A 56,600-nucleotide genomic window follows, 5' to 3' on the forward strand; every position below is an offset into this window, starting at 1 on the left:
GGAGCGCCGCGATTGAATTCTGCTCTGCCTGCGCGCACCCAATACGTCGAGTACAGCTGGTTGATCGGTGACGGGAACAGCACCGTGCCTGGTCGGCGAATCCACGCGAGTGGTGCTGGCGCAATCAGACGACGCAATCAGACGAACTGCTTCAACGTCTGCAACCAGAGCAGACGCTGTCATACTCAGGAACGGTCGAGCAGCCTTGGCTCAACTGGCGTTCGATCCGCGAGACAGTAGGTGCCTCCACCACCCCAAGCGGCGGAGACGACACCACCGGGCCGGCGGTTCTTCACAACGGACCCTCCAAAGGGCTGCACACGCGCGTCGGCGACGCGAGGGGCCGGGTCGCTATTGGAGGCCATCCGGTCTGGCCTTCTTCGCCAGGGAGCGTTCGAGAACGTCCGCGTCCCGGGGCCACAGCCAGCGGTGGCCGTAAAGGAGCGCCCCGACGTCGAGCTTATAGGGGCCGGCCTCGATCTTCTCGAATACCGTGACGGCCGACTCGAGGAGTTGCCGGACGCGTTCAGGCGCCGGCTTGCCGAGGAAGGCATTCTTGGCGTCGAGAGCGCCGGCGAGGGCGGTCAGTGCGATCGGGTCGTCGTGTGCCTGGGCGCCACGCTCGAGATGCGACACTGCCGCATCGATGTGGTAGAGCGTCCGGCGAATGTGTTCCTTGCTGCGATCGGGATGGTTCCGGCTCTCTTCCTTCCCGACATCGCTGAACCACCACTCCCGAGATTCTTCGAAGTGGACGATCTTCGGTTTTTCGGTGTTCACCCTCGGCAAGGACCTGAACGCCTTTGCGAGCCGGTATTCGCCGCGCAGCCGCTGCACCATCGGCAGGTCCGCGGCGTTCGCGAGGGCCTCGAGGTGCTCGTCGATCGCTGCCCTCCGCGCGTCGTTGATGTTGCCGTCGAGCAGGATGATCTGGAGCCACTGCAGAATGGGCAACGCAGAGTGGTGCATCCGCTGGGCCGCCGTGGCGCCGGTGGCCCGCATTCCGTCCTTGACTCGATCGACGTAGACGAAGGCCACTCCGACGAGGATGACGCCACCCCACCACGACGGGTCGGGCGGCCAGGACAGTGGGTCGTCCACGAAGGCCACCCCGACGAGGGTCAGGGCGATCATCGCCCCGAGTAGGAGATAGGCCGTTGCCAGCGCTCTGGATTGAACGGACAGTTCGTGCTCAAATTGCTGTGCCGATGGCTCCGGCCTCGGCGACGGCATGGCCAGGCTCAGACGATCACCCCAAGTGGACTGCCGGCCCATCTCGTTGAGGAGTTGAGTTTGCAGCCGTTTCTCGATCCTTCGTCTGGCGGATGAATGGCGGCGGCGTTCTTCCTCGTTGCCGCTCCACAAGCTCGAGGCCCACTCCCGGTCCCATTCGCGTTGCCACAGTCGCCAGAGATATGCGCGACGTTGCAGCGCGTGCGGGGACAGTCTGCTCAGGGCGCTCATGGTCGCGACATGCTCGAGTTCTCGGTACATGCGCGGCGGCCACGGGTCGGGGTCGTCGTGGGAGCCGGCTTTCACGAGGGCGGCATCGCGCGCCCGGACTTCACGGACGGCGGTAGTGAGAGCATGCCGGTGATCATTCTGAGCGAAGCTGAGGAGGAAGACTGTTGCGCTCAGCAGAAGGCCTCCGGCAGTGGCGATCGAGTCGGGATAGCCGATGGATTCCGGCCTGGCCACGTCGATGAGAAATGCCGCCCCGATCGCAAACATGACTACGGAGGCTGTGAGGGCTGCGCGTCGTAGGAACCAACCCTCCCGCCATTCCCCGTCGCGGAGTATCGCACCCATGAGGTCACCTCAGACCGATGCACCCGCAGCGGGCGCTCCCTTTCACGGTAGGCATGTCGTGTGCCGCGGCGGAAGCGTTCCGGCGAATTCGGCGTGCAGTTGCCCACCAGCCCGTCCGGCCAGGTTCCACTTACACTTCGGTCACTGCCGGAGGGACGGGCGGACAGTACTTCGCGGTTCAGGATGGCAGTGGTGGCATTCCTCGCCGGAATCTTGGTGGTGGGTCTTCTTGTGTTGGTTTTCAATGTGGCAATCGGAATGCAGAAAATCCAGGACGTAGTTGGGGTGCGATGACACCCAGCGGGTCCCGATCGGTGACCGGACACCCCGGTGTCGAGGGAACGCTGAGTGCCGCATGCACGGACACGCCGATGTCCGCCGCTCGCTCGCCCCTGCAGCACCGATCTACGCTCGTGTCCCACTTCCTGTCGGGCTCCGAAGGGGCACACAGCGCTCGCGACGTTGGTCCCTTGATGCGAGGCGGCGCAGAGCTTCCGATGCTTGTCGTATGACATTCGGACGCAGGATCGTCGGTGTCGCCGGGACACTGAGTGTCAGGGTGAGTTGAGTCCAGTGTTCACCGCAAACACGCCTGCAGGGGCGAGATACGGATCAACCCGCGATAACGTTTTCTCCCACGGTTCTGGTCGAGGACAATGTCCCGATGGACCCCTCGCACCCACGCGCCGACGCGCCTTCAGGGCCGCTGACAAGCTCGCCCACCTGACCACCTATGAACAGGCCTGCGAAAAGCAAACGGCGGAGGCGCGTACCTGCGCCGCGAAGGCCTGTACTCGTCCCTGATCAGCGAGTGGCGCAAACAACGCGATGCCGGCGTCCTCGACGGAAAGAAGCCCGGCGACAAGATCGGCAAACTCACCACCGAGCAGGCCGAGATCGCACGCCTCAAACGCGAGTTGGAGAGAGCGAACAAGCGACTGGCCACCACCGAGACTGCGCTGGAAATCATGGGAAGAGCACATTCGCTCTTGGAGCAACTCTGAGAGAGCGCGGATGTGGACGAGCGGCGCAAGAAGCGTTGATTCGCACCCATCACGAACGCACAGATTCCGGTGAAACCACAAGGTCGGCAACCATATTGGCGGGTCTCGTTCGATCCACCGCAGCACGGGACAAGACCCGGCCCGCGGCACCGGATCCGACCGCCGCCGCCGCAGTCACGCACGCCTCGGAGAACAAGCTCACCGACGCCGAACGCCGCACTGTCCTCGACGTTCTCGACAGTGACCGGTTCGTCGACCGAGCCCCGGCCGAGGTCTATGCCCAACTCCTCGACGAGGGCATCTACCTTAGCTCGGTCTCGACGATGTATCGGATACTGCGCGAAAACGCGCAGGTCACCGACCGTCGACGGCAGGCCCGCCACCCCGCCCGGGCCTGTCCGGAACTGGTGGCGACCGCACCGCGGGAGGTGTATTCGTGGGACACCACGAAACTTCCCGGCCCAGTCAAGGGCACGTACTTCGACGCGTACGTGATGATCGACATCTTCTCCCGCTACATCGTCGGCGCCCACGTCGAGACCCACGAGTCGGGGCTACTCGCTGCCGAGATGATGACCGAAACCTTTGCTGTGCACGGAATACCGAACGTCGTGCACGCCGACCGGGGCACCTCGAGATGACCAGCAAGACCGTCGCCACCCTGCTCGCCGATCTCGACGTCACCCGCTCGCATTCCCGGCCGCGAGTATCCAACGACAACCCTATTCAGAGTCACTGTTCGAGACCCTCAAGTACTGCCCGGCGTTCGCGGAGCGATTCGGGTCCATCCACGACGCACGAGAGTTCATGGACTCGTTCGCCCATTGGTACAACTACGAACATCGCCATACCGGGATCGGCTTGCACACGCCCGCCGACGTGCACTTCGGACTGGCAGCTCACAAGGCCGACGAACGCGCTGGGTGCTTGCTTCGGCCCGGTGCGCGCATCCCGAGCGGTTCGGCACGACCGGTACCCCGAAGATCCTCAACCTGCCGACCTACGTCTGGATCAACCAGTCCGTCGCCGAGTCCGAGGAGGCCGAACCCGACGCGGATCAGCCCGCCGCGTAACGGGTCGGGTGTGGCCAAGCACCCGCGCTCGCGGTCGTGCCGCACACGCGCGTGAAGCCATCGCCACGATGACTCTCGTGTTCTGGAGGTACCCGTCGGAACTGGTCGTGATGGTCACCGTGGTGGCGCTGTTCCTGGTGGAACTGGTTCCCCGGCCTGCCCTGCTCACACATGGCACCCCACAAGAATCGACAATATGAGCAGGATGTGGCGAACATGACCGAAGAAATTGACGAGCTCGGTCCAGTCGACTGGATCGTGGTGGAGTTCCCCGGCAGCAAGTTCAACGGGGAAATCGCACCCGCACTCGGTGACCTCGTCGAACGCGGAATAGTCCGTGTCCTGGATCTTCTACTTCTGAAGAAGGACATGGACGGGTCACTCGAAGCGTATGAGCTCTCCGACCTCGACGACAGTGAGATCGGCGAGTTGCGGTCCTACGAGACCGAGTTGGCGATGCTCCTCAGCGAGGACGACGTCGACGCGGTCGCTGCGGCGATCGACCCCGGAAGTACAGCGGCCGTGCTGGTATGGGAGAACACGTGGGCCGCACCGTTCGCGTCGGCCACGCGCCGCGCCGGTGGACAACTCGTGGCAAGTGGGCGCATCCCGGTGCAGGCCCTGCTGGCCGCAATCGAATCAGACGAGGAAGTTGGTGCCTGACATGCCTTTAGCGGCCAGACGTTTGCGCCGGGCAGCGGTGATCGGACCCGCCCCGGTCGCGCGTACCGCCACCACGGTCGCCACGGCGGCGGTGGTGGCACACGGAGTCAGGCGCCGTACCGATCGGCGAGACGATCGGCGGGACGACCGCAGGGACCGGCGGCGCTGAAAACTCAGGGCACCGGATGTGCTCACAGCGAATGAGTTCAACTCCGGGAAGGTCAGGATCCCGGCGTCGCAGCCGCGGCGTGCAAAATCTTTCACACGCAGTATGGCTTTGTCAGAAGCACCAATTGAGGCTGGCCGATCCCAGCGGTACACCGAAGCAGATCGTCACCGACCCGGCGGCAGGAGTCGCGGCGGGTACTGCCGGTGCGGCCGAAGCTGTGGGCGTGGTGAGGGCGCCGAGGGACAGGGTGATGGCAACCGCGGAGAGCGCGGCGGCAATTCGAGTAGACATTTTCAGGGTCCTTGGTGTGGTTGATGAATGAAACACAGTGCGCACCGGGCGGATCGGCACCCATCGAGAACAGGTGTTCACCGGTCCTGTGCGGGTACCCGCACCGAGCCCGATCAGCGTGGTCGGTCCTGCTGGTTCTCCGGCTCCTCCCGATCGGCGAACATCGCCTCGATACGGCTGGTGCTTTCGGACGTGCTGAACGATTCCCGGATGGGTACCGAGGAAGTCGGTCTGCCGTGGAGATGATCTGACGCCGAGTCCATCGGACGGGCTGAGACTCCCGAAGCTGACCCCCCACGGGTCGTGCCTCGCATGGAGAAGGTGGTTGATCTCCACGACGACAGGTCGTACCCGCGCGGCCGCGACGTCGAAGTAAAACTCGGGTACAGGTCGCGAATTCTCGTTAGGTCTCCGAGTCACAACCATTGCCAGGGTTCTGCCGTCGGCGGCATGCCTGTGGCAAGCAGTACTCGCAATCCGGACATACGCCGCCCCGCCGTGCAACGCGAGCCAGCGGGCAACGGCGGGTGGGAGCCAATTCATGCACCGAGAAGCGTTGTCACCGTTTATGATAAGGCCCGCCAAAGTGAAGAGAAGTCTGACACGGGCCCATCAGCCACGGACGTGGACCGAGGCCGGGTGTCGCCGGCAGCCCTCGATCGACCCCGTGGCCGGCATCTGTCCAACGGGGTTCGGCTGCGGTGGGCCACTCCGGCCGGCGGGTGCCCTCGCGCCAGGAACTGCTGTGTCTCCTCATACGGTCGGCCTGCAACAATCCGATGCCCACTGTCGATACACCTACGAAAGGGGTGAGAAGCGTGGACGATCACATCGCCGACCGGCTGGATATTCGTGAGTTCAGGCGAGCACTGGACGAGTTGTTCGCATCTCTTCTCGATAGCGGCGACCCTCAGACACCGGAATGGGAACATACGCAACTGCACCGCCTGACCACCCAGCTGCGGAACACGGCCTCCAAGCTCCGGCGGGCCGGACTTCGGGTGCAGTATCTCGGCTTCGGAAGCGTCGAAATCTCCGCAGAAAACGACTGACCGGACCAGCAGACCACCCGTGGCATACAGCCACCACAACATAGCCAGAGCCCCCAATGTCGGTGCAGACCAAATTCTTCCGTGCTGAGGCGCGGTGAGTTCCGCCATCACAGGACTATCGGGTCCAGTGGAGGGCATCAAATATCCCCACGAAACGAAAGCGACGTCGTCGTACCCGTTCCGCGAAAACCCATGCCAGATGGACCGAAGCAACTCGATGGGCGGTGTGGGACTCTGCGTGATATCGCAGCGCCTCGGCATGCCGGTGCTGAGCGGGCGTCACGCGACCGCCCGCTGAAGGTCATCGTGGCGACGACCCGCGTGATGGTCGTCAGCATAGGGTCCAACTCCTAACTCGAGATTCCTCACCGGCCCATCTAGGCGGGGACTCTGCAGGTCAGCGAGTTCCAGTCATGGGACGACAATCGGAACGCACCGGTGAGGGTTCGTGCGCGGGGCCCTAGCAAAGGGAATTTCGAACAAACCCCCAACGCTCACCTCCCTAGTTCGGCTCCATTTGTGTCGACACCTTTACGCCGGTCACCATGGCCACGGCTTCGCACGCAGCGTGGTGAGACGCGTCGGGTGAGAGGTCTCGGAGGATCGCCAGCGCGGTGTGGGCGAGATGCCCGGCCATCAGGCGTGCGGCTTTGTCGGAATCGGCTCCTCGGACCGCTGCCAGGATGGCTTCGTGCTCCTGGTGTGCGCCGGCAAATGATTGTGGGTGCCACACCTGGTAGAGGCGTAGATATCGTTCACTGCGTTCGGCGAACGAGTTGACTGTCCGCAGCAGCGGGTCGGCGATCCGGGACATGCAGATGGCATGGAATTGCCGGTGCACTTCGCCCCACCGAGCCAGGTCGTTGTCGGCCCTCAGCTGCTCCATGGTGTCGAGCAGCTGCTGTGCGCGGGTGGCCTCTGCGGTGGTGAGTCGACCGGTGGTGACCCGCACGCCGAGTGATTCGAGGGCGATCCGTGCTCCATAGAGTTGATCGAGCTCGTTGGCGTCGAGTGCGCGCACGCGACCGGCTTGGTTGAGATCCGCTTCGATCAGGCCTTCTTCCTGGAGCATGCGGAATGCCTCGCGGAGCGGGGCCCGGCTGGTCCCGAATTGCCGCGCCAGTTCGGCCTGCTTGAGAACGGTTCCCGGTGGCAGTGTGCTGTCGAGAATCAGATCGCGTAGGTGTTTGTGCACCTCAATGCTCGTGGACCGGCGGTCGGTGAATACCGGCCGGGGAAGCTCACCCATAGTTCCTCTGGTCCCTGCCGGCCTGCTCATACGGCCCCACTCTCCATCGACGTCGCTCGTGCGGTACGTCCGATCGTACAGTGACGACACTTTTGCGGTAGGCGTGTGCTTCGCGCATCGATGCGTGAGACGGCTGACGCGCGGAATCCCAAGTAGGAGGATGTCGTCAGGTAGAGGAGTTTCGATTGAGCAATGCCTAGCGATGTCCCGGATCGGCCAAAGTGACCCTTGACACAGCAAGGAAGTGTCGACACTATTGGTTATGCGCTCAGGTAGCGCAAACCCAAAATCTTCATCGCATGCGGAAACGCATATCTCGCGCCCCAGGAGGCCACGCACATGATCGAAGTGAGCAAGACGCTGGCGGTGAACACCCCCGACACGGTGGACATAACGGTTGACGAGCTGTGGGACGGGTTGGTGATGAAGGCGGAGAACCCGTTGCCGTTCGTGCCGGCCATCACTGCGTGCACCGTCACCGACCGATTCGACGGCGGACTCGTTCGGGAGATCGTCCTCGGCGGTGAAACCGTCCGCGAGGTCGTGACTCTCTACCCGCAGCGGCGCGTGCACTTCGTGCGCACCCACGGATCGGCGAAGGGCACCATCGACAACGAAATCGAGTTCGCCGAGGACGGCAACCTGCAACTGACCTTCACCTTCCGGATCATGCTCGACGGTGTCGAGTCGGGCAGCGCCGCCGAGACCGAGTTCGCCGAGCGCATGGAGGCCGACTACCTCGCCGCCGTCGCAACCACCCTTGACGCCGTGCGGTCCCGCTCGGCGCAGATCGCCTAGGAGTCGATCCGATGACAGCCACCGTACGGACGGCGAGCGAGGTCTTCGCCGCCATCGATTCCCTCGATGCCGCCGCCTTCGCAGCACTCTTCACCGACGCCGGAAGACTGGTGTTCGCCAACTGCGCCCCGCTGATCGGTCACGCCGAAATCGAAAAGGGCACTGCCAATTTCCTCGCAACGGTCGCCGGTCTACATCACACCATCGTCCACGAATGGACCGTGGATTCGACCACGATCGTCGAACTCGACGTCACATACGACCGGCTGGACGGAAACACGGCCCGGATCCCGGTCGTGAGCATCTGGAGCCGAACGCCGGCGGGTCTGATCGACGACTATCGGGTCTACTTCGATTTGGAGCCGGTCTATGCGTGAGCTGAGCGGAAGGGTGGCCCTCGTCACCGGGGCCGGCGGCGGGATCGGCCGGGCCTGTGTGGGCGCGCTGATCGACGCCGGTGCATCGGTGATCGCCGCGGACCGGGATCCGCGGGCAGGTAAGGCCACGATCACCCACCTGCCTCCGGCGAGCCCGGCGATCTTCGTCGAAACCGACGTCACCGACACCGAATCGGTCGAGGCCATGGTTGCCGCGGCCCTGCACAATTTCGGAGCCTTGCACATCGCGCACAATAACGCCGGTGTCGAGGCCGCCGGCCATCCACTCGCCGAAATGTCCGACGCGGACTGGACTCGGGTCATCGACGTCAATCTGACCGGTGTTTTTCACTGCATGCGCGCCGAACTCCCCGCGATCATTGCCTCCGGCGGTGGCTCGATCATCAATACCTCCTCGGCGCTCGGGCTGGTCGCGTTGCCGAATCAGGCGTCGTATATCGCCTCCAAGCACGGGGTCATCGGACTGACGAAGGCGGCCGCGCTCGAGTACTCGGCGACAGGGGTGAGGGTCAACGCCATCTGCCCGGGGGTGGTGCGTACCGCGATGATCGACGAGGTCGCCGCCACCGACGACACGTTCATGGACAAGATGCACACCATGCACGCCATCGGGCGAATCGCCGAGGTGAGCGAGATCGCCGACGCCGTGCTCTGGCTGGCCTCTCCCTCGTCCTCGTTCGTCACCGGAACCGCGCTCAGCGTCGACGGCGCCTACACCGCCAGCTGACACACCACACGAACAGGACAATCATGAACGCACTCGATGGCAGGGTCGCCATGGTCACCGGCGCAGCCCGCGGGATCGGCGCGGCCTCCGCGAAAGCCCTCGCCGCGCAGGGCGCGGCGGTGGTGATCTGCGACCTGCTCGACGACGACGCGGGCAATACGGTGGCAGCCATCACCGACGCCGGGGGACAGGCATCGTACATTCGCACCGACGTCTCCGATTCCGCCTCGGTCCAAGCCGCAATCCGATACGCCGAGAACACGTTCGGCCCTCTCGACTATGCGCACAACAACGCGGGAACCTTTCATCCCGCCCCGCTGGCGGACCTCGAGGACGATGACTGGGCGCGCGTGCTGGAGGTCAATCTGACCGGTGTATTCCTCTGCATGAAATACCAACTGCGAAGCATGCTCTCCCGTCGGCGGGGTGCGATCGTCAACACTGCCTCGGTCTGGTCTATGGCCGGCGCTCCCAGCCAGGGCGCCTACGCCGCCAGCAAACACGGTGTCGTCGGCTTGACCAAGACCGCGGCCCTCGATTATGGAGGGGCCGGTATCCGCGTCAACGCGGTGGCACCGGGCCCGATCGCCACGGCCATGACAGCCGCGGTTCCCAGCGACGTGATGAACCACGTCGTCGACAGGACCGCCGCCGGGAGGTACGGACAACCGGACGAGGTCGGGCAGGCGGTCGCCTGGCTGTGCTCGGACGCTGCCTCCTACGTCAACGGAACGATTCTCCCCGTCGACGGCGGCTGGCTCGCCGGCTGACTCCACCGGTCAGGGTTTCGCCCGGGGCACGCTCGCGGTCCCCTTTCGCAGCACACACCACGACACGAGCGCCCCGGGCGCCGCAAACGGAAAGCACGAACATGACCCCCACCCTCTGGTCCCTGGTCCAGTACACCACCACCGGTGAGGACACCCGCCTCGGCATCGCCGCCGACGGGCTCGTCCGCACCGTCCCGGACGCTCTGCGCGACCTCGATGCCCTGAGCCTGCTGCGGGAATGGTCAGCCCACCGACCGCTTCTGCTCGATCTGGACGTCGAAGCCCTCACTCCAGTCGACGGGGCCTCCCTGCTGGCGCCGATCACCTACCCCAACACGGTGTTGTGCGCCGGGGCCAACTATTACGACCACGCCGAGGAGATGGGCACCGCTCGCCCCGACCCCGACGCCGAACCCTTCTTCTTCCTCAAATCCCCCGCCACTTCTGTCGTCGGACCGGACGCCGCCATCGCGATCTTCGACGACGGTCGCTCGAAGGTGGACTGGGAAGCCGAACTCGGCGTCGTCATCGGCACCGAATGCACCGCGATCACCGCGGCCGAGGCGCCCGCTCATATCGCCGGCTACGTCGTCGCGAACGATATCTCCGACCGCGGCGTCTTCCACCGCGACAACTCCGTCTTTCCCGCCTTCGAATGGGACTGGGTCGGGCACAAGAGCCAGAACGGCTTCTGCCCCCTCGGCCCGGGCATCGTCCCGTCCTGGCAGGTCCCCGATCCGCAGTCGCTCAAGATCCGCCTCGACGTCAACGGGGTGGTCAAGCAGGACTCCGACACCGCCCAGATGGTGACCGGCGTATTCGACCTGGTCGCCGCCGCCAGCCGGATCATGACCCTCGCACCGGGGGACATCATCCTCACCGGCACCCCCGCCGGTGTCGGGATGCCCCGCCACGACTTCCTCCGAGACGGTGACGTCGTGACCGTGGACATCGACGGCATCGGCCGACTCACCAACACGATTGTCGTCAAATGAGCACCCCCCAGCACACCGCACCACCGCACGCCGGCGCCTGGCCGACTCCGACTCGCACCGGACCGACCATGACCGCCGTGACATTCCGAGAATTCGGCGGCCCCGAGGTCCTGACCGTCGAGACCGTGCCCACCCCCGTCCCCGGCCCCGATGAGGTCCTCATTCGGGTGGGTGTGGTCAGCGTCGGACGCCTGCTCGATCTCGTTGCCCGCTCCGGACACCACCCCTACGCGACCTTTACGTTTCCACACATCCTCGGCGCCGAGCACGCCGGCGTGGTGGTGGCGGCCGGCGCGCACGTCTCGACCGTCGCGCTCGGCGCCCGAGTCGCGACGTTTCCGGTGATCACCGACCCCTCCTGCCCCCTGGTGCAATCGGGATACGACGAACTGTCCCCGACCCTCGAGATCATCGGCACCCACCGACCGGGCGCCTACGCGCAGTACGTCGCGGTGCCCGCCGTCAACGTGTTCCCGGTGCCGGCGCAGATGAGTCCAGCCGACGCGGTCGCCGTCGCTCTCGCCGGCCCGGTCGCGATGAACCAGTTGCTGCGCGCCGGTTACCGCACCGGGCAACGGGTCATCGTGCAAGGCGCCACGTCGGCGCTCGGCTCCACCACCGCGCTCCTGGCGAAACACCTCCGGGCCGAGGTGATCGTCAGCTCGCGGCAACCGGCGAAACGAGAACGTCTGCGCGAGTTGGGGTTCGACAACGTCCTCGACTCGGCATCGCACACCTTCGCCGACGACGTGCGCGCGGCATTCGCGGGCTCCGGTGCCGACATCGTGATCGACAACCTCGGCGACCCGCTGCTCTGGTCGAAGGGAATGGCCGCCCTCGCGCCGGGCGGGGCGATGGTCAGCTCCGGGGCGTTCCTCGGGCACGACGTCACCGTCGATCTGCAACGACTCTATTCCCGGGGGCTGCGCATTATCGGGGTACGGACCGGCAACCGCGCCGCCGCCGTCCGGCTGTGGGAAGAGGTCCGCGCCGGGTTCCGCAGCGTGATCGACCGCACCTTCCCCCTGGCCGCCGCCGCCGAGGCCCACCGCTACGTGGAATCGAGCGCCAACGTTGGCCGTGTCGCCCTCCTCGTCGACTGAACGGCCGACCCCGATGACGGGGACGAAGCAACTGCACCTACGAGCTAAAGGAAAACCCATGAGCACCACCGCCCACCCCAGTGCCGTCGAACCCGCCGCCCCCGTGTCGAAGCTCGGCTACGTCACCTTCGATACCCCCGATGTCGAGCGGATGGTGTGGTACTACACCCAGGTCCTCGACTTCGAAACCGTCGAACAGAGCGCGGACGCAGCCTTCCTCACCACCGGCGCCGATCACCATTGCGTGGTGATCAAGAAGGGCCAGAAGAAGGCCCGGTCGGCCGTCGGCTACGAGGTCTGAGGCTCGCTCACCGACGCCCAGCAACGATTGAAGGACGCCGGCTACGAGGCACAGCGCCGTTCGGACATCGCGCCCGGCACCCCCGACGTCGTCGTCATGACCGAACCGGGCACCGGCATCGAATTGCACCTGATCGAGGGCCAGGACCCCAGTGGTGTCGACGGGCGCGCCCCGCTGCGGCCCACCAAGCTCGGGCACGTCGCCGCCTTCACCCCGGAACTGGAGCGGATGCAGAACTTCTACCAGGACCTCCTCGGCTTCAAGTGGTCCGACACCATTGGCGACTTCTTCGTGTTCCTGCGGTGCAACGCCGATCACCACGCGGCCAATTTCCTGGCCAGCACCACGAAGTCGGGCATGCACCACATCGCTTACGAGATGCGCGACCCGAACCACCTGATCACCATGATCGACCACCTCGCCAAGAACGATTTCCGGCTGCACTGGGGTCCCGGCCGCCACGGTCCCGGGCACAACCTGTTCACCTACCACAAGGACCCCGATGGCAACACCATCGAACTGTTCACCCAACTCGACGTCATCCACGACGAGTCCAAGGGGTACTGGGAACCGCGCCCGTGGCACGAGACGTACCCGCAGGGTCCGCGGACCTGGGAGGTCGACGTCGCCACCATCAACATCTGGGGGCCGATCAACGAGCAGGAAATCGAACACTGATCCTCGCGAACATCAACCGGCATCTTCAGTAAGGAAACTCTTATGACCGACACGCAGTACCCCGACAATCGCATCACCCGGGAGAACTCCGCCCTGGTGCTGGTGGACCACCAGCTCGGACTGATCCTCGGTGTCCACGACCAAGACCAGGAGCAACTCCGCCGAAACGTCGTCTCCCTGGCCGGGTTCGCTACCGCCTACGACATCCCCGTAGTCATCACCACCAGCGCGGACGACGGCCCCAACGGGGACCTGCTGCCCGAGCTGTCCCGGCTGCTGCCGGACGCAACACTCATTCGACGGCCCGGCGAGATCGATGCCTTCGACAACCAGGACTTCGAGGCCGCCATCCGAGCTACAGGTCGATCGCACCTGATCATCGCCGGTATCAGCACTGACGTCTGCGTCACGTTCGCGGCGCTGTCCGCGATCTCGCGCGGATACCACGCGCACGCGGTGCTCGATGCGTCAGGCACGTGGAGCGCGTTGGCCTCCCAGGCAGCGGCGGCCCGAATGCAGACCGCCGGCGTCGTGCTCAACAGCACGGTCGCCGTCGCAGCCGAACTGCAACGGGACTGGCGGAACCCGGGCGGAGCGGAACTGGCGGCCGTGTTCTCCGACAGTGCACTTCCGTTCTACGGCTCACTCGTGAGCTTCGCGACCCGCTGACCGCCCTTCGCTCGACCGTGCGGGCGGGTCGTCCCAATCGATCGCCCGCACGGTCACCGGCAAACCGCACCGACCACCCGATCGCGGAATCTACTGCCACACGGTGGGAATACCGAAACGAGAAACTGGGATTGACATGAAAACATCTACAACGGCGACGGTGGCGATCATCGGTGCCGGCATCGGCGGACTGACGTTGGCGATCGCGTTGCGGCGCCGGGGAATCGACGCGCAGGTGTTCGAGCAGGCACCGGAATTGGTGGCGGTGGGCGCCGCGGTGGCGCTCTCCTCGAACGGGGTCCGAGTCTTGGAGGGGCTGGGGCTGGGTGACCGACTGCAGGAAGTCGCGACAGTGCCGACCGGTCTGATCATCCGGCACGGCCGCTCGGGTAACCCCTTGTACCAGTACGGCAACCGGGCAGAGTATCGCGAACAATTCGGTTCGAACTACTACGGGTTGCACCGCGCGGACCTGCAGAAAGTGCTGATGGACGCGTGGGGACCTGACCGGGTGCACCTCGATCACCGGCTGGACTCACTCGACGAGATCGGCGAGCGGATTCGGCTGACGTTCACCAACGGCACTCAGGTGGATGCCGACTTCGTCGTCGGCGCGGACGGCGCCAAGTCCATCGTCCAGCAGCACGTCAACGGCAAATCCTACATCCGCTACTCGGGACAGAGCGGGTTCCGCGGGTTGGTGCCCACCGAGAAGGTCCCGAACCTTCCGGACCCGATGGCCATCCAGTTCTGGGTCGGCCCGAACGGGCACGTCCTGCACTACGCGATCGACGGGGGCCGCACGATCAACTTCCTGGCAGTCATCGATGCACCAGCAGACTGGAACTCGCCGGAATGGGTGATGCCGGGCCGACCCCTCGACGAGCTACTCGGCGCATTCGACGGGTGGCACCCCGATGTTCTGCGCATGCTGTCCGCAGTCCCGGTCAGCCCCCGCTGGGGCCTGTTCGTCCGTGATCCCCTTCCGCGGTGGAGCCGAGGACGGACCGTTCTGCTCGGAGACGCCGCGCACGCGATGGTGCCACACCAAGGCCAGGGTGCCAATCAGACCCTCGAGGACGCCGCGGCACTCGCGTACGCCTTCGAAGATCTCGCGTCCACCTCACCCGAAACCGCGTTCGGTGACTACGAACGCCGCCGACGGGGCCACACCCGCGCGGTACAACAGGCCTCGTGGGTCACCGGCCAGATGATGCGCATCAGTGATCAAGACGACGGAGCGGACTTCGCCGACACCATGACACGAGTACCCGACGTCCTGCACTGGATTCACAGTCACGACCCGAACCAGGTGGCCACCACCCCCGCCGCACAGCGCTGAGCCTTGGTGCGGACACGCGATCACCGCTCCAGCCGCTGCGAGGCGTCGCCAACGGCAAAAGAGAAGCGCAGTGTCGGACGACGACGTCCCCCGAACCCGACCCACCGGACGGGACGCACCCGTGCCGGTTCCACAGCCCATCGATGACCCAACCGAACCGGTCACCCCGCTCACAAAAGGAGAGAGTATGACGACTACGACGACACCGAGCGCTGCCGGATCCGGCAACGCCGCCACCGACAAGTTCACAGGCGAGCGGTTCACCGCCGACACCTCCCCGGAACGCCTGTCCGCCATCGCCACCCAAGCCCTCGCCGATCTCGGCGCCCTGATCCAGAAGTACGCCATCACCTACCCCGAATACCGGGTCCTCAAGCAATGGCTCATCGACGTCGGAGAAGGCGGCGAGTGGCCACTGCTGCTCGACGTGTTCGTCGAGCACGAGATCGAAGACGTCAACTCCCGGAACTTCCAGGGCACCAAGGGCAGCATCGAGGGACCGTACTACGTGCCGGGCGCACCGGAACTTCCAGCGCAGTGCACCCTTCCCATGCGGGACGAAGACCGCGTGCACACCGCGCTCGTTCTGCGCGGGCAGGTGACCGACCTGGACGGCGCCGGCCTCGGCGGGGCGGTGATCGAACTCTGGCATGCCGACAGCGACGGCTTCTACTCGCAGTTCGCCCCACACCTGCCGGAATGGAACCTGCGCGGCACCATCGTCACCGACACCGAGGGCCACTTCGACATCACCACGATTGCGCCTGCGCCGTACCAGATCCCGACCGACGGTCCCACCGGACAGTTCATCGCCGCGGCAGGCTGGCACCCGTGGCGACCTGCGCATCTGCACCTGCGGGTGACGGCACCGGGCAAACAGCCCATCATCACGCAACTGTACTTCGCCGGCGGTGACTGGATCGACGACGACGTCGCCGGTGCCACGAAGCCCGAACTTCTCCTCGACCCCCGACTCGACGACACCGGGCGGAAGGTGGTGACCTACAACTTCGCGCTCGACCCCGCCGTGGACTGACGGCCCGAACAACTCTCCTGTCGACACCGTTCCGATGCCCGCCCGCGGCAACCGCGATTAGGAACAGAATGCAGACGGCAGACAGGACAACTCAGTTTGTGCGTACGTCGGACTCCGTGATCGAGGTGGTCAGGGAAGGTACGGGTCCCTCAGTTGTCCTGTTGCCATCGCTCGGCCCGGGTTCCTACGACCCCGTCGCGGCGGGACTCGCGGACCACAACTTCCACGTGTCACGTCCCCAATCGCGCGGGATCGGGGGCAGTGAGGGACCACTCGAGGCGATCACACTCCACGACCTGGCCGCTGACATTGCGACCGTGATCGAAGACCAGGACAACGGCCCCGCAATGGTCGTCGGGCACGCATACGGCCACTACGTGGCGAGGACTCTGGCAGCGCACCGGCCCGCCCTCGTCCGCGGGGTAGTCGTTGCGGCGGCAGGGGGCGAAGAACTATCCGTCCACACTGACGGAACTCGCCGTGAAGTGCGCGGACTCCTCCTTCCCGGACGAGGAGCGCCTCGGCTACCTCCACAAAGGCTTCTTCGCGCCGGGGAACGACGCGTCCGGGTTGTGGCCGGCGATCGTGTGCGGCCACGGGCTCGGTCCGTGGAAGGTGGTCCCCATACCCGGAAACGGTAGCGGGTGTGAACGCCCGGCTTGGTGTATCCGTGTTCGATATCGACCGGTCAGCTTCTAACTTCGTGTTGGTGTGGGGTGTTTCCACTCCTGGGGTGGGTGAACGGCCCCTGGGGTTGCTTCAGATCGGGTGCTGGAGTGGGCAGAGTTGTACCTGTCACCGACGTACTTCCCCGCACTTTGGAGAAACTGAATGTCAACGCCCGCCGAACCGTTGCCGCCATCGCCTTCACTGCCTTGTCGGTCCTGGGTGTGGTCGGGGCGGCGTCCGTCGCTCATGCCGAGCCGATCGGTCCGAACGGTCCCACCGGTGGTCCGTGTCCGATCGTGAACACGGACTCCCAAGGCAACGAGACGGTGACGTACGGCAAGCCCGGCGATCGCGATGGCGCCCTGGTGTGTGGTGCGGACGGTGAATGGACGGTGGGCAAGCCCAAGGCCAACCCTGGGCAGATCCAGATCCAGCCCGGACTCTCACGCAGCTAACCGACAGCAGCCTCCGCTGTCCCCTCTGAGCCGAGTGCCCCGCATCGATACCGATGCGGGGCACTCTCGTCGGGAGGGTTCCGGCCACGTCCTGAACCGGAGAACATGGCGGTTGTACAGCGGAGATGACACGTCCCTCTTCCAGTGACTGAGCGCCGCCCGGCGAACGTGCGGGCGCGCCTAACCGGCAGGGCTACCGCGAGCGGTGTGGTGAACGGAAATCGTTGCGGCGGTGGGTATTCCGCTGACAGAGCGAGGCGTCGACGATGAGACTCGGGAGTGCTCGACCAGAGCCCGAGGGGGTCCGCCGCCTTCGCGGTCATCTCGCAGACCTTGAACAGGTTGTACCGTGCGGGTGGTGGCTGGAGCGACGACCAATGTTATGCCGCAGCCGCAGCCGCAGCCGCAGCCGCAGCCGCAGCCGCAGCCGCGGGCTCCGGTGCTGCGTCCTGGGACTTGCCTAGCGCTGCTGTTCGGTGCTGAGACCGTCGAGTATGAGACCGAGCATGGGTTGGGATCGGTCTCTCGCTCCGGATGCGGCGCGCCATAAGGCGCCGGTGAGCTGGAGGAAGTCGCCGGGGTCGGCATCCGTCCGAATGGTGCCGTCGCGTTTGCCGGCATCGAGGAGCTGTGTGATGGCGGCGATGACCGGGCCGTAAGTCTGTTCGGTGATCGTTTGATGCGCGCTGGGGCTGAGGGCATCGCCGAGGCCGTGCTTCTTTCGCATGGCGGCAACCAAGTCGGTGGTCCAGCACCGGAGTGCCTCCAGTGGCGGAAGAGTGGCCAGAAGTCCCGCCACGGTGTCGATGATCTGTTCGACCTCCCGCTGGTAGACGGCTAGCACGAGCGCCTCGCGGGTGGGGAAGTTGCGATACAGGGTGCCGGCGCCCACGCCGGAACGTTGAGCGACCTGGTTCATCGAGGTCTCGCCGTCCTCGGCGAAGGCCTGGCGGGCAGCCTCCAGGATGCGAGCCCGATTTTCGCGGGCGTCTGAACGAACCATGTTCCCCATCCTTGCTATCCGGAGAGCTCTCCACTAAATTATATGGAGAGCTCTCCACTTAATCTATAGGAGCACCATGCAGTACATCAAACTCGGCTCCACCGGCCTGGACGTATCACCCATCGCAATCGGCGCGATGACCTACGGCGAACCCGACCGCGGCCACCCGGTCTGGTCGCTCGGTGAGGGCGACGCTCGGCCGCTCATCAAGCACGCACTGGACGCTGGGATCAACTTCTTCGACACCGCCAACATGTACTCGAATGGGTCCAGCGAGGGGATCCTGGGTCGCGCGCTTCGCGACTTTGCGAATCGCGACGAAGTGGTGATCGCCACGAAGTTGCGCCACCCGATGCGCTCGGGTCCGAACGGTCGGGGTCTTTCGCGCAAGGCGATCATGACCGAGGTCGACCACTCGCTCGAACGGCTAGGAACCGACTACATCGACCTATACCAGGTGCACCGCAACGACCATTCGACCCCGCTCGAGGAGACTCTTGAAGCCCTCAGTGACCTCGTGAAGGGAGGCAAGGTGCGCTATCTCGGTGCGTCGTCGATGTTCGCGTGGGAGTTCGCGAAGGCTCTGCATCTGCAGAAGCAGCATGGCTGGGCGCGGTTTGTCTCGATGCAGGACCACTACAACCTGCTCGCCCGCGAGGAAGAGCGGGAGATGATCCCTCTGTGCCTGGACGAGGGCGTGGGCACCATTATCTGGAGTCCTCTCGCCAGGGGCCGCCTCGCCCGCGGCTGGGACGACGCGAAGGCGACCACCCGCTCGGAGACGGACGGCGCGTACGCCGACATGCTCTACTCTCCCGATCAGGAGGCATCGAACCACGCGATCATCGACGCGGTCGGGCAGGTCGCCGCCGACCACGGTGTGAGCCGCGCGGCAGTTGCCCTTGCGTGGCTGCACCGCCAACCCGTCGTGACAGCCCCGTTGGTCGGGGCCGGCTCGATCATGCAGATCGACGACGCCATCGCATCGCTGGACGTCGACCTCACCGACGACGAGCTGTGCGCCCTCACGGCGCCATACACGCCGCGGTACGACTGGCAGGGCGTGTCCGACGAAGCCACGATGGAAGCGATCAGGGCGCGCGTCCCGGGAATGGCACTTCGGTAACCTGCCCGAAGGCCACCTGGGCTCGGCTGGCCGGCCGAGGTGGGTGACCCAGTTGTCTAGGAGGCGGGCAACGGGCGGCAACTCTCCGCTGGGCGCGGTCATGGATACCGGTGGGGTGCTTCTGTCCTGATTGTCGGTGCCATTCTCGTGCCCCGCAGGGGTATCCGTCCGGTCGCGATCGTTGTTCTCGCCGCCATTTCCGGCATCGGCCTCTCCGTGGGCGCCAGGATCGCTCGGTGGCAGTCGCAGATCAGTTGCACCGAGACCGCAGCCCGCGAGGGAGCCGATCGTTTCGATCCACCCTGCGGCGAGGTCGGACTACTCTGAAACTGAGCGGTCAGAACCTCGAGTAGCAGGGCATAGAGGACCGATCGGTATCAATTGCGGAACCGTGTGAGGTTGAAGTGGATGGTTGACTTCGATCCCCACACAACCCAGCAGGATGTCGCCTATGCGATCGCCGAGGAACTCGTTGCGACGGGGTTCGAAGACGTCCAGGAGATCGGCCGTGGCGGGTTCGGCGTCGTATTCCGCTGTCGGCAGCCCTCCCTGGACCGTACGGTCGCGGTCAAGGTGCTGACCGCCGACGTCGACTCGGAGAACTTGGCACGCTTCTTCCGCGAACAACAGGCCATGGGCCGTGTGTCAGGTCATCCGCAGATTGTGACCATTCACGACGTCGGCAAAACGGCCAGCGGTCGCCCATTCATCGTCATGCAATACAACTCACGTGGATCCCTCGAAGCTGAGATCCGTAGGAACGGTCCGCTTCCTTGGGCTGAAGCGCTTCGATTAGGCGTCAAGTTGGCGGGTGCGTTGGAGACAGTGCATCAGATGGGTGTGCTTCACCGCGATGTGAAGCCTGGGAACATCCTGATCACCGATTATGGGGAACCGCAACTGACCGACTTCGGCATCGCGCGCATCGTTGGGGCGTTTGAGACTGTCAAGGGAACAGTCACCGGATCGCCCGCGTTTACCGCGCCGGAGGTGCTTCAGGGGGAGGCTCCATCGATCTCCTCCGATATCTACGGTCTCGGCGCCACATTGTTCTGTGCCGTCACCGGGCATGCGGCCTTCGAGCGTCTCAGCGGTGAGCAGGTGATGGCACAATTCCTGCGGATCACGACGGAACCGACCCCTGAGTTGACCGGTCGGAATCTCCCGGCGGACCTCCGCCTGACGATTGAACGGGCGATGGCGCGAACCGTTGCCGATCGCCCGGGATCCGCGGAAGAGTTGGGAAACCTCCTTCGCGACGTCGAGCGTCACAACGACCGGAACGTGGACGATATGGCAATGCCGGCGGGGGAGCGGACATACCGCGTGGACGTGCTGGCGGGTTCGGATCGTGGCGCTACGCCGACGGCGAACGAACAACTGCCTGCAGAAGAGGCACCGTCACCGCCCTTCCTGCCGCGTCGCCGCAAGGACGGAAACCTCCCACTCGAGCTGACCAGCTTCGTTGGCCGCCGTACCGAGTTGGCCGAGGCCAAACGCCTTCTGTCGGTATCGCGTTTGGTGACCTTCACTGGTATCGGTGGCGTCGGCAAGACGCGGTTGGCGTTGAAAGTCGGCGCGGATGCGCGTCGCGCTTTCACCGACGGTGTGTGGTTGGTCGAATTGGGACGGCTCCGAGATCCAGCGCTCTTGGCGGACACCTTCGCTGACACGTTCGGCCTTCGGGAACGTTCCGCGCGTCCACCATCGTTATTGCTGGCAGAGTATGTTTCTGACCGGAATCTTCTGCTGATCGTCGATAACTGTGAGCACATAATCGCGGCGGTTGCAGGACTGGTCGAACCGCTGCTGCGAGCGTGTCCGAATCTGAAGGTCCTCGCCACCAGCCGTGAATCTTTGGACCTCGCTGGCGAGACGGTGATGAGGGTACCTCCGCTCACGGTCCCGGACGCCACGGCGCCTCCTCCGTCTGGGCGCGGAGTAACGATTACCGACGCAGTGGCACTGTTCGTCGAACGGGCGCACGCGGCGGTACCCGACTTCGACCTGACTGATGCCAACAAGCCAGCCATCACCCAGATCTGCCAACAGGTAGATGGATTGCCGCTGTCAATCGAACTGGCGGCGGTGCGGTTGCGGGCAATGTCAGCAACACAGATCCGCGACAGATTGACCGATAGGTACGCGCTACTGACGAGAGGCCACCGGGGCGCACCGAGTCGGCAGCAATCGTTGCGTATGTCCGTCGACTGGAGCTATTGGCTTTGCACGCCGGATGAGCAGCGGTTGTGGGCACACGTTTCCATATTCGCAGGCCTCTTCGACCTCGAGGGTGTGGAAGGGGTGAGCGGGGGTTACTTCGGCTCAGTCCCGCCCCTGGATATTCTCGAGTCACTGGTTAACAAGTCGATCTTGATTCGCGAAGAATCGGTTGCCGGGGTGCGGTTTCGCATGCTGGAGACTCTTCGTGCTTATGGCCGCGACAAATTGCAGGAGAGCGGTGAGTACTCCACCGTGGCGCGCCGGCACCGGGACTGGTACCTCCAGTTGGTGAAGCATGCAGAGTCCGAGTGGATTTCGCCGCAGCAGACCGCCTGGATCACTCGGTTGCAGCAGGAACAACCGAACATCCGCGATGCGATGGAGTTCTGCACCTCTGAGACCGGTGAGGCTGTCGTCGGTCTACGAATGGCGGTCGCCCTGTACCCGTTCTGGTTTACGCGTGGCCTGTTCAGCGAAGGCCGGCGTTGGCTGGACCGACTCCTCGCTGCTGACGGGGAATCTCCGACGGTGGAACGGGTTCAAGCCTTGTACCTGAGTGGGGAGATGGCCGGCCTGCAGGGGGACATCGCCGCGGCAGTGCCCCTGGCGGCGAAGGCGCGAGAACTGGCCGAGCTTTTGGGCGACGCCGAGATCAGCGCGGCCGTGTCCTACGTGGAAGGGAACTTAGCGTTGTACAGCGGTGAGCCTGCGAAAGCGGTCACCTGTTTCGAGCATGCTCTCAGTGGTCTTCGCCCCGAGGCGAATCTCGTTCGCCGGATCGAAGCCCTGGTCGCCCGGGGGCTTGCCGGCTGGTTGGTCGGTAATGCCGCACTGGCGATTGCATCGCACCAGGAAGTGTTGGCTATCACGCGAGAACATGGTGAGTCCGTGTACCGCGCGTACTCGCTGTGGGTTCTCGGGCTGGTGTCGTGGCGGCAAGGACGGTCACGAGCGGGATCCGAGCTTCTGGAGGAGGGGGTACGAATCGCCCATCGGGTCGACGATCCTGTGAGCGGCGCGCTCTGCGTCGAAGCGTTGAGTTGGATTGCGGCAGAGGAAGGGCAAGAGGAAAGAGCGGCGGTGCTGATGGGCGCTGCCAGAGCACTCCGTAAGGTCGTGGGCGGTCCGACGGTGCACATTCCCGGCATGGTCGACTATCACGCGCAGTGCGAGCGCCGAACCCGCAAGGGGCTCGGCGACGCCGCATATGCAGCGGCCTTTCGAAATGGACAGGCCCTCAACTTCGACGAAGCCACTGCGTTAGCTCTCAACGAAAGTCCTCTCGTGCACTCCGCCCGTCGGTCCGGGGCAGGGAACGATTTGACTCAACGTGAAAGTCAGGTCGCAGAATTGGTGAGCGAGGGTTTGACCAACCGAGAAATTGCGGCGAGGCTGGTCATTTCACCACGCACTGCCCAGGGACATGTGGAGAATATTCTGGTCAAACTCGGGTTCACATCACGAGCGCAGATCGCCGCATGGTTCGTCGAACAAAACCGCCAGCCATAGCGCACGATATGGACGCCGCGGACCGGTGCCAGTTCCGATGACCCACAGTGGACATTCGCACAGGCCTACCGGACCGGTACAACCCCGTATCGAGTCAGCTTGACGGCGCAAAAGTCGCGAAGTGTCAATCGTGCAGTGAGATCGAGATCCTCGATGAATCGTTTCTCCAGTGTCTGGTGTAACCGCTGGTAGAACAACGCCGGAGAGATCCCGAATTCGGGGAGGATGTACTCGTCTCCACCTCCGTAGTGGGACCACATTTGCGCAAACTTGATCATTGAGTAGTCGATGTCGGTCATCTCTCCTCCAACGTGCAGTGCAGGATTCCATTCGCTGTGGTGCGCGTGTGGGTGTCACGGGCAGGGCAGTGAGCGGGCGAGTGTGGGTCAGCTTCGACGGGCCGACACACCGCTGCTGGGCGGTGGGTCAGCCCGTCGCCAGCTTGCGTGCTACAGGCGTGGTTCGGCGGCTGATGTGCCGTTGCAGCGCACCGTCGATCGTTACTTGGGTGGCATGCGGATGGCTCCGTCGAGGCGGATCGTTTCTCCGTTCAGCATGGGGTTCTCGACGATGTGCTCGACCAACTGAGCGAATTCTTCCGGTTTTCCGAGGCGGCTGGGGTGAGGAACCTGGGCTCCCAGTGCCTTCTGGGCCGCGGGCGGAAGCCCGAGCAGCATCGGGGTTTCGAAGATTCCTGGTGCGACGGAGCAGACGCGGATCGCGTGTTCTGCGAGGTCACGTGCGGCGGTGAGGGTCAGTCCGTGAACGCCGGCCTTCGACGAGCTGTAGGCGGCCTGACCGATCTGACCGTCAAAGGCAGCGATCGACGCGGTCATCACAATGACGCCGCGTTCGCCGTCCACCAATTCGTGAGTGCGCATGGAGTCGGCAGCGAGCCGCAGGACGTTGAAGGTTCCGATCAGATTGACCTCGATGACCTTCCGGAACTGGTCGAGGTCGTGCGGACCGTTGCGGCCGATGATCCGCTTGGGAGGTGCGATCCCCGCACAGTTGACGACGGTGCGCAAAGGTACGTCGGTGAACTGTGACAGTGCGGCCTGCACGTCTGCTTCGCTGGTTACATCTGTGGGCGCGAACGCGCACCGCTCGCCGAGCTCCGCGGCGATGGATTCGCCCGCGGACCCGGGAAGGTCAGCGATCACGACGTGGGCGCCGGCCTTGTGGAGTCGTTGAGCAGTGGCGAGGCCGAGCCCCGAGGCGCCGCCGGTGACGAGCACTCCCTGATTGTCGAGTTTCATAGTTATCCCTTCGAGAGGTTGGAGGTGGCCGCGGCTGCAAGACCACCCAGGGCGGCGCCGGAGGAGAGGACAGTCAGCGCTGCCCAAACATCGCCGGCGTATGTGGTGCGTACGAGGTCGGCGATCTGGGCCGACCAGTGAGCTTCGGTTCCGAATTCGTCCCGCCACGACCAGAGCCTGGTCGAATGGAAATGCAGGGGGTGCTCGGCGGTCAGTCCCATCGCCCCGTGTAGTTGATGAGCGGCTCGGGCTACTTTGGTCGCTGCCGTCGAGGTCTGTACTTTCGCGGCGGCAATGGCCAGGACGGCTGGGGCGGCAGGGGAGCGTCCCGGTGCGGGAAGCTGCTGTACTGCCGCGATGACGGCTGACTCGGCCGCCGCGGCGTCCTCGGCGATGGTTGCGATCGTGTGCTGCACGATCTGGTGCGCGGCAAGGGGTTTGCGGAATTGATGCCTGACCAGTACGTACTCGTGGGAGAGGCGGAGGCACGAGCGGAGGGCGCCCAGTAGTTGGCAGCTGCGCCCCAGCGCTCCCAAGAGCATCACTTCGTCGATGACGTCTTCATCCATCACGTTGTGGACGCCGATCTCGGTGTCGACATGGAGATCGTCGCGGGGTTCGGTTCCCAGGCTCAGTCGCGGGGTCGCGACCAGATCCTTCCGGTTGACCCGGACGAACGCGACCTTCCCTGATGTGGTGGGAACAAGGGCCCACAGCTCGTCGCAGACGCTGCCCCATGGCACCTTCTCGAAGGCTGCGGTGAGGTGCCAGCCCCGGGTGGTCTTCGTCAGCGTGCTGGTCCTGCGCGCCGCGACTGATGCGGTGACCAGTCCAGGGGGGAGCGTGTTCCCGGTCTTCGCGGCCAGGTGGCTGGCAATGAACAGGCACTCGGTCAGAGGGGCGGCGATTCCGGCCTGAGCCGCTCGGATGGTGACGGTGGCGGCATCCGACCAGTCGCCGCCGGCGCCGCCGAGACTGTCTTCGATACCGACACGGGTGAGGTCGGATTCGACAAGCCTGGACCAGGCGGTCCCGTCGATATTCTCACCGGCACAAGCGTCTTCCTTACCGAAAAGCTGCGACAGCAAGGAATCCAAGTCACTCATGAAACTTCCAATGCTCGCGCGATGATTCCGCGCATGATCTCGTTGGTGCCACCCCGGAGGGTGAAGCCAGGGGCGTGGGTTTGGGCCTGGGCGAACCATCGGGAAACATCGGACGCCCGCTGCGGGTCGGCGATGCTATCCATCCACCGTCGGGTGATGTCGATCGTGTCGTTCTCGAGAGTCGTCCCGAGATCCTTGACGATCGCCGCCGCCACCCCCGGCGCCTCGGCACCGTCGAGGTGATGATTGATCCGCGTCGACATCGCGCGAAGCACGGACAACCGGGCGATGACGGACCCGAGATCTTCGTCCCGCGCCTGATTCGGCTCGCCCTTGTCGGACGCGAGGGCGGCGAACATCGGAAACGTCGACAGGAAACGTTCCGGGCCGCTGCGCTCGAAGCCGAGTTCACCCATGACCTGCCGCCAGCCGCCGCCGACACGACCGAGCACGTTGTCATCGGGGACGAAGACGTCGTCGAAGATCACCTCACAGAAATGTTCGCGCCCGTCCAACGTCCGGATGGGCCGCACTGTGATCCCCGGTTGCCGCATATCGATGATGACCTGGGTCAGCGCCTCGGCAGCTCGTTCCTCGACTCGTCCGGTTCGGACCAGCGCCAGCATGTAATGCGCCTTGTCGGCGTGGCTGGTCCAGATCTTCGATCCGTTCACCAGCCATCCACCGGTCGTCTGTGACGCGCGGCTGCGCACCGATCCGAGATCGGATCCGGATTCCGGTTCGCTCATGCCGATGCAGAAGAAGAGTTCACCGCGGGTCATCGCTGGGAGAAAGAACTCCCGTTGTGCCTCGGAGCCATGGCGCAGTAGCGAGGGGCCGATCTGGCGGTCGGAGAACCAGTGCGCCGCCACCGGTGCGCCGGCGGCCAGTAGTTCCTCGATCACGGCGAACCGTGCGGGTGCCGATGTCGCTCGCCCGCCGTACTGCTCGGGCCAGGTCATTCCGATCCAGCCTTGCCGGCCCAGTTCGGCGGAGAATGCAACCGAGTGGCCGGAGAGCCAGCTGTCGCATTCGGAGATCATCAGACCCGATTGCGTGGCCTGCTCGAGGAAGGCGCGGACGCGGTGACGTTCGGCGGTGATCTCTTCTGGTTCGGGGGCGACGGATTCGGTGAAGAGTTCGAGCACCGACTCGACGGCCGTACTCATCGGCCGACCTTGAATTGTTCACGGAACTCGGGCCTACGCACGCTCGTCAGCTGTTCTCGAAGCTCGTGTTCCATCGCCTGGGCGTGGTCGCGAAACTGTGCCGATGACCGCAACGTCGACTTCACCTGGACTGCGAGCGCACGGGGGGCGCGTGTGATGGTTCGGCAGAAGTCGAAGCTGGCGGGGAGCAGGTCGCTGTCTGGCACACAGGACCAGGCCAACCCGAGCTCTTTGGCGCGGGCACCGTCGACGGCTGCTCCGAACAGGGTCACTGCGGCGGCCGCCTGCGGACCGACCACTTCGTTCAGCATCCAGGTGTGACCGCCACCGGGATGGATAGGGATCTGAATGAACCGGGCATCGAAGACCGCCGACTCCGCGGCGATCCTTACATCGCAGGCGAGGGCGAGGTTGAAACCCGCCCCGACCGCCGGGCCGTTGACGGCCGCCACCGTGGGCAGCCGGAAGTTGCGGACGAGGAGAAACGCCTCGTAGATGCGTCGGAGGACCTGTTCATCGGCGTGGATCAGGGCACCGCGGTCGGCGCCCGCGCAGAACGCCGAACCAGCTCCGGTTACCACGACTGCTCTCACTGACGGGATGCCCTCCAAGTGGGTGAGAGCGTCGGCGAGTTCGTCGGCGAGATCGACAGTGATCGCATTACGTCGTGCGGGATCGTTCAACGTAACCACACCTATGCCTTCGACACAGTCGGTGTCGATGACTCCCATGCGAGCTCCTTCCGGGGACGATTGCGAATTATTGGAATCTGGCGCAAGATTAACCTAATGTGTCAAGTGGGCGGCGTCACGTGGTCGTTGCCACGTCGTTGCGGTCACATCGCGCAGCGGTGTAAGTCGAGAAGAGGAGATGATCGAATGACCAGCAGGGTCGCGGTGGTTACCGGAGCGGGCCGTGGGATCGGGCGTGCAGTGGCACTCTCGTTGGCGGGTGCCGGGTGGTCCGTTGTCGTCAACGACCTGGGTGCCGGGCCGCAGGGAAACGGAGCGGACGACGGACCCGCCGAGACTGTCGCGAAGGAAATCCGCGACGCCGGCGGGCAGGCGCTGGCGAGCACAGCGGACATCAGCAACTGGGATGCGTCCCGGGAGATGATCCGCTCGGCCGTCGACGAATTCGGTCAGCTCGACGGCGTCGTGAACTGCGCCGGCATCCTGCGGGACGGCATTTTCCACAAGATGCCCGAGTCCGACTGGGATTCGGTACTCAAGGTGCACCTGAAGGGCAGTTTCTCGGTGAGCAGGGCGGCCGCCGAAGTCTTCCGCGAGCAGTCGTTCGGCGCGTTCGTCCACATGACCTCGACGGCCGGTCTGATCGGCAATCTTGCACAGGCGAACTACTCCGCCGCCAAGCTCGGCATCGTCGGCCTGTCGCGGTCGATCGCACTGGACATGGCCCGGTACAACGTCCGGTCGAACACGATCGCCCCCTTCGCGTGGAGCCGGTTGATCGGAACCCTGCCGGACGAGACGCCGGCGGAGAAGGCCCGGCTCGCACGGATGAAAGCAATGAAGCCCGAACAGGTTGCGCCCCTGGTCAACTACCTGCTCGGTGAGGAGGCCGAGAACATCAGTGGCCAGATCTTCGTGGTGCGCGGCAACGAGATCATGCTGATGAGCCAGCCGCGACCACTCAAGACGATGACCCGCACGGACGGCTGGAGCGCCGAGACGCTGGCCTCGCACTTCGGGCCCGCCATCGCCACTAGCCTCGTCCCGCTCGAGACCTCGCCGCAGATCTTCTCCTACGACCCCGCCTGAAAGGCGAACACGCGATGACTATCGACGCCGCAAAACTGCTCGATTATCCGTTCCCGACGTCCGAGCACTCCTACACCGCGCGCGATGCCATGCTCTACGCGCTCGGGGTCGGCCTGGGCTCGGATCCGACCGACGAGGCGGAACTCCCGTACGTCTACGAACGCAATCTCACGGTTCTGCCCACCATGGCAGCGGTCATCGGCCACCCCGGCCCGTGGTTCCGGGATCCCGCCACCGGCATCGACTGGGTGCACGTCGTCCACGGTGAGCAGTCGCTCGAGATTCACGCCCCGCTGCACCCAGACAACCCCCTTCGGTGCGAGACACAGGTGGTCGACGTCGAGGACAAGGGGCCGGGCCGCGGAGCCCTCGTCCGCTGGCGACGCCGCCTCTTCGACGCGCAGACCGGTGCACTGGTCGCCACCTCCGACAGCACGCTGTTCTGCCGCAAGGATGGCGGCTTCGGCGGGCCGGTCCGGCCCAAGCAACCGGCCACGCCGTGGCCGGAGGGCTCTCCGACGGCGTCCGTCGAGAGCGAGATTTCACCGCGAGCGGCGTTGATCTACCGACTCAGCGGCGACTACAACCCCGTGCACGCCGACCCGAAGATCGCGGTCGAGGCCGGTTTCGAGCGCCCGATTCTGCACGGTCTGTGCACCTTCGCGCACGCGACGTGGTCGGTGATCCGAGAGCTGGCCGACGGCGACGTCGGCGCCCTCGAGTCCGTTCAGGTGCGCTTCAAGGCGCCCGTCTTCCCGGGCCAGCGGCTGCGGACGGATATGTGGCAGGACGGTGACACGGTCCGGTTCCGGTCGTTCACCGACGACGGTGCGGTGATGGTCCTCGACGGTGGCCAGCTCGAGTTGCGATCGGAACGGAGAGCGAAATGACGGACGTGACGCAGCTTGGCTCCTCCGACATCCTCTATGAGGTCGACGAGTTGGGCATCGCGACGATCACCTTGTCCCGCCCGGACACGCTCAATGCGCTGACCACCGAGATGTTGACCGCGACCTTGCCTGCGCTGTGCCGCGAGGTGACCGACGACGACCGGGTCAAGGTAGTCGTGATCACCGGCGCCGGCCGCGGATTCTGCTCGGGCGCAGACGTCAAGGAACGCATTCCCAAGGTCGTCGAAGCCGCCGATGCGACGACATTGGAGCGTGCGGTCGGGGCCTTCGTGCAGCCGGTGTGGTCGATTCCCAAACCCGTCATTGCCGCGGTCAACGGCGTCGCCGGCGGCGGTGGAATGTCCATCGCGTGCGCCGCGGACTTCCGCTTCCTCGCGCACTCGGCGACGTTCGTGGCGGCGTTCGTGCGGCGGGGCATGATGCCCGACAGTGGCCTGACGTACCTGTTGCCCCGGTTGATTCCCCGCTCGCGTGCCGCCAGGATCCTGATGACCGGGGCGACCGTGACACCGGATGAGGCGCTGCAACTGGGTCTCGCCGACGAGGTCGTGCCCGACGCCGAACTGAGCAACGCGGTGCACGAATTCGCCGCGCAGCTGGCGGCCGGGCCCGCGGTGGCGCTCTCGTTCACCAAACGCGCAATCCAGCGTTCGGATCAGCTCACCCTGGAGGGGCAGCTCGAATTCGAGAGCTGGGGGCAACACATCTGTTTCAAGACAGCCGACTTCGCCGAAGGTCTCGCGGCCTTCGCGGAGCGCAGGACACCAGTTTTCAAGGGACGATGAACGTGACATACACCGATATCATTTACACCGCGCGCGACGGCGTGGCCACCATCACCATCAACCGGCCGGAGTCGCTCAACGCGCTGCGCACCACAACGGTCCAGGAATTGATCGAAGCGTTCCGGCGCGCCGACGAGGACCCGACGATCGGCGTCGCGGTGCTGACCGGGGCGGGCGACCGCGCCTTCTGCGTCGGCGCGGACCAGAAGGAACTGGTCTCGCGTCTGGACGCCCGGGGATGGCGGGCGGTGGCGCAGCAACTGCGCGATCTGTTCGCCACGATGCGCGGGATCGGCATTCCCATCATCGCCGCCGTGAACGGCTGGTGCATCGGCGGCGGTCACGAACTGCACTGCTTCGCCGACATCACCATCGCCGACGAGGGCGCCCGGTTCGGCCAGGTCGGGGCCAAGGTCGGTGGCGCGCCGATCTACCTCACCCGCCTGCTGCCGAAGATCGTCGGCGAGAAGAAGGCCCGCGAGATCATGATGTTGTGCGAGCAGTACACCGCTCAAGAAGCCCTCCAGATGGGCCTGATCAACCGGATCGCCCCGAGCGGCACCCTCGACGACGCCGTCGAGAAGATGTGCCAGGACCTGCTCGGTAAGAGCCCGACCGTCCTGCGAGTCCTCAAGACCGCGATCGGTGCCGAGAACGTGCTCGGCGACGACGTCATCCCGATGATCGTCGAAAGCCTCGCCTCCTTCTTCGGCTCTGACGAACAGCGCGAGGCCACAACAGCATTCGCGGAGAAGCGCGAACCGAACTACAACAAGTTTCGGAGGGCATGATGTCCTATCCATCCGGTACCTACCCGGTCGCGGGGCCGCTGAACGGAATCAAGATCATCGCGTTCGAGCACGCCTGGGCGGCTCCGTACGGGACCATGATGCTCGCCGATATGGGGGCGGACGTGGTCAAGGTCGAGCCCCCGGGAACCGGCGATCACGTCCGTGCATGGACCCGCAACGACCTCGACGGACTGAGCCCCCACTTCCTGGCGGTGAACCGGAACAAGCGGTCCATCGTCCTCGACCTCAAATCTCCCGAGGGACTCGCCACGGCCAAGCGGTTGATCGCCGAAGCCGATGCCGTGGTCGAGAACTTCTCGCCCGGCGTGATGCGTAAACTCGGGCTCGATTACGACACCCTGACCGAATCGCACCCCGATCTCGTGTACTGCTCGGTCAGCGGATTCGGCGAGACCGGACCCTACAGCGACCGCCGCGCCTACGACCTGCTGATTCAGGCCGAAGGCGGGTTGCTGTCGGTGACCGGGACCGATGAGGAGTCGCCGGCCAAAGTCGGGACCGCCGTGGTCGACGTGCTCGCCGCCATGGTCGCAGCATTCTCCCTCGCCTCCGCGCTCCGCGGGAAGGAAGCCCTCGGGCAGGGCCGCTACATCGATGTCTCCATGCTCGACGTGGCCGCGTCGACCATGGCATTCAACATCTTCAGCTACGGACTCTCCGGTGTGATGCCCAAGCCGATCGGAACAGCGCACCCACTGCTGGCTCCCTACGAGGTCTATTCCACCGCCACAACTCCGGTCGCGATCGCCATCCTGACCGAGGCGCACTGGGCCACCTTCTGCTCCGTACTCGAACGCGAAGATCTCTGTACCCAAACAGAGTTCGCGACAGCACCGATGCGGGTCAGCAATCGAGAACTACTCAACGAGCAACTCCGCCCGATCTTCGACAAGTGGGACGGCCCCGAGCTGGTCGATACACTCGCCGGCGCCGGCCTCGCCTGCGCCAGTGTCAACGACGTCGCCGCGATCCTCGAGCACCCTCAGCTGCACGACCGGGACTTCTTCTCCGAGTGGAATGTTCGAGGACACGACCTCATCGCGCCCGGTGCGCCCTGGCGGATGACCGGAAACGCGAAGCAACCCCAGGATCGGCTCCCCGCCGACAGGCCGGGGCAGCATGCCGCGGACATCCTGCGGGACTGGATCGGCGCCGACAGCGCCGAGATCGATGACCTGTCGGCCAGGGGAGCTCTGGGGTGAGATGGTGAAGACCGAAATCGGGATCCGCACGGCCGCAAGCTACTTTCCCCGCTACCGGCTGACCGGAGCCGAAATAGCCAGAAGCCACAACCGTGAAGGTGGGCGCGGTCAACGCAGCCTCGCCGGGCCGGACGAAGATTCCCTCACCCTCGCGATCGAGGCGGCCCGCCGACTGCCGACCGAGGCACTGCGACAGACCAAGGCATTGGTCTTCTGCTCCACGACGGCGCCCTACCTGGTGAAGAACAACGCCAGTGCGGCGCACGCCGCACTGGGCCTCGATCCCAATGTGCCCGCCTACGACGCCGGAGGCTCGCTTCGGTCGGTGCTCGGTGTCTTACTGTCCGCCGAACCGGGAACACTCATCCTGGCCGGCGACATCAACACCTCCCGGCCGGGTTCACCCATCGAACTGCTGCACGGCGACGCCGGTGCCGCGTTGTTGATCGGTGACGCCGACTCTGCCGCGGCAGTCATCACCGGCTCCGTGAGCATGACCGAGGAGATCCAAGACCATTGGCGTGACCCCAAAAAGCCCTGGATCAGCCAGTCGGAAGACCGGTTCCCGGTCTCGCGGTACCTGTCGCTGCTCTCGGATGCTCTCAAAGACTCCCAGGTCGATACCTGTGATCAGGTCGTGGTCAGCACACCCTCGGCGCGGTTGACGAAGGCGGCTGGCAAGGAACTCGCCGCCCTGGGTACCGTCCACACCCTCGACGGGGTCGGGTACGCGGGCACCGCAGATTTGCTGGTGAAGCTGTCCGATGCACTCGCCGCCGCCAGCAGCGGTCACACGCTGACCGCGGTCAGCCTGGCCGACGGCTGCGATGTACTCACGGTGCGCGTCACCGACAACGTGCACGGTGCCTTCCACCCCGGCCCAATCGGCTCCGGTGTGGTCCCCAGCTATCTGGATGCCCTCACCTGGCGTGGAATCCTCGACCGGGAGCCTCCACGACGACCGGAACCGCGGACCGTCAGCGCTCCCGCCGCGATGCGCGGCGTGAAGTGGAAGTACGCGCTGCAGGGATCCACCTGCCTGGCATGCGGCAATGTGTCGACACCACCTCAACAAGTGTGTGTCCGGTGCGGCTCGACCGAGCACGGCGACCCGGTCGTGATGACGGACAAGAACGCCACCATTCGAACTTTCAGTGTGGACCGGCTGGCGTACACCCTGAACCCGCCGATGGTCGCGGCAGTCGTCGGCTTCGACGGGGGAGGGCGGCTGGAAGTGGAGATCACCGACACCGATCCCGACTCACTGTTCGTCGGCGCGCCGGCGCGGATGACGTTTCGCCGCCGCCATTCCAGTGGTGGCGTGCACAACTACGTGTGGAAAGCAACAGCGGAGGGCGGTGCACAGTGAGTAGCCATGGCATCAGCGACAAGGTCGCCATCGTGGGAATGGGCTGCACACGATTCGGTGAACTGTGGGATCGCAGCACCTCGGATCTCCTCGTCGAAGCGGCCACCGACTGCCTGAAAAGCGCCAATGCGTCCCTGGACGATGTGGACGCATTTTGGCTCGGCACGATGGATTCGGGGTACAGCGGACTGACCTTGTCCACCGCCCTCAAGTCCCGGGGAAAACCGGTGACGCGCGTGGAGAACATGTGCGCCTCGGGGTCGGAGTCCCTGCGTGGTGCCGTCTACGCGGTGGCCTCCGGCGCCTACGACGTCGTGATGGCCACCGGAGTCGAGAAACTGAAGGACTCCGGATTCTCCGGACTGGTCCGAAACGACCCGCCGGACGACGGTACATCGGTGGAAACCACGGCGCCAGCAGCATTCTCGTACTTAGCTCCCGCGTACGAGCAGGCATACGACGTCGACCCGACGATGATGCGCAAGACCCTCAGCCATATCGCTGTGAAGAACCACGCGAACGGCGCGTTGAATCCGCGGGCGCAGTTCCGCACTCCTGTTACGGCCGAGGCGGTCTCGCGGTCGCCGTTGGTGGCCGGATCGCTCGGGGTGCTCGACTGCTCCGGAGTTGCCGACGGTGCCGCGGCGGCTCTCGTCGTGCGGGCCGAGGACGCGTACAAGTACACCGACACTCCGATGTTCGTCAAAGCGCTGTCGGTGGTGGCAGGAAACGGATACTCCATCCTCGACGACGACGCGTCGTTCGCCTCGGTGCCGGAAGTCGTCACCTGTGCGGCCGATGCGTACCGGCAGGCCGGCATCACCGACCCACGGCGAGAAATCTCGCTCGCCGAAGTCCACGACTGCTTCACCCCGACTGAGCTCGTGCTCATGGAAGATCTCGGATTCTCCGAACGAGGACACGGATGGCTCGACGTCCTCGACGGTGTCTTCGACGCGGACGGCGCCCTGCCGGTCAACATCGACGGAGGACTCAAGTCGTTCGGACACCCGATCGGAGCGACGGGCCTGCGAATGATGTTCGAGTGCTGGCTGCAATTCCGCGGCGAGGCAGGACCGCGGCAACTGAAGGATCCCAAGATCGGACTCACCCACAACCTTGGCGGACGGCCAGGCCGATGCGTCTCCTTCGTCGGCATTGTCGGCAAGGAACTGTCGGACCACTGACGACGACGGTTACACAGACCGTCTTCACGTTGTAATCACCGAAAGGAACGAAATTGTCCATTCTCGAACCAGCCGAATTGACCCAGGACTTGGAGGGCACCTACTACAGCCCGAAGATGCAGTGGTGGTGCGCGCACGCCGACCTCGTCGACGAGGCCGGCAACGATACGGCCCTGTACTTCTGGCCGGCACTCGGATCGCTCGACGAAGCCTGGATCTGCTCGCTGCACACCAAGGATGAGGTCATCGACCTCACGCAGCTGTACCAGCCGCTCGGCACCTTCAAGACCTCGCGGTCGGGTGTCGACGTCCAGTTCGGTAACCAGTACATCCGCGGCACCTTCCCCGAGTACGACATCTACGTCGAAGGCACGCACAACGGCGAGGAGGTGTCGCTCGAGGTCCACATGAGCGCGGAGACGCCGGCGTTCGAGGCACTGCCGAACCTGCGCGGTATCACCTGGCACTACGTTCCCCGTTTCACAGTGCAGGGAACGCTCACCCGCGGGGGGACCTCGACCAGTGTGAAGGGGGCCGGCTACCTCGAACGGCGCCGCGGACGCTTCTGGACTCCGGGTATCAACCGCGGTCTGTGGGAGAGCATCCCCGGAGCCGGAGAATCGCCGTTCAGCATTCCGCTCTTCTACAAGGTCTGGAAGAACGACGGAAGCATCCAGCTCCAGACGCTGACGTTCACAGTCGACGGCAAGTCGATGGTGGACTTCGGCGACGTAGAGGTCGACATCCAGGAGACTGCCAAGCTCCCCGGGTTCGAGGAGATCGACCACCCGATGCGCTACCGGCTCACCGCGGAGGGCGATGGCGGCAGCGCCTCCATCGATGTGGTGCGCAACCCGAACCGACTGGCTCTGCGGGACTACTTCGATGACCCGGACCCGCGGGCCAAGTGGGCCGGTCTCTACGGGGCCGGACACGCCACCGGCGTCGTTACCTACCAGGGCCAGGAACACCGCGTCGACGCGCCCACCTACGGTAGTGCGCTCTACTTCTACGAGAAGTAATCAGAGGTGACCCGGCCGGGGCCGAACTCGCGCGGACCCGGCCGGGTCGACTGCACTCCCCGCACACTCGAAATCCAACAGCTGACGGGCGGCGCAGACACACCGCGCGGAACCCGACTTGCTGGTAGGGGAATGATAAGATTTTGTCGAATGATGCACCTAACTCCTGTGGCTGAGAGGGTGACACCCATACTGCGCGGTCACAGGCATTGACGAAAGGTCCGGTGTGGCCGATATGCCTGCGCTGAGTACGAACGGGGAACGTAGCACCGCAACTCCCGTGCGGTCTTTTGCCGTCGCAAGTGACCGCAAGTTGCCCAAGGCTGCGGCCATGTTGGCGCAGGAAATCCGCGCCAAGATTCTCGGCTACGGCCTCGAACCGGGTACGGCGCTACCGAGCGAACCCGAGCTGATCGAGCAGAGCGGTCTCGGACGAGCCTCGGTCAGAGAAGCGATCAGGCTTCTCGAAGCGCAGGGCCTCGTTGTCATCAAGCGCGGCTCTCACGGCGGCATCTTCGTCGCGCAGCCCGATCTGTCGAGTCTGAGCCACGGAATCGCGCCGGTGCTCACACTGTCGAAGGCGCCGCTGCGTGATCTGACGACCTATCGGAAGATGGTCGAGCCGCCAGCGGCAGGCCTCGCCGCCTCCATCGCGAGCAAGGAGGACAAGTGCAGCCTGCTCAAGCTCGCCGAGCACGGCTCGATGCCGGGATACAACAATGAGGTCGCCTTCCACGAGCGTGTCGCCGAGCTGGCCGACAACCTGCTGTTGCGCGTGTTGGTCATGGTGCCGCATGACCTTCTCCGAGAACATCTTCGCAGCGAATCGATAGATGATTCGGTCGTCGACGAAGCGAATAATGCGCACATGGCTATCGCCAAAGCGATCGTGGCTGGCGATTCCGCCCGCGCTACGCGCGCGATGATGAAACACCTCGAGGCCTTCGAAGAGCGGATGGGTCGCGCCGGTCGACTCGAACGGCCGATCGTGCCTCAAGAACAATGGCTGCGGGATGTTCCCGAAGGTTTCGGGTCCGTGATGACTGGTTGGCACTGACGACCACAGCAATCGGGCATGGGTGCGACGCGAACGCCGGTCGCATCCATGCCCGTCCTGCGTTCGCACGAGCACGTGCAGTGCGAGAGCAGCAAGACTAGGACGACGTGTGTTCTGATGCGACAGTGGTGCGGTCATCGCGCTCGAGCGGTGAGCCCGAGCGCAGCATGCGTCGGCCGATCATCAACACGCAGGCCGCTATCACCATCGCGCCCGCGACGAGGATCCACCCTGTTGCGAAGCCGAAGTGCATTGCGATGAAACCGAAACAGAGTGGGCCGAGGCATCCGCCCGCGTAGACACCGACCTGTACGGCACCTGTCGCGGTGGCCGGCGACGAGGGATTGAGCCGGATGATCGCGAACTGCAGTAGCCCCGGCCAGGACCAGCCCAGGCCCATGCCCAGTACGACACCCACGAGGAGGGGAACCGTACCCGGTAGGGCGAGGAGCGCAGCCCCGATCGCTCCGAGGGTGAGACTTCCGGCAACATAAGCGAAGTGACCGGTCGGGCGCCGGTCGGCAAGCCACCCGTGCAGCATCCGCATGAACAGTGCGATCACGCTGCCGAGGGTCAAGACCAGCCCGGCGGTCGAGGGAGCGATGCCACGGGACACCGAGGACGCAACGAGGAAGATGGTCATGGCGTTCGCCGCCGCGGCGGCAAGGCTCGCCGCCGCGCCGATGACAGCGAGAGCCAGCGGGGTGGCCGATCGTGCTGCTGGAAGGGGTGGACGCGCTGGCCGGCTGCCACGAGGGGTGGCGGCCAGCGCGCACAGCGCGACCGCGGCGCCGATGACAAAGGACCAACGCCATCCCAACGGCAGTGCGATGGCCGGCACCGCAACTCCGGCGAGCAGTGTCGCAGTCGGAACGGACGCTTGTTTTGCGCCGAAGGACAATCCCAGGCGGTCCGCGGGCATCGACCTCGCCAGCGACGAGTTCGACGACAGCTGGCCCACGACATTGCACCACGCGCTGGCGAGGAGAAGAACGAGCAGCGATCGGTACGACTGCGCAAGACCGGCGATCAGCAACATGAACACTGCCGCTCCGACTACTGCCGCAGTGCTCGACACGCCACTACCGATGCGGTCGATGATTCGGCCGGCGGGCAGTGCAACAGTCGCGCTCACCGCGAAGTAGAGCGCGACCGCCAACCCGAGGCCAGCCGGATCCAGGTGCAGGTCTTCGGCAATCTGCACTGCCAGGGCGCCGGTGAGGAAAACCGGCAGCGCCGTCGAGGTGGTCACCGCGATGGCTCCGGCAGCGACCCGGAAAGTTGTCGGACCTGACGTGATCACTGCAGGACACTCCTCTCAGACATCACCGTGCATGCGGCCGCGGCCGCATGCACGGTGATGGAATGCCTCGATGAGTCGGGCTCAACGAGGGCTTTGGTGCTCTCGCAGAACCGAACTGGACGCGGCGCCGGACTTTCCGTTGGTGATCACGTGGACGTGATCCGGCCGACGTAGAAATCGCCGGTGCGTTCGATCTTCACCCGTGATCCGAAGGGTTCCGACAACTCGTCGAGATGTTCGAGGATGCGGATGGCGTCGTCGGGGGAGGCGAATTCCGGGCACCCGCGGCGGCTTCGCGGTTCGGATCGGCCGAGAGTGATCGGATGCAGCTCCGTGCCGGTCAGGACACCGTCTTCGTACGAGAAGCGGGCGACCACCGACTCCCAGAACTTCGGCTGGTCGGCGTACCCGGTCACCGCGTCGTAGAGGTCGGCGGTGGTCGAGGTCGGTGGCATGCCCTGCTGTTCGTAGACCTCCGGCGGGAAGGCGGAGATCACCTCGAGGTTGAAGACGAAATTGCCCAGCGAGTAGCAGATGGGACGCCCTTTGTAGAGCTCGACCCCACGGAGCATGTGCGGGCCGTGACCAACAACGCCGTGGGCGCCGGCATCGATGAGCCCGTGGGCGAGGGGCCGGAGGAACTCGGCCGGGACCTCGTTGTTCCAGCGGCCCTGGATGCCCTCGTGGCAGTGCAGGCCGACGATCACCAGATCCGCCTGACGCCGCGCCTCGTCCACCACGTACTGCAGTGCTTCGACATCCCGCGTCAACGCATCTTCCTGTACTCGCGGGTTCGCATCCGGGACGAAATGAACCCCCTCGACGGCGATCCCACCGGGCGGCGGCGGGTCGTAGACGTTGCGGTCGGGGTACGGGAAATGGATACCCGGTGCGGTGGTGCCGCTCGAGGTGACGTTGACGCCGGCGTCGGCAAGAATCTCGCGGAGTTCCTCGAAACGGTCCTGCCGAATGTAGTGCGTCTTCTGCAGTCGCACCGGGGCGATACCGGGACGGCCGGCGTCGGCGATGCCAGGGTCGGCGGCGAGGGACAGTCGAGCGTTGCTCGAGCCCGCGGAGATGAAGGCGACACGGCCTCCGGGGGCGTCGAAGTATCGCGGCTGGCGGGCTTCTCGCAATGTGCGGCCGGCGCCCGCGTAGGCAAGTCCGCGTTTTTCGAGTTCCTCCAGTGATGCCACCAGGCCGTCGGTGCCGTAGTCGGTGGCGTGGTTGTTGGCCATGCCGTAGAGGTTGATGCCAAGCCACTCGAACTCGGACAAGAGTTCGGGCTCGACGCCCAGGTGCGTGCCGTGGAACGTGGTCGACGGCTTGCGGCCGGGGCCGGGGAAGACCATCTCCACGTTCGTGATGGTCACGTCGGTGCTGCGCAACAGGTCGACGAGGGCGGTGAAGTTGGCATTCGGGTTCGCCGAGATGCGGTGGGTGACGATGGCGTCGCCGGTGGCGACGACATTTACGGTGGACACTAAGGCTCCTTCTGGGTACCGCTAATTATTGTCCGGTCGCTGGAGACCGGTGTGATGGTGTTACTCCGAAGTCTTCAAATTCCAGATGTCGGAGAACTGCGTGGCGACGACCTCCTCGTAGGGAACATCGTCGGTGATCAGGCCGGTGTTTTGGTAGATCTTCATTGCCGCGTCGTAGGTCTGCGGTGAGATCTCCGAGGTGAAGTGATCGCGCGAGGCGTTGTAGATGTTCGCGACGAGGTCCGGTGCCAGGTCGGGGTAGAGCTCCTCGAGCACCGGCAGTGCGGTTGCGGGGTCGTCGCGCAGAGTGTTGTTCGCTCGTGTCACCGCACGCACGAGCGCCCGGGCGGTCTCGGGGTTGTCGTTGATCCACTCGGTGGTCGCCTGCAGGGTCGAGGTCGGCAGCTTGGAGTAGGTGGATTCGGTCGTGGTGGTGCGCAGGTCGAAGACGATCCGTCCCGTGCCCGAGGTGGTGATCTGGGTCAGGTCCGGCTCATAGGTGATGAGGGCGTCGACCGACCCTGTTCGCAGGGCCGCACTGGCTTCGGCGCCGGTACCCACGGCGATGATGGTGACATCGGTATCGGGGTTGAGCCCATACTCGGCAAAGATCCCGCGAGCGATGCTGTCCCCGGTGGACCCGGACGCGGCAACACCGAACCTCTTGCCCTTCATCGCATCGACGAAGGCCTGCGGGTTGTTCGGCGGGATCTGAGGAAAGGTGTTGCCGCCGACGAACGCATAGATCGTCGCCATCTCGAGGCCCGCCAGACTCTGGATGGATTGACCCTTCCCGGTCAGTTCGATCGGGGTATCGAAGCCCGTCGTCACGGCGACGACGCTGCGGCCGAGCAGAGCCGTGACCGAGGCATCACCGCTGTCGGTGGGCACGATGGTGACGTCGAGGCCTTCGTCGTCGAAGTAGCCGAGCTTCTCGGCGACGAAGGCGGGACTGAAGCACATCAAATTGACCCCGGCGATCTTGATCACATTGCCGTCGGCGTTGCGGGAGGTGGCGCCGCCGCAGGCGCTGACGAACAAGAGCGTCGAGAGGGCAATGAGTACAGGCAAAACACGCGTTCGCATGGCGTGTTCCTTTCGGGTTGGGGAGGACGAGCCTGCGAGCACTTCAGGCGTGTGGCCGGATGCCGTCAGACGTCGAGAGGCGTGGCTGACTATTTGGCGGTGGCACTGCCCCAAGAGGAAAGGGACCTTTCGAGCAGGCGCACCGCTTGATCGAGGATCACGCCCAGGGCCGCGACGATGATCAGATAGGTGAAGACCCCGGTGGTGTCGAACAGACCTGACGCCCGCGAGATGCGTAGGCCCAGTCCGTGTTCTGAGATGATGAGTTCGCCGACGACCGCGCCGATGAGGGCGAATCCCAATCCCACGCGTGTACCCGAGAGCAACCACGGCACCGACGCCGGCAGGCTGACCTTCCGGAAGATGAACCAATCGCTCGCTCCCATCATCTTCACCTGGCTGATGAGCCGTTGATCGACGTTGGTCAGGCCCGCATAGGTATTGAGCAGCATGATGAAGTAGCACAGCGAGAAGACCAAGGCGATCTTCGACGCCGGTCCGATCCCGAACCAGATGATGAACAACGGGGCGATCGCGATGCGGGGGGTGCTGTATAGGGCAAGAATGTACGGGTCGACCACTTTCTGCAGCAGTGGGAACTTGTACATGATGCAGGCGCTGGCGACACCGGTGACTGCGCTAAGCGCAAATCCAACGAGGACGTTCTGCATCGTGAATGCCACATCGACATAGAGTTCTTTGTCGACGAGGACTTCGCGCAGTCGTTCGATCACTGCGGTGGGTTCGCTGACGAAGAATGGGTCGATCCAGCCGATCTCTACCGCCGCCTGCCACATGGCGAGCGCCACGATCAGGAGCAGAACCTGCAGGGTTAGAAGTTTCAGGGTCGGACCCAACCGCATCTTTCTCCTGCTGGTGGTCCGCGAACCGGGACTTTTCTCTGCTTCTCGTTCGCGGGGTTTGTCGGTCGTTACCGCGGTGTCAGGCATGGTCGTCGCCTCCGGACATCAGTTTGTGCAGGATTTCGTCATAGAGTTCGCGGTAGTCATCGCGCTTCATGATCTGTGCGAGATCGCCGCGCGGACGTTCGATGTCGACCGAGTAGTCTTCGACGATGCGTCCGGGGCGAGCGCTGAACATCAGGATTCGGTCGCTCAACAGGATTGCTTCGCTCGGATCGTGGGTGACGAAGAGAACTGTCTTCGGGTTCATCTGCCACACACGTAAAAGTTCTTGCTGCATAACGATTTTGGTCAACGCGTCCAACGCGCCGAACGGTTCGTCCATCAGGATGATCTCGGGAGTTTGCGCGAGGAGGCGGGCGAACTGCACTCGCTTGCGCATACCGCCGGACAGCTCGCGAGGTTTGCGGTTCTCGAAGCCTTCCAGGCCGACCAACGAGAGAAGGCGACCGGCTTCGGCTCGATCAACCCGATTGGATACCTGCATTGGTAGGAGAACATTGTCGAGGGCGCTCGCCCAGGGCAGCAGGGTGTCCTCTTGGAACATGTAACCGGCCCGACCATTGATCGACTGCAGTTCCCTGCCTCCGATTCGCAGGGTGCCGGAGGAGATCGTCGCGAGGCCGGCGACGGCATTGAGGAATGTGGATTTGCCGCACCCACTGGGGCCGAGGAGTGAGACGAACTGTCCCGGCTCGATCTGTACGGAGACATCGTCGAGGACTCGCAACGACGATCCGTCGCGGGTTGGGAAGTCCAGGCTCACGTTCTGGGCTGTGACGCTGAGACTGTTCAACCCGCGGGTCGCGTTCGAATCCGTAGAAGTAGCTGACGACGGCGGCATGACCGCGGCTGGACTAGAGCTCGCGTGTGGCGAACGGGTAGGCAACAAGGTAACTCCTCACCTTCAGGCGCATTCGGCGCATGATTAGACAAATAGAACCACGTGGCGCACGTCACGTCAACGACGCCACCGGGTGCGCACTCCCCTGGCGGGGTCGCCCGGGAGCGCGGGGCGACCGGTCGTGGCCGGCGAGGTGGGCCGCCAGGGACGGTGCATCTTGACGTGACTCAGGTCACGTGATTCTATTGGTTAATCATGCGACGAATAGTCCGGATGCACCCAATGTGTCGACGATCTCTGTTTCCGCCTCCCGCGCCTGGAGGCCGGAGATGCGTCGCTTCCACGTCCCGCGCACACCTGATCTGCAGAATGCGGGCCCATCCCTCACCGCAGCGCTCAACCGATCCACGTCTTGGAGAACGCCGATGAAATCCCCTGCTCCATCAGCCCAGCGCGCCCAGGCGGGCGTCATACTCGCCGTTGTCATCGGCGCCGTGGCCGCCTACAAGGGGCTCGAATCGATGACCTCACCTGCGCTGCCGATCCTGCAGGCCGAACTCGGCGCTTCGCGTGCCAGCATCGCCTGGGTGCTGACCGGCGTCCTGCTGACCGGTCCCATCGTGACGCCCATTGTCGCCAGACTCGGAGAGATTTGGGACAAGCGGCGGGTCCTGCTGGGAGTCCTGGTCATCGTCACGATAGGTGCTCTCGTGTCGGCCCTGTCGGCGTCCATGCCGATGCTGATCGCTGGACAGATGCTCCAGGGATTCGGTCTCAGCACGGTGCCACTAGCAGTCGGAATCATGCGCGAGACGCAGTCAGTCGAGCGGACTAAGGCCGGAAACGGAATCATGGTGGGCGCCATCTTCGGCAGCACCGCACTCGCCATGCTCGTCTCCGGTCCGATCGCCGACAACCTCCACTACAGCTGGTTGTTCTGGTTCCCGTTCTTCCTTCTGATTCTCATCATTGCCGCTGTCTGGTGGCTCGTCCCCGCCTCGCCGGCAAACATGAGCCACGGGCGTATCGATCTTCTCGGAAGCGCGCTGCTCGGCGCCGGCCTCTCGGTACTCCTCCTCGCGTTCACCTACGCTCCCGATTGGGGCTGGACCTCGATTGGGTTCCTGGCGCTGCTCGGGGCCGCGCTCGGCCTCCTGTTCGTCTTCGGTCTAGCCGAATTGCGGATCAGTGATCCGCTGGTCGACGTCCGCCTCCTGGCCCACCACTCTGTCTTCACAGCAGCAGGGCTGATGGTGATGGCTGGTTTCTGCATCAACGCCATGCTCGTCGCCGTGCCGATGCAGATCCAGCAGCCGATCGGCACGGGATACGGGCTCGGAGCATCCGCGACCCTCACCGGCTTCATGCTGGTTCCGGCCATGCTCATCGGAACCACCGCGCCGCTCGCCACGTGGATCGAACGCAAACTCGGCCAGCGCACCGCGACGATTGTCGGGCCGGTCTCCATCGCAGCAGCGGCGTTCTCCCTCATGGCGTCCGCCGGCAACTTCACCATGGTTCTCATTGGGTTGCTCCTGGTCGGATTCGGGTGCGGTATCTCGATCACCCAGGCGATGAACCTTGTTGTCTCTGGCGTCCCCCCTGAGCGGGTTGCGGCCTTCAGCGGCCTCAACTTCGTGGTCAAAGCAGTCGGTGCAACTTCCGGAGCTCAGATCGCGGCAAGCATTCTCTCAACGGATGCAGCGGCTGCCTCGGACTCTCCCTCATGGGCGGCTTTCAATGCGGTGTGGCTGATGTGCGCGGGAATGTGCATAGCGACGCTCATTCTGGGACTGACCATCAAGAACAGGCGCAGCAGTACCGACTCCTCGGCCGCCGGCGCCGCGGGCACAGCCACACCGCGTGCTGATCAAGGACCCGACGTCGTCTCGGCGGCAGTCTCAAGCAGATACGCCGACGACGTCGACAATCACCGACGGGCTCCCACCGTCGCTGACAGGAGCTGACCCCGGGGCCTCCTATCTAGTCCGAACCCTTCTCCGTCCTAAAGCACCGGCTCCCGTCCGGATCGGGCACAAGGAGCATCCGACACCGCGAAGGACCCGAACAGCGTCGACGCTCCGGAAGGAGCGCCTTGCGGCTCGGGTCCTTCGCAGTGCGGGCCGCAGGGATCACGCCAAACTCCGAAGCTGTTCTCAGTCCTGATTTGATGTGAAATCCGATGAACTCCCGCGAGTATCGCCAATGGCGCCAGAGGCGTCGCGCTGCTTGGCTCGAAGCCAACCGCAAACGCAAGCATCCTGACACCGAGGCCGAGCGCCTCATCGAGTTCGCCAACATGTGGGCACCATATGGGGGCGCAACGGAGGAGGAAATCCTCGTGAACTTCGGAATGACCAAGCGTCGGTTCATCGAGAAATTGTGGCAGGTAATCCCTGAATCGAACTGTGCCGACGACGAGATGCACAGTTTAACGATCGCATACCCGAACCTCTCATGATGGACGAGTTCGCTAGCTTGCCGGAGATTGCGCGGTCCATCTCACCGACACTTCAAGTGCCTGTCGTGCGTCGCGCCAACCGCAGAGTGGACACCCGGACTGTCAGTGGCCTGCATTGGGGCACAAGCGCACCGGAAGTTGTCTTCCTCCACGGAAACGGGCAGAACGCGCACACCTGGGATGCGACCATCCTCGCACTGGGCAGTCCTGCTCTCGCAGTGGATCTTCCCGGGCACGGGCATTCGGACTGGCATGATGACCCTGACTACACGCCATCGTCACACGCCGCCGCTGTCGCGGGCTACCTACGTCACGGTGCGCCGAACCCGTGCGTTCTCGTTGGGATGTCACTTGGTGGTTTGACCGCAATCTGCCTCGCGGTTACACAGTCCACATGGGTGCGCCACCTCGTCGTCGTCGATGTGACCCCGCAATCCGGTCTCCGTGTAGCCGCACGGCACGCACACGACACCGGGAGGGTGGGGCCGCCCGCAGGGTCTGATCACTTCGTGACTTTCGAAGATATGGTCGACGCTGCCGCTGCAGTGCAACCCACACGTAGTCGCGATGGCTTACGGCGGGGAGTCCGGCACAACGCAATACAGGGAACGGACGGGCTGTGGCGTTGGCGCGCCGATCATCGCCGCCGCGTCAATGCGGACAGCCGACCAGTCGACTACAGCGAACAGTGGTCGAGGGTCAGTGAACTCACGGTCCCCGTGACACTCGTCCGTGCAGCCAGATCCGGGGTCGTCCCACTCGAGGACGCTACCGAGTTCGTGAGACGGGCGAGAACTATTGAAGTCGTCACCATCGACACCGAATTGCACTCTGTGCAGAGTGCGCGACCGGAGGAGTTGGCTGAACTCGTCCGGTCGCGTCTCGGCTGACGTTCGATATCAAGCTCCGAAGTGGCTACGGACGCGGTACGTGTAGAAGCAGGGCATCGCCCTGCCCGCCGCCGCCGCAGAGTGCGGCCACGCCTGTTCCGCCGCCGCGCCGCCGGAGCTCGCGTGCAAGGTGCAGGGTGATGCGGGCGCCGGACATGCCGAGCGGATGCCCGATTGCGATCGCTCCACCGTTGACGTTGACCCGTTCCGGGTCGAGTCCGAGGGCGCGGGTCGAGGCGATGCCGATCGCGGCGAACGCCTCGTTGATCTCGACCAGGTCAAGCATGGACGGCGCGATGCCTTCCTTCGAGCAGGCGGCGGCGATCGCATTGGCGGGCTGGTCCTGCAGAGTCGAGTCAGGGCCGGCAACGACACCGTGCGCCCCGATTTCAGCCAGCCAGGGCAGCCCGAGTGCTTCGGCACGGGATCGACTCATGACGACGACTGCGGCTGCACCGTCCGATAATTGGGATGCCGAGCCGGCCGTGACCGTACCGGTCTTGCTGAACGCTGGCCGGAGGGACGCCAACGACTCGGCCGTGGTGTCGGGCCGAATGCCCTCGTCCCGGCTGACGACGATCGGTTCGCCCGACCTCTGTGGCACGGTGACGGGAACAACCTCGTCGTCGAACACCCCGTTCTTCCACGCCGCTGCTGCACGTTGGTGCGAATCGGCAGCGAAGTTGTCCTGCTCCTCGCGCGTGACGGGCCTCGGGTCGGTGGCGTTCCGGGTCTCGGTGAGCACGCCCATCGCTTGGTCAGTGAAAATATCGTAGAGACCGTCATAGGCGAGATGGTCGGTCATGAGGACCTCGCCGTACTTGAATCCCTCTCGGGACCTGGGCAATAGGTGAGGTGCTTGACTCATCGACTCCTGGCCGCCGGCGACGATCACGTCGAATTCCCCGGCACGAATGAGCTGGTCAGCGAGCGCTATGGCATCGATCCCAGACAGGCAGACCTTGTTGACCGTGAGCGCGGGAACGGTCATGGGAATGCCGGCCGAGACCGCAGCCTGCCGCGCAGGTATCTGACCCACACCCGCGGTGAGAACCTGGCCCATGATCACGTATTGGACCTCGTCGCCAGAGATGCCGGCCTTGTCGAGCGCAGCCTTGATCGCGATTCCGCCCAGGTCTGATCCTGAAAAGTTCTTCAACGATCCCATCAGTCGGCCCACCGGGGTGCGCGCGCCGGCAACGATGACGGAGCTATCTCTCATCCGACCATTCCTCACATGTCGTTCCAAAAATGTCGCATGCCGAATCAATCGGCACACGCACCGCGGTCGTCAGTAGTTCGCCGCGGCGAAGAGGCAAATGTAACAGATGAATAATGCGCCTAATTTGACAACTTGGAGCTCGGTGGCTGCCGAGCGTTGGGAGTCATATGGCGCATTGATCGACGACGCCGAGTCCACCGAGGTGGGGGTAGCGACTGCGAGGGCAACCGAATGGTCGGAGCGTCAGCAACTTACGGAGATTGCGCAACTGCAGCATCGTGCCGCGACCGAGGTCGGCGGGGCTGAGGTTGTTCGTGTGAGCTATTGCACTATGGGCGCATTAGGAGCATGATTAACTTCATTCTACGTAAGTGGTTCAGATCACACTGATGGAGGAATGTGCCAGTGACCACAGAGCAGCGGGACGCGATGCGCGACCATTTCAGCGACTTCGACCTCGACTCGCCCGAGTTCAACGACGACTACGACGATGTCCTGACGGAACTTCTCGAGAAATGCCCGGTCGCCCACAGCAAGGTAGGTCGCGGCTACTACGTCGTGAACCGGCAGGAAGACGTTCGACGGGTCGCTCAGGATTGGCGGACGTTCACCAGTGTCGACGGGATGTTTCCGAATCGTCCGGACGGCATGCCCCCTGTGCTTCCTGAGGAGATCGATCCGCCCTACCACACCAATTGGCGGGGCGCACTGAACAAGCACTTCACAGTCCGCAAGGTGGCGGAGTGGGAGGACTCGGTGCGCAAGCAAGTCGACGCCCTTATCGACAATTTCATCGCGACTGGTGAGTGCGATTTCGTCAAGGAATTCGCGGCGCTTCTGCCCGGCCGCGTGTTCTTCGTGACCCTGCTGCAGGCACCTCTCGAGGATCTCGACCGACTGGTGGACGTCGTCGACGACGCGATCATGGGATCCCCCGAGGAGCAAGGTCCCGCCTGGGCGGCCTTGCACACGTACATCGAGGGGTACCTCGAGGAGCGCCAACAGCAACCACCCCGGGGCGACTTCATCGACTCAATCCTCGAGGGGGTGGACACGGAAACAGGAGAACCATGCTCCTGGGATGACAAGGTCAACGTTGCCACGCTTTTCCTCTCAGGAGCAGTCGGAACCACAGCATCCGCGATCGGCAGCATGGTGCTGCACCTGGCAAGCCACCCCGAGGACAGGGACTGGCTCGCAGCGAATCCCGACGAACACGAACGTGCCGTCGAGGAACTGCTTCGACTGAACTCTCCAGTTACGGGAACGTCTCGCACGGCGACGAAACCGATCGAATTGGCCGGCACCCAGTTTCAGCCAGGCGACCGTGTCGTGGTGAACTTCGCTGCCGCGTGCCGCGATCCCGAAGTCTATGACGAGCCATTAGAGTTCAGGCCCGATCGTGATCAGACCAGAAGTGCTGTATTCGGGTTGGGTCCGCACCGCTGCGTTGGTTCACATGCTGCGCGACTCGAACTCAAGACCTCCCTCGAACAGATTCTTCGCCGCCTGCCCGATATCGCGCTCAAGGCCGATGCCACCGTCACCTATTCCACAGGTCTCCTGCGCATCATCAACGAACTGCCAGTCACATTCACACCCGGTGCGAAGGTCGGCGATCCCCGATGAGGTACTCGATTGATGGAAACCTGTGTACGGGGCATGGCCGTTGTTACTCGCTCGCTCCGGGAGTCTTCGAGGCGGACGACGATGGCTTCAACGCTGAGCGTGGCTCTGAGGGCGAGGTCGAACCGGGGAGGGAAGACGCCGCTGTGTTGGGCGCCGAGAGCTGCCCAGAACAGGCAATCAGGTTTGTTCGAGTAACGCGGCCCGTCAGTGCCGATGGGTGAGCCGCGGCGATGGCTTCGGAGACGTGACCACGTTTGTTTGCGCTTCTGAAATGACCAGAACACGTGGAGAAGGGAATGCAATGCTCACGCTTGACGGAAAGATCGCCGTAGTGACGGGAGCTCTCGGTGGAATGGGGCGCGCTGTATGCGAGCGATTCGGCGCCGAAGGCGCGACCGTTGTCGGAATGGACTGGACTGACGAGGGTTCGGAACTGTTCGCCAAGGAGATGGCGCAGGCTGGCTCGAAGTTCGAGTTCCGAAAAGTGGACGTATCTTCAGCAGTGGAGGTCGACGAAGCCGCCGAGGTTGTCGCCGCGCAGTACGGAAGCATCGATGTCCTCTACAACAATGCCGGACTCATGCAGCTCAAGCCCATCCTCGAAACCAGCAACGACGAGTGGGACCGAATACTGGATGTGAATCTCAAGAGCGTCTTCCTCATGACGAGAGCTTTCGCACCCCTGATGGCCGACCGGTCAGGGTCGATCATCAACCTGTCCTCCACGGGGGCGCTCAGGGCATGGGACAGCCTCTCTGCGTACGGCGCGGCCAAAGCCGGTGTCATCCAGTTCAGCAAGGTTGCAGCCGTCGAGTTTGCACCGAACATCCGAGTCAACGTCGTCTGCCCAGGAATGATCGACACCCCGATGGCGAGGGGTTTCGCGGCAGGGCTGCCGAATCCCGAGACGGCGTGGAAGACCATGAGCCAGCAGACCGTCCTGCAACGATTCGGTCAGTCGTCCGAGGTCGCAGACCTTGCGCTGTGGCTGGCGAGCGACCAATCCAGCTTCGTAACCGGTGAAGAGATTGCCATCGATGGTGGATCCATCCTGCGATAGCGCAGCGCCCATCACCGGGGACGGAATGGAGCGACGAATCCGTCGTCGCCCACTTCGACAGAGGAGAAGAACCATGCCGTACGTCGTGACAGCCGGCTGCGTCGACATCATGGACAAGTCGTGCGTTCTCGAATGCCCAGTCGACTGCATCTACGAGGGCGACAGGATGATGTACATCCAGCCCGACGAATGCATCGACTGCGGCGCCTGCGAACTGGTCTGCCCGCAGGACGCCGTCCTCTATGCAGAGGAGGGCCCTGAAACATCACTATTCCTCGCAGCTACCGACCAGGTGTTCAGCGCAGTGGGCTCTCCGCGCAGCGCGAAGAAGCACGGCCCACTCGGGTTCGACCCACCCTCCATTCGTGAGCTCGAGCCGAAGGAAAAGTAGTGGCTGAACCGCACCATCGGCATCTTCGCGTGGCAGTCGTCGGCTCCGGGCCGTCCGGGGCATACAGCGTAGAGGCACTACTCGAGTCCCTGCCGGGCACGTCGATATCCGTCGACGTTATCGAACGATTGCCTGTGCCATACGGTCTCGTGCGGTACGGTGTGGCACCTGACCATGAAAGAATCAAGTCGATCATCGATTCCTTCGGTGAGATCCTGTCCCACGAAGGCGTCCGATTTCTGGGCAATGTCGCATATGGCCGCGACATCACGATGCTCGACCTACGGCGGCACTACGATGTCGCAATCTTCGCGACTGGCGCCAACAGCACGCGGCGTCTCGGCATCCCGGGCGAGAACCTCCCCGGCGTCTTCGCGGCGGCGGACTTTGTCTCCTGGTACAACGGGCACCCGAACGCGACAATTGAACGCTTTGCGCTCACAGCCAAACAGGCGGTCGTAATCGGCAACGGCAACGTTGCTCTCGACGTCGCTCGGATGCTGGTCAATCCACGTGAAACCTTGCTGCAAACCGATGTGCCGCAACATGTTCTGGAACTCCTCGTCGAGAGCCCCATCGAGGACGTGCACATCGTGGGCCGCCGGGGACCGCTGCAAGCGAAGTTCACGACAAAGGAAATCGTCGAACTCGGGAAGCTCGATGATGTCGACGTCATCGTTGACCCCTGCGTCCTACGGGTGACCGAATCCGAGTTGAAACAAGCCGCACCACCGACCGCCCGCATGGTCGCGGCACTGAGGACACTCGGAAGCCTGCCGAGGGGGCGTGCGCGCCGGATCCATTTCACGTTCTTCCGGCGCCCGGTCGCAGTCGTCGGCCACCTGGGAGCTGAATCTGTCTTACTGGAGGCAACCGAAGGCGACAACGACCACAGTAAGACTGACCGCCCGCCTCGGGAGGTGGTCGACGCCGGTTTGGTGCTTACCTCCGTCGGCTACCGCGCCGAACCCCTGCCGGGGCTCCCATTCGACCCAGCGACCGCCACGGTGCCGCACACGAACGGGTGGGTGTTCGACGGCGACGATACTCGCCCCGCGGTCTATGTCGCTGGATGGCTCAAGCGGGGACCAACAGGAGTGATAGGAACGAATCGCCGTGATTCGCTCGAGACTGTGAACGCACTTCTACTCAAAGCCGCAGACTTTCCACGTGCTCTCGAACGCAATCCGGGCGCCGTCGTAGCGATGTTGCGTGAACGCGGCGTCGAGGTAGTCCCGTGGGATGGATGGAACGCGATCGATAGCGCCGAGGAAGCACGCGGGGAGAGTCTGGGCAGAGCGAGAGTGAAGATCCACCGACTCGACGAGCTGCTCCAGGTGGGTTCTCAACGTGCGACCGAGTAGGAGAGTCGCCAGTCCGATTGACGAACCTGACGAACTATTGGCAAATCGATTGTCAAGAAGGAATTCTCACCCCGCGGCTCAGTCCGCCGCCCAACTGGAGGACTTGTGAACAAGGCAGTCGAAGCTGAACGAAACGAGGCTCGAGCCGCATTGCTGCTCATGGACCTCATGCCAATCGTCGTCCCCGCATTCGGCGGGGATGACGAGCTGTTGACCCGACTGGCAGGCGCTGCCGAAGTTGCACGACGATCCGACATCGACGTCATCCACGTGCGCGTCCTATTCCGCCCGGGATATCCCGAAGTCGCCTCGACCAACAAGATTTTCGGAGTTGTCACCGCCAATTTCGACTTCACCGAGAACAACCCGGCAACGGAAGTCCACCACGTGCTCCGGCCCCGCGAGTCGGACATTCTGGTTACCAAACGCCGCATCAGCGCATTCGCCGGCAGCGACCTCGAGGTGATCCTCCGTTCGCGACGAATCCAAACTCTCGTGCTAGCTGGCGTGGCAACTTCCGGCGTCGTCCTGTCAACGTTGCGGACCGCCGCCGACCTGGACTATCACATCAAGGTTCTGTCAGACGGGTGCGCTGACGGTGATACGGCAGTGCACCGAATGTTGCTGGAGAACGTCTTCCCCGCGCATGCGGATGTCCTCACCGTCGAGGAGTGGGTGACGGGCGTCAGCTGAACGAAACAAGGGTCGGTACTGGCAGGCACACCGAAAGACGGAGGAACGAACATGACCGAGACAGCCCACAACGTCGACTTCTTCGACCGGCGCACAAACGATTGCCCATTTCCGGCCTATCGCCAGCTACGCGACGATTCGCCGGTATGGCAAGACCCCACCACCGGGATGTTCGTGCTCACACGATACGACGACATACGCGCCGTCGAGATGGACACCAAACGTTTCCGCAACACGATCTCGACGCAGACAGTCGGAGAGATCGGACTGTCAGCGGACGGCGTGGATTCGAAGCAGCGGTTCGAGTCCCAGCAGAAGAACGACACCCTGGCAAAGGCCTACGAGAACGACGGATGGGAGCCAGGGCCCGCACTCAACGCACGCGACGAACCAGAGCATTCTCAAGTTCGACGGGCACTCTTCGAGGCCTCGTTCAGGCCAACGAATCAAGCACACTTCGATCGGATCGTGGGTGTGACCGTTGACGACTTGATCGACGGCTTCATCGACGACGGTCGGTGCGAGTGGGTGAGCCAGTTCGCGGCGCCGATGACGCTGACCGCGATCATGAAGCACGTCGGACTGCCAGCAACCGACTTATCGCTCGTGAAGGACATGAGCCTCGCATGGATTGCGCGCGCAGGACTCATGGCTACACCAGAGATCGAGCAGCGCGCCGCCAAGCTAGAACTCGACTTCCAGAAGTACGCACAGTCTCACTTCGAGCGAGTACGCCGCGAGCCGGACGGCACCCTCCTCAGCACGATCGTCAACACCCCAGTCCCCGAATGGAATCGTGTTCTGACGGACGAGGAACTTCACGGATTCATCACGACGGACATGATGGTCGGCGGCGGCGAGACGACCACGGGTGCATTAGCCGGTGGCGCGCGACTCCTGGCAGAGAACCCGCAGATGTTCAACAAGCTCGCATTTGACCCCGAAGCCTACCTCGATACGTTCATCGAAGAGGTGGTACGTCTGGAGGCCCCCGTACAAGGAATGTTCCGGCAGGCTGCCGAAGACGTCGAGTTACATGGGGTCACCATTCCGGCCGGCTCGGTGGTCAATCTTCGCTTTGGATCCGCGAACCGAGATGAACGGCACTACGAGGACCCGGACGAGCTCGACTTTGATCGAAAGAACCCGCGACGGCATCTCGCGTTCGGCACCGGTCTTCACGTGTGCCTCGGCAACACGCTCGCCCGCCGGGAGATGTATCACACGTTCAAGGCGATGGTCGAGCGCTTCGAATCGATACGACTAGTGGACTCTCCAGATGCACTGACCTATCGACCCAACTATGTCGTGCGTTGCCTGGATCAACTTCATATCGAGTTCACCCCACGAACCCGTCGATGACGACTGCCGCTGTTAGCAGCCCAGGTTCGGAGTGAAGACTGTCAAGAGTTGACGACTTCACGGGTCGCCTCAGATTCATTGTGAACGACAACAAGAGCCTCCGCCGACCCCGGTTGGATCGGCAGGTCTTCAAAAGGAGTAGTTGTGGGAGTCTTGGACGGAAAGGTCGCACTCGTGACCGGCGCGATAGGCGATATGGGTCGCGCTGCATGCCGGCGATTCGCCGCAGAAGGGGCCGCTGTTGTCGCCACTGACGTGACCGATGTCGGCGCCTCGGAGTTCGTGGAAGAATTGACCGCTGCCGGACACGACGTCGAGTTCTACAAAGCCGACATTACCGACAGCTCCGCGGTGAACGCCATGGCCGAGCACGTGCGTTCGACTCGGGTCCACGTCGACACCATCTACAACAACGCAGGAGTGATGGCGGTCAGTCCACTTGCCGACATCACGGACGAGCAGTGGCACAGGACACTTGATGTCAATCTGACGGGAGTTTTTCTCGTCACTCGCGCCTTCGTCCCCTTAATGCGGGGTCGCCGCGGAGCCTCCATCACCAACGTGTCCTCGATGGGTGGATTCCGGGTGTACCCAACTCAAATTCCATACGGGGCATCGAAGGCCGGTTGCCTACAGCTGACCCAATCGTGCGCCGTCGAGCTCGCGCCGGACATCCGAGTCAATGCAATCGCACCCGGCTGCATCGACACACAGATGGCGCGCGGATACGCTGACGCTTCACCAGATCCGGCGGCCGTTATCGCTGCGCTCGAAGCGGGAATTCCGCTCGGGCGGATGGGCACTGCGGACGAGGTCGTCAACGTCGGTGTCTGGTTGGCAAGCGACCAAGCCAGCTACGTGACGGGTGCAATTATCGTCGTTGATGGCGGCAGTACTCTTGAGGGCAAGTAAAGACCGTTGGTCGGATGACGTTTAGATCGCCTATGACCGGTGATCGAGCCTGTCCTAGCGGTTGGTCCCGGTCGAGTCCTGACCTCGGACACGAAATGCATCTGAACTGCGGAGATGACACGTCCCCTCAGGTGGGTTATAGCCCGCTCGTCGCGGCGATCGCGTCGGTGATCTGCCCGCGTTGCTCGGCGGTCAGGTCCCGGACCCGGGCGTCGTCGGCGATGCCGTGCATGACCATGACGCCGGCTGGCCCGATCCCGGATCCGCTCAGGTAGGTGGTGAGGACGTCGGTGACAAGTAGGTTGGCGGCGATCCGGTCGCGTCGGCGGTACAGCAGCGACGTCAGCGGTATGTGGCCGGAGAGTAGGTCGTCGTTCTCCTCTGACGCACGGCGTTCAGGCTGACGATCTTCTGGTCGTCAGGTTCGGATGTCGGCACTTGGTTCCTCTCGGTCGGCAGGCCTAACTCGTTCGGTCCGAGCTGCGTAGCCAGGACCGCGACCCGAGCCCGACGCCGCCGCGGCGAGCGCGAGTCCGGTCGCCGCCCATCTACTACGAAGAAGACGGTGGGGGTGGTTCGGGGGCCGGAGACAGGCTGGAGGGTGCAGTGCAGGCGTGCGTGCTCGGGAGAAGTGCTGTTCGGTGATGACGACCGGCGTGTCGAATTGCGGTCGATGCAACCATTCGGCAGTGTGAAGATCGGCCGGTTGCGGCGGGTCGGCCTTGCCTCCCTGTTGGGCGGACAGGGCAGAGCATGGATGAAGAAGCCGAGCTCCATGCCGCCGCACCTCTTCTTCTTGCGCACACCTCGGCGCCTGGAATGGGCGGTGTGCGCGGCACATCTCCTGCGAGGGTGAAGGACGAACGTGGCTACATAGATCGCGATCCCGATGCCTACCGCGGCCAGCGCCCCCGGCGCGGCGCATCAGCTACCTGGACGCAGGGGCTGGCAGGCCGGAGAAGACCGCGACGGTGCCAACGACGGTGATCTCGACCTAAGTGAACGCGGCTGCCAGAGCCGTGTGCAGACCGTCGAGGTCGTCGCCGCGGTTGTGGAACAGCTTGATCGGTCCGTTGTTGAGGCTGTTCAGGGTGCGGCTGAGTGGAGTGCGGTGCGCACCGGTGTCGAGGATGGTCGAGCCGAAGAACACCCCGTCGTCGGCCATGACCTGGGCAATGTGCCCGAACGTCCGGCCCTTCTGCTCCCAGGTACCGGGCACGCAGTGCAGCACGAAGTTGCAGGGTGCTCGGGTTGAGGTCGAGCAGCGCCACCACCGGGTTCGGGGTGGGGAGGTGGCGTGTTGGAGGTACCAGCCGGTTCCGGGGCCGATGCGAGGTGCCGGTCACCGAGGTGGGAGTTGTAGTGCGCCAGCAGGCGTTCGCTGGGGCATGTTCGTGTCGTCCTCCGCCACCGCCGCGATGCTGCTTCCCATCGGCATCGGCGTGGTCAAGACGATCTGTGATCTCATTCAGGAGCAGAACCCGGGCATCAAGACCAACCGCACCAAATTCTCCTACCTGCTGATTTTTCCATCGCCTACGGTGCGAGCATCGGATCGGTCCTCACCCCGATCACCGGCATCGCCAACGTCATCGGCCGCGGCACGATCGAGCGAATGACCGGCTACAAGGTCGAACTGTTCGACATGGATCTCCATGTCGGCCCCGTACCTCCTCGTGATGGGTGCGGTCATGTGGGTCGCGCTGATCCTCGTCAACCGGCCCGAAGTGAAGCACATCTGCGGTGGGCAGGACTACTTCCGGGCTCACTACGCCGATCTCGGTCCCATGAACTGCGGCGAACGCAACGTTCTGGTGATCTTCCTCGTCACGGTTTTCCTCTGGGTGTTGCCCTCCCTGGTCACCACTTTCGGTATCACCAACTCGATCGTCACCGCCTTCACCGACCATCTCCACGAGGGATCGGTCCTCACCGCCGGACTGCTGTTCTTCCTGCCCCGCGGAAACGGGATCGGTGAATCCACCTCACGTGGACCGAGGCCGCCAAGATCGACTGGGGCACGGTTCTCCTCGTCGGCGCAGGATTGACCATCGGCACTATGATGAATGCCACCGGACTCGCCGAAACCCTCGGCACGACCATCGCCCGGGCCACGGGCGTCCAGAGTTCCTGGGTTCTCGCCTTGATCGCCATCGTCATGGGGCTGGTCATCTCCGAAACCACCAGCAACACGGCCAGCGTCG

General features: G+C 64.1%; 57 protein-coding genes and 1 pseudogene (1 of these 58 cut by a window edge). 42 read left to right on the forward strand and 16 right to left on the reverse strand.

Annotated features, from left to right (window positions below; translation table 11 throughout):
* Positions 1–351: 351 nt before the first annotated feature.
* Entirely contained in the window at positions 352–1,809 is a 1,458-nt protein-coding gene (locus GO592_RS34385) for a hypothetical protein (protein WP_039952574.1), read from the reverse strand.
* Positions 1,810–2,463: 654 nt separating this feature from the next.
* Here GO592_RS34385 and GO592_RS34390 point away from each other — a divergent pair.
* From GO592_RS34390 to GO592_RS34395, 3 genes and pseudogenes are all read left to right on the forward strand, one after another.
* A pseudogene (locus tag GO592_RS34390) lies at positions 2,464–3,886 on the forward strand (IS3 family transposase); the annotation flags it as partial.
* Between the two features lie 77 nt (positions 3,887–3,963).
* The gene (locus GO592_RS46005; protein WP_257225826.1) at positions 3,964–4,086 is read left to right on the forward strand and encodes a hypothetical protein; all 123 of its coding nucleotides are present in this window, start codon (positions 3,964–3,966) and stop codon (positions 4,084–4,086) included.
* Positions 4,087–4,102: 16 nt separating this feature from the next.
* Positions 4,103–4,549, forward strand: a complete 447-nt coding sequence (locus GO592_RS34395; RefSeq protein ID WP_172650983.1) for a DUF6325 family protein — start codon at positions 4,103–4,105, stop codon at positions 4,547–4,549.
* A 280-nt stretch (positions 4,550–4,829) separates the two neighbouring features.
* Here the strand turns inward: GO592_RS34395 and GO592_RS34400 are convergent, their stop codons facing one another.
* Positions 4,830–5,009 (reverse strand): hypothetical protein, encoded by a 180-nt coding sequence (locus GO592_RS34400; RefSeq protein ID WP_172650982.1) that lies wholly within the window; start codon positions 5,007–5,009, stop codon positions 4,830–4,832.
* Positions 5,010–5,827: 818 nt separating this feature from the next.
* Between GO592_RS34400 and GO592_RS34405 the strand changes: the two genes are divergently transcribed.
* Complete coding sequence (locus GO592_RS34405) at positions 5,828–6,061, forward strand: hypothetical protein (RefSeq protein WP_172651843.1); 234 nt, start codon at positions 5,828–5,830, stop codon at positions 6,059–6,061.
* A 502-nt stretch (positions 6,062–6,563) separates the two neighbouring features.
* On the opposite strand, the gene GO592_RS34410 is transcribed toward GO592_RS34405, so the two are convergent.
* The gene (locus GO592_RS34410) at positions 6,564–7,310 is read right to left on the reverse strand and encodes a GntR family transcriptional regulator (protein ID WP_202715073.1); all 747 of its coding nucleotides are present in this window, start codon (positions 7,308–7,310) and stop codon (positions 6,564–6,566) included.
* A 339-nt stretch (positions 7,311–7,649) separates the two neighbouring features.
* Here GO592_RS34410 and GO592_RS34415 point away from each other — a divergent pair, with 339 nt between their 5' ends.
* The 13 genes from GO592_RS34415 to GO592_RS34470 all read left to right on the forward strand — a co-directional run bounded on the left by GO592_RS34415 (position 7,650) and on the right by GO592_RS34470 (position 17,251).
* Positions 7,650–8,108, forward strand: coding sequence for an SRPBCC family protein (locus GO592_RS34415; RefSeq protein ID WP_172651841.1), 459 nt, complete (start codon positions 7,650–7,652; stop codon positions 8,106–8,108).
* Between the two features lie 11 nt (positions 8,109–8,119).
* Entirely contained in the window at positions 8,120–8,485 is a 366-nt protein-coding gene (locus GO592_RS34420) for a nuclear transport factor 2 family protein (protein WP_172651840.1), read from the forward strand.
* Complete coding sequence (locus tag GO592_RS34425) at positions 8,478–9,233, forward strand: SDR family NAD(P)-dependent oxidoreductase (protein WP_172651839.1); 756 nt, start codon at positions 8,478–8,480, stop codon at positions 9,231–9,233. The genes GO592_RS34420 and GO592_RS34425 overlap by 8 nt, the downstream gene beginning before the upstream one ends.
* 23 nt (positions 9,234–9,256) lie before the next feature.
* Entirely contained in the window at positions 9,257–10,003 is a 747-nt protein-coding gene (locus GO592_RS34430) for an SDR family NAD(P)-dependent oxidoreductase (protein ID WP_202715074.1), read from the forward strand.
* Positions 10,004–10,104: 101 nt separating this feature from the next.
* The gene (locus GO592_RS34435) at positions 10,105–10,998 is read left to right on the forward strand and encodes a fumarylacetoacetate hydrolase family protein (RefSeq protein WP_172651837.1); all 894 of its coding nucleotides are present in this window, start codon (positions 10,105–10,107) and stop codon (positions 10,996–10,998) included.
* The gene (locus tag GO592_RS34440; RefSeq protein ID WP_237737177.1) at positions 10,995–12,101 is read left to right on the forward strand and encodes a zinc-binding dehydrogenase; all 1,107 of its coding nucleotides are present in this window, start codon (positions 10,995–10,997) and stop codon (positions 12,099–12,101) included. The genes GO592_RS34435 and GO592_RS34440 overlap by 4 nt, the downstream gene beginning before the upstream one ends.
* Positions 12,102–12,159: 58 nt before the next feature.
* A complete protein-coding gene (locus tag GO592_RS45010) occupies positions 12,160–12,402 on the forward strand; it encodes a VOC family protein (protein ID WP_237737178.1) in 243 nt (80 codons plus the stop codon).
* Positions 12,403–12,429: 27 nt separating this feature from the next.
* Positions 12,430–13,080, forward strand: a complete 651-nt coding sequence (locus GO592_RS34445; protein WP_237737179.1) for a VOC family protein — start codon at positions 12,430–12,432, stop codon at positions 13,078–13,080.
* 42 nt (positions 13,081–13,122) lie between these two features.
* Positions 13,123–13,749, forward strand: coding sequence for an isochorismatase family protein (locus tag GO592_RS34450; RefSeq protein WP_172651835.1), 627 nt, complete (start codon positions 13,123–13,125; stop codon positions 13,747–13,749).
* 136 nt (positions 13,750–13,885) lie between these two features.
* Complete coding sequence (locus GO592_RS34455; RefSeq protein ID WP_172651834.1) at positions 13,886–15,091, forward strand: FAD-dependent oxidoreductase; 1,206 nt, start codon at positions 13,886–13,888, stop codon at positions 15,089–15,091.
* A gap of 187 nt (positions 15,092–15,278) precedes the next feature.
* Positions 15,279–16,127 (forward strand): catechol 1,2-dioxygenase, encoded by an 849-nt coding sequence (catA, locus tag GO592_RS34460; protein ID WP_172651833.1) that lies wholly within the window; start codon positions 15,279–15,281, stop codon positions 16,125–16,127.
* Between the two features lie 68 nt (positions 16,128–16,195).
* Positions 16,196–16,768: an alpha/beta fold hydrolase gene (locus GO592_RS34465; RefSeq protein ID WP_237737180.1), complete on the forward strand. Its 573-nt coding sequence runs from the start codon at positions 16,196–16,198 to the stop codon at positions 16,766–16,768.
* 135 nt (positions 16,769–16,903) lie between these two features.
* A complete protein-coding gene (locus GO592_RS34470) occupies positions 16,904–17,251 on the forward strand; it encodes a hypothetical protein (RefSeq protein WP_237737181.1) in 348 nt (115 codons plus the stop codon).
* A gap of 460 nt (positions 17,252–17,711) precedes the next feature.
* On the opposite strand, the gene GO592_RS34475 is transcribed toward GO592_RS34470, so the two are convergent.
* The gene (locus tag GO592_RS34475; RefSeq protein WP_237737182.1) at positions 17,712–18,254 is read right to left on the reverse strand and encodes a TetR/AcrR family transcriptional regulator; all 543 of its coding nucleotides are present in this window, start codon (positions 18,252–18,254) and stop codon (positions 17,712–17,714) included.
* 76 nt (positions 18,255–18,330) lie between these two features.
* Between GO592_RS34475 and GO592_RS34480 the strand changes: the two genes are divergently transcribed.
* Together GO592_RS34480 and GO592_RS34485 are read left to right on the forward strand one after the other, a co-directional pair.
* Complete coding sequence (locus GO592_RS34480) at positions 18,331–19,380, forward strand: aldo/keto reductase (RefSeq protein ID WP_202715076.1); 1,050 nt, start codon at positions 18,331–18,333, stop codon at positions 19,378–19,380.
* 408 nt (positions 19,381–19,788) lie between these two features.
* Positions 19,789–23,112, forward strand: coding sequence for a protein kinase domain-containing protein (locus GO592_RS34485; RefSeq protein WP_202715077.1), 3,324 nt, complete (start codon positions 19,789–19,791; stop codon positions 23,110–23,112).
* 65 nt (positions 23,113–23,177) lie between these two features.
* Here GO592_RS34485 and GO592_RS34490 read toward each other — a convergent pair whose 3' ends face one another.
* The 5 genes from GO592_RS34490 to GO592_RS34510 all read right to left on the reverse strand — a co-directional run bounded on the left by GO592_RS34490 (position 23,178) and on the right by GO592_RS34510 (position 27,377).
* Complete coding sequence (locus GO592_RS34490; RefSeq protein WP_172651828.1) at positions 23,178–23,411, reverse strand: DUF3263 domain-containing protein; 234 nt, start codon at positions 23,409–23,411, stop codon at positions 23,178–23,180.
* A 201-nt stretch (positions 23,412–23,612) separates the two neighbouring features.
* Positions 23,613–24,371, reverse strand: coding sequence for a 3-hydroxyacyl-CoA dehydrogenase (locus GO592_RS34495; protein WP_105422024.1), 759 nt, complete (start codon positions 24,369–24,371; stop codon positions 23,613–23,615).
* 2 nt (positions 24,372–24,373) lie between these two features.
* A complete protein-coding gene (locus GO592_RS34500; protein WP_157951458.1) occupies positions 24,374–25,477 on the reverse strand; it encodes an acyl-CoA dehydrogenase family protein in 1,104 nt (367 codons plus the stop codon).
* Entirely contained in the window at positions 25,474–26,646 is a 1,173-nt protein-coding gene (locus tag GO592_RS34505) for an acyl-CoA dehydrogenase family protein (RefSeq protein WP_172651825.1), read from the reverse strand. Before GO592_RS34505 ends, GO592_RS34500 begins: the two co-directional genes overlap by 4 nt.
* Positions 26,643–27,377: an enoyl-CoA hydratase-related protein gene (locus tag GO592_RS34510; RefSeq protein WP_105422030.1), complete on the reverse strand. Its 735-nt coding sequence runs from the start codon at positions 27,375–27,377 to the stop codon at positions 26,643–26,645. Before GO592_RS34510 ends, GO592_RS34505 begins: the two co-directional genes overlap by 4 nt.
* A gap of 147 nt (positions 27,378–27,524) precedes the next feature.
* Here GO592_RS34510 and GO592_RS34515 point away from each other — a divergent pair, with 147 nt between their 5' ends.
* The 9 genes from GO592_RS34515 to GO592_RS34555 all read left to right on the forward strand — a co-directional run bounded on the left by GO592_RS34515 (position 27,525) and on the right by GO592_RS34555 (position 36,772).
* Positions 27,525–28,427, forward strand: coding sequence for an SDR family NAD(P)-dependent oxidoreductase (locus tag GO592_RS34515; RefSeq protein WP_172651824.1), 903 nt, complete (start codon positions 27,525–27,527; stop codon positions 28,425–28,427).
* A 14-nt stretch (positions 28,428–28,441) separates the two neighbouring features.
* The gene (locus tag GO592_RS34520; protein ID WP_105422032.1) at positions 28,442–29,317 is read left to right on the forward strand and encodes a MaoC/PaaZ C-terminal domain-containing protein; all 876 of its coding nucleotides are present in this window, start codon (positions 28,442–28,444) and stop codon (positions 29,315–29,317) included.
* Positions 29,314–30,123: an enoyl-CoA hydratase/isomerase family protein gene (locus tag GO592_RS34525; RefSeq protein WP_202715078.1), complete on the forward strand. Its 810-nt coding sequence runs from the start codon at positions 29,314–29,316 to the stop codon at positions 30,121–30,123. Before GO592_RS34520 ends, GO592_RS34525 begins: the two co-directional genes overlap by 4 nt.
* A 2-nt stretch (positions 30,124–30,125) precedes the next feature.
* Positions 30,126–30,914 carry an enoyl-CoA hydratase-related protein gene (locus GO592_RS34530; protein ID WP_073358121.1) on the forward strand — a complete coding sequence of 263 codons (789 nt, stop codon included), beginning with the start codon at positions 30,126–30,128 and terminating at the stop codon, positions 30,912–30,914.
* Complete coding sequence (locus GO592_RS34535) at positions 30,911–32,137, forward strand: CaiB/BaiF CoA transferase family protein (protein ID WP_237737183.1); 1,227 nt, start codon at positions 30,911–30,913, stop codon at positions 32,135–32,137. Before GO592_RS34530 ends, GO592_RS34535 begins: the two co-directional genes overlap by 4 nt.
* Position 32,138: 1 nt before the next feature.
* Entirely contained in the window at positions 32,139–33,506 is a 1,368-nt protein-coding gene (locus tag GO592_RS34540) for an OB-fold domain-containing protein (protein ID WP_157951460.1), read from the forward strand.
* Complete coding sequence (locus GO592_RS34545; protein ID WP_073358051.1) at positions 33,503–34,693, forward strand: acetyl-CoA acetyltransferase; 1,191 nt, start codon at positions 33,503–33,505, stop codon at positions 34,691–34,693. The genes GO592_RS34540 and GO592_RS34545 overlap by 4 nt, the downstream gene beginning before the upstream one ends.
* Positions 34,694–34,746: 53 nt before the next feature.
* On the forward strand, positions 34,747–35,715 hold the full coding sequence (locus tag GO592_RS34550) for a hypothetical protein (protein WP_172651819.1): 969 nt from the start codon (positions 34,747–34,749) through the stop codon (positions 35,713–35,715).
* Positions 35,716–36,046: 331 nt separating this feature from the next.
* Positions 36,047–36,772: a FadR/GntR family transcriptional regulator gene (locus GO592_RS34555; RefSeq protein ID WP_073358053.1), complete on the forward strand. Its 726-nt coding sequence runs from the start codon at positions 36,047–36,049 to the stop codon at positions 36,770–36,772.
* Between the two features lie 97 nt (positions 36,773–36,869).
* Here the strand turns inward: GO592_RS34555 and GO592_RS34560 are convergent, their stop codons facing one another.
* The 5 genes from GO592_RS34560 to GO592_RS34580 all read right to left on the reverse strand — a co-directional run bounded on the left by GO592_RS34560 (position 36,870) and on the right by GO592_RS34580 (position 42,334).
* A complete protein-coding gene (locus tag GO592_RS34560; protein WP_202715080.1) occupies positions 36,870–38,075 on the reverse strand; it encodes an MFS transporter in 1,206 nt (401 codons plus the stop codon).
* A gap of 146 nt (positions 38,076–38,221) precedes the next feature.
* Entirely contained in the window at positions 38,222–39,559 is a 1,338-nt protein-coding gene (locus tag GO592_RS34565; protein ID WP_172651818.1) for a CapA family protein, read from the reverse strand.
* Between the two features lie 60 nt (positions 39,560–39,619).
* Positions 39,620–40,645: an ABC transporter substrate-binding protein gene (locus GO592_RS34570; protein ID WP_202715081.1), complete on the reverse strand. Its 1,026-nt coding sequence runs from the start codon at positions 40,643–40,645 to the stop codon at positions 39,620–39,622.
* 89 nt (positions 40,646–40,734) lie between these two features.
* Positions 40,735–41,595, reverse strand: coding sequence for an ABC transporter permease (locus tag GO592_RS34575; RefSeq protein ID WP_172651816.1), 861 nt, complete (start codon positions 41,593–41,595; stop codon positions 40,735–40,737).
* The gene (locus tag GO592_RS34580; RefSeq protein WP_202715082.1) at positions 41,588–42,334 is read right to left on the reverse strand and encodes an ABC transporter ATP-binding protein; all 747 of its coding nucleotides are present in this window, start codon (positions 42,332–42,334) and stop codon (positions 41,588–41,590) included. Before GO592_RS34580 ends, GO592_RS34575 begins: the two co-directional genes overlap by 8 nt.
* A gap of 503 nt (positions 42,335–42,837) precedes the next feature.
* On the opposite strand from GO592_RS34580, the gene GO592_RS34585 reads away from it, so the two are divergent.
* The 3 genes from GO592_RS34585 (at position 42,838) to GO592_RS46715 (ending at position 45,763) form a co-directional block, all read left to right on the forward strand.
* Positions 42,838–44,379, forward strand: coding sequence for an MFS transporter (locus GO592_RS34585; RefSeq protein WP_073358059.1), 1,542 nt, complete (start codon positions 42,838–42,840; stop codon positions 44,377–44,379).
* 215 nt (positions 44,380–44,594) lie between these two features.
* The gene (locus tag GO592_RS34590) at positions 44,595–44,873 is read left to right on the forward strand and encodes a hypothetical protein (RefSeq protein WP_073358060.1); all 279 of its coding nucleotides are present in this window, start codon (positions 44,595–44,597) and stop codon (positions 44,871–44,873) included.
* A complete protein-coding gene (locus GO592_RS46715; RefSeq protein WP_443218436.1) occupies positions 44,873–45,763 on the forward strand; it encodes an alpha/beta fold hydrolase in 891 nt (296 codons plus the stop codon). Before GO592_RS34590 ends, GO592_RS46715 begins: the two co-directional genes overlap by 1 nt.
* Before the next feature lie 25 nt (positions 45,764–45,788).
* Here GO592_RS46715 and GO592_RS34600 read toward each other — a convergent pair whose 3' ends face one another.
* On the reverse strand, positions 45,789–46,985 hold the full coding sequence (locus tag GO592_RS34600; RefSeq protein ID WP_172651813.1) for an acetyl-CoA C-acetyltransferase: 1,197 nt from the start codon (positions 46,983–46,985) through the stop codon (positions 45,789–45,791).
* 558 nt (positions 46,986–47,543) lie between these two features.
* On the opposite strand from GO592_RS34600, the gene GO592_RS34605 reads away from it, so the two are divergent.
* The 8 genes from GO592_RS34605 to GO592_RS34640 all read left to right on the forward strand — a co-directional run bounded on the left by GO592_RS34605 (position 47,544) and on the right by GO592_RS34640 (position 54,396).
* On the forward strand, positions 47,544–48,614 hold the full coding sequence (locus GO592_RS34605; RefSeq protein WP_202715084.1) for a cytochrome P450: 1,071 nt from the start codon (positions 47,544–47,546) through the stop codon (positions 48,612–48,614).
* Positions 48,611–48,835, forward strand: a complete 225-nt coding sequence (locus GO592_RS34610) for a ferredoxin (RefSeq protein ID WP_202715085.1) — start codon at positions 48,611–48,613, stop codon at positions 48,833–48,835. Before GO592_RS34605 ends, GO592_RS34610 begins: the two co-directional genes overlap by 4 nt.
* 80 nt (positions 48,836–48,915) lie before the next feature.
* The gene (locus tag GO592_RS34615; protein ID WP_172651810.1) at positions 48,916–49,674 is read left to right on the forward strand and encodes an SDR family NAD(P)-dependent oxidoreductase; all 759 of its coding nucleotides are present in this window, start codon (positions 48,916–48,918) and stop codon (positions 49,672–49,674) included.
* 73 nt (positions 49,675–49,747) lie between these two features.
* On the forward strand, positions 49,748–50,065 hold the full coding sequence (fdxA, locus tag GO592_RS34620; RefSeq protein WP_172651809.1) for a ferredoxin: 318 nt from the start codon (positions 49,748–49,750) through the stop codon (positions 50,063–50,065).
* A gap of 29 nt (positions 50,066–50,094) precedes the next feature.
* Positions 50,095–51,429: an FAD-dependent oxidoreductase gene (locus GO592_RS34625; RefSeq protein ID WP_202715086.1), complete on the forward strand. Its 1,335-nt coding sequence runs from the start codon at positions 50,095–50,097 to the stop codon at positions 51,427–51,429.
* 159 nt (positions 51,430–51,588) lie between these two features.
* On the forward strand, positions 51,589–52,122 hold the full coding sequence (locus GO592_RS34630) for a cysteine hydrolase family protein (RefSeq protein ID WP_172651806.1): 534 nt from the start codon (positions 51,589–51,591) through the stop codon (positions 52,120–52,122).
* 51 nt (positions 52,123–52,173) lie between these two features.
* Positions 52,174–53,484: a cytochrome P450 gene (locus GO592_RS34635; protein WP_172651805.1), complete on the forward strand. Its 1,311-nt coding sequence runs from the start codon at positions 52,174–52,176 to the stop codon at positions 53,482–53,484.
* Positions 53,485–53,628: 144 nt separating this feature from the next.
* Positions 53,629–54,396 (forward strand): SDR family NAD(P)-dependent oxidoreductase, encoded by a 768-nt coding sequence (locus tag GO592_RS34640; protein WP_172651804.1) that lies wholly within the window; start codon positions 53,629–53,631, stop codon positions 54,394–54,396.
* Between the two features lie 994 nt (positions 54,397–55,390).
* Here the strand turns inward: GO592_RS34640 and GO592_RS45015 are convergent.
* The gene (locus GO592_RS45015) at positions 55,391–55,615 is read right to left on the reverse strand and encodes a hypothetical protein (protein WP_237737184.1); all 225 of its coding nucleotides are present in this window, start codon (positions 55,613–55,615) and stop codon (positions 55,391–55,393) included.
* 169 nt (positions 55,616–55,784) lie between these two features.
* Here GO592_RS45015 and GO592_RS34655 point away from each other — a divergent pair, with 169 nt between their 5' ends.
* The 3 genes in view from GO592_RS34655 to GO592_RS46015 are tightly spaced (at most 36 nt apart) and all read left to right on the forward strand, a layout consistent with a single transcriptional unit that may run on beyond the window.
* Positions 55,785–56,015 (forward strand): hypothetical protein, encoded by a 231-nt coding sequence (locus GO592_RS34655; RefSeq protein WP_172651803.1) that lies wholly within the window; start codon positions 55,785–55,787, stop codon positions 56,013–56,015.
* A 36-nt stretch (positions 56,016–56,051) separates the two neighbouring features.
* Positions 56,052–56,444 (forward strand): anion permease, encoded by a 393-nt coding sequence (locus GO592_RS46010; protein WP_172651802.1) that lies wholly within the window; start codon positions 56,052–56,054, stop codon positions 56,442–56,444.
* Positions 56,441–56,600: the 5' portion of an SLC13 family permease gene (locus GO592_RS46015; RefSeq protein WP_257225996.1), read on the forward strand. The gene runs 260 nt beyond the window's last position; 160 of the gene's 420 nt are visible here — the first part of the coding sequence; its start codon is at positions 56,441–56,443; its stop codon lies beyond the right edge, outside the window. The genes GO592_RS46010 and GO592_RS46015 overlap by 4 nt, the downstream gene beginning before the upstream one ends.

The sequence above is a fragment of the Rhodococcus sp. 21391 genome, assembly GCF_016772255.1.
GTDB lineage: Bacteria > Actinomycetota > Actinomycetes > Mycobacteriales > Mycobacteriaceae > Rhodococcus_F > Rhodococcus_F opacus.

Excerpts from the sequence above, each read along its gene's own strand:
- GO592_RS34385 (WP_039952574.1), bottom strand. The coding sequence starts at position 1,809 with ATGGGTGCGATACTCCGCGACGGGGAATGGCGGGAGGGTTGGTTCCTA.
- GO592_RS34395 (WP_172650983.1), top strand. The coding sequence starts at position 4,103 with ATGACCGAAGAAATTGACGAGCTCGGTCCAGTCGACTGGATCGTGGTG.
- GO592_RS34400 (WP_172650982.1), bottom strand. The coding sequence starts at position 5,009 with ATGTCTACTCGAATTGCCGCCGCGCTCTCCGCGGTTGCCATCACCCTG.
- GO592_RS34410 (WP_202715073.1), bottom strand. The coding sequence starts at position 7,310 with ATGGGTGAGCTTCCCCGGCCGGTATTCACCGACCGCCGGTCCACGAGC.
- GO592_RS34415 (WP_172651841.1), top strand. The coding sequence starts at position 7,650 with ATGATCGAAGTGAGCAAGACGCTGGCGGTGAACACCCCCGACACGGTG.
- GO592_RS34420 (WP_172651840.1), top strand. The coding sequence starts at position 8,120 with ATGACAGCCACCGTACGGACGGCGAGCGAGGTCTTCGCCGCCATCGAT.
- GO592_RS34425 (WP_172651839.1), top strand. The coding sequence starts at position 8,478 with ATGCGTGAGCTGAGCGGAAGGGTGGCCCTCGTCACCGGGGCCGGCGGC.
- GO592_RS34430 (WP_202715074.1), top strand. The coding sequence starts at position 9,257 with ATGAACGCACTCGATGGCAGGGTCGCCATGGTCACCGGCGCAGCCCGC.
- GO592_RS34435 (WP_172651837.1), top strand. The coding sequence starts at position 10,105 with ATGACCCCCACCCTCTGGTCCCTGGTCCAGTACACCACCACCGGTGAG.
- GO592_RS34440 (WP_237737177.1), top strand. The coding sequence starts at position 10,995 with ATGAGCACCCCCCAGCACACCGCACCACCGCACGCCGGCGCCTGGCCG.
- GO592_RS45010 (WP_237737178.1), top strand. The coding sequence starts at position 12,160 with ATGAGCACCACCGCCCACCCCAGTGCCGTCGAACCCGCCGCCCCCGTG.
- GO592_RS34450 (WP_172651835.1), top strand. The coding sequence starts at position 13,123 with ATGACCGACACGCAGTACCCCGACAATCGCATCACCCGGGAGAACTCC.
- GO592_RS34455 (WP_172651834.1), top strand. The coding sequence starts at position 13,886 with ATGAAAACATCTACAACGGCGACGGTGGCGATCATCGGTGCCGGCATC.
- catA (WP_172651833.1), top strand. The coding sequence starts at position 15,279 with ATGACGACTACGACGACACCGAGCGCTGCCGGATCCGGCAACGCCGCC.
- GO592_RS34465 (WP_237737180.1), top strand. The coding sequence starts at position 16,196 with ATGCAGACGGCAGACAGGACAACTCAGTTTGTGCGTACGTCGGACTCC.
- GO592_RS34475 (WP_237737182.1), bottom strand. The coding sequence starts at position 18,254 with ATGGTTCGTTCAGACGCCCGCGAAAATCGGGCTCGCATCCTGGAGGCT.
- GO592_RS34480 (WP_202715076.1), top strand. The coding sequence starts at position 18,331 with ATGCAGTACATCAAACTCGGCTCCACCGGCCTGGACGTATCACCCATC.
- GO592_RS34485 (WP_202715077.1), top strand. The coding sequence starts at position 19,789 with ATGGTTGACTTCGATCCCCACACAACCCAGCAGGATGTCGCCTATGCG.
- GO592_RS34490 (WP_172651828.1), bottom strand. The coding sequence starts at position 23,411 with ATGACCGACATCGACTACTCAATGATCAAGTTTGCGCAAATGTGGTCC.
- GO592_RS34495 (WP_105422024.1), bottom strand. The coding sequence starts at position 24,371 with ATGAAACTCGACAATCAGGGAGTGCTCGTCACCGGCGGCGCCTCGGGG.
- GO592_RS34500 (WP_157951458.1), bottom strand. The coding sequence starts at position 25,477 with ATGAGTGACTTGGATTCCTTGCTGTCGCAGCTTTTCGGTAAGGAAGAC.
- GO592_RS34505 (WP_172651825.1), bottom strand. The coding sequence starts at position 26,646 with ATGAGTACGGCCGTCGAGTCGGTGCTCGAACTCTTCACCGAATCCGTC.
- GO592_RS34510 (WP_105422030.1), bottom strand. The coding sequence starts at position 27,377 with ATGGGAGTCATCGACACCGACTGTGTCGAAGGCATAGGTGTGGTTACG.
- GO592_RS34515 (WP_172651824.1), top strand. The coding sequence starts at position 27,525 with ATGACCAGCAGGGTCGCGGTGGTTACCGGAGCGGGCCGTGGGATCGGG.
- GO592_RS34520 (WP_105422032.1), top strand. The coding sequence starts at position 28,442 with ATGACTATCGACGCCGCAAAACTGCTCGATTATCCGTTCCCGACGTCC.
- GO592_RS34525 (WP_202715078.1), top strand. The coding sequence starts at position 29,314 with ATGACGGACGTGACGCAGCTTGGCTCCTCCGACATCCTCTATGAGGTC.
- GO592_RS34535 (WP_237737183.1), top strand. The coding sequence starts at position 30,911 with ATGATGTCCTATCCATCCGGTACCTACCCGGTCGCGGGGCCGCTGAAC.
- GO592_RS34540 (WP_157951460.1), top strand. The coding sequence starts at position 32,139 with ATGGTGAAGACCGAAATCGGGATCCGCACGGCCGCAAGCTACTTTCCC.
- GO592_RS34555 (WP_073358053.1), top strand. The coding sequence starts at position 36,047 with ATGTTGGCGCAGGAAATCCGCGCCAAGATTCTCGGCTACGGCCTCGAA.
- GO592_RS34570 (WP_202715081.1), bottom strand. The coding sequence starts at position 40,645 with ATGCGAACGCGTGTTTTGCCTGTACTCATTGCCCTCTCGACGCTCTTG.
- GO592_RS34575 (WP_172651816.1), bottom strand. The coding sequence starts at position 41,595 with ATGCCTGACACCGCGGTAACGACCGACAAACCCCGCGAACGAGAAGCA.
- GO592_RS34585 (WP_073358059.1), top strand. The coding sequence starts at position 42,838 with ATGAAATCCCCTGCTCCATCAGCCCAGCGCGCCCAGGCGGGCGTCATA.
- GO592_RS34590 (WP_073358060.1), top strand. The coding sequence starts at position 44,595 with ATGAACTCCCGCGAGTATCGCCAATGGCGCCAGAGGCGTCGCGCTGCT.
- GO592_RS46715 (WP_443218436.1), top strand. The coding sequence starts at position 44,873 with ATGGACGAGTTCGCTAGCTTGCCGGAGATTGCGCGGTCCATCTCACCG.
- GO592_RS34600 (WP_172651813.1), bottom strand. The coding sequence starts at position 46,985 with ATGAGAGATAGCTCCGTCATCGTTGCCGGCGCGCGCACCCCGGTGGGC.
- GO592_RS34610 (WP_202715085.1), top strand. The coding sequence starts at position 48,611 with ATGAGGTACTCGATTGATGGAAACCTGTGTACGGGGCATGGCCGTTGT.
- GO592_RS34615 (WP_172651810.1), top strand. The coding sequence starts at position 48,916 with ATGCTCACGCTTGACGGAAAGATCGCCGTAGTGACGGGAGCTCTCGGT.
- fdxA (WP_172651809.1), top strand. The coding sequence starts at position 49,748 with ATGCCGTACGTCGTGACAGCCGGCTGCGTCGACATCATGGACAAGTCG.
- GO592_RS34630 (WP_172651806.1), top strand. The coding sequence starts at position 51,589 with ATGGACCTCATGCCAATCGTCGTCCCCGCATTCGGCGGGGATGACGAG.
- GO592_RS34635 (WP_172651805.1), top strand. The coding sequence starts at position 52,174 with ATGACCGAGACAGCCCACAACGTCGACTTCTTCGACCGGCGCACAAAC.
- GO592_RS34655 (WP_172651803.1), top strand. The coding sequence starts at position 55,785 with ATGTTCGTGTCGTCCTCCGCCACCGCCGCGATGCTGCTTCCCATCGGC.
- GO592_RS46010 (WP_172651802.1), top strand. The coding sequence starts at position 56,052 with ATGTCGGCCCCGTACCTCCTCGTGATGGGTGCGGTCATGTGGGTCGCG.